The sequence below is a fragment of the Cedecea sp. VD22 genome (assembly GCF_037150195.1).
Taxonomy (GTDB): Bacteria; Pseudomonadota; Gammaproteobacteria; order Enterobacterales; family Enterobacteriaceae; genus Cedecea.
In genome coordinates this window covers 393030-450700 of sequence record NZ_JBBCPX010000001.1, presented here as the reverse complement: position 1 = coordinate 450700, position 57671 = coordinate 393030, and the positions used below count along the sequence as shown (strand labels likewise).

The 57671-nt window shown below is 54.1% G+C and carries 43 protein-coding genes and 1 pseudogene (2 of these 44 cut by a window edge); 29 read left to right on the top strand and 15 right to left on the bottom strand.

Annotated features, from left to right (window positions below):
* From WFK85_RS02210 to WFK85_RS02175, 8 genes are all read left to right on the top strand, one after another.
* Window positions 1-1066, top strand: partial view of a DNA translocase FtsK 4TM domain-containing protein gene (locus WFK85_RS02210; protein ID WP_166995481.1) — the 3' portion only. Its footprint begins 2648 nt before the window's first position; 1066 of the gene's 3714 nt are visible here — the last part of the coding sequence; the start codon falls outside the window, past its left edge; the stop codon is at window positions 1064-1066.
* A gap of 176 nt (window positions 1067-1242) precedes the next feature.
* On the top strand, window positions 1243-1854 hold the full coding sequence (gene lolA, locus WFK85_RS02205) for an outer membrane lipoprotein chaperone LolA (RefSeq protein WP_336708505.1): 612 nt from the start codon (window positions 1243-1245) through the stop codon (window positions 1852-1854).
* An 8-nt stretch (window positions 1855-1862) separates the two neighbouring features.
* Entirely contained in the window at window positions 1863-3206 is a 1344-nt protein-coding gene (locus WFK85_RS02200) for an AAA family ATPase (protein WP_166995484.1), read from the top strand.
* A gap of 94 nt (window positions 3207-3300) precedes the next feature.
* Window positions 3301-4593, top strand: coding sequence for a serine--tRNA ligase (gene serS, locus WFK85_RS02195; RefSeq protein ID WP_336708502.1), 1293 nt, complete (start codon window positions 3301-3303; stop codon window positions 4591-4593).
* Between the two features lie 345 nt (window positions 4594-4938).
* Entirely contained in the window at window positions 4939-7380 is a 2442-nt protein-coding gene (gene dmsA / locus WFK85_RS02190) for a dimethylsulfoxide reductase subunit A (protein WP_336708500.1), read from the top strand.
* Between the two features lie 10 nt (window positions 7381-7390).
* On the top strand, window positions 7391-8008 hold the full coding sequence (locus tag WFK85_RS02185; RefSeq protein ID WP_336708498.1) for a DMSO/selenate family reductase complex B subunit: 618 nt from the start codon (window positions 7391-7393) through the stop codon (window positions 8006-8008).
* A gap of 1 nt (window position 8009) precedes the next feature.
* The gene (locus WFK85_RS02180; RefSeq protein WP_008461160.1) at window positions 8010-8870 is read left to right on the top strand and encodes a dimethyl sulfoxide reductase anchor subunit family protein; all 861 of its coding nucleotides are present in this window, start codon (window positions 8010-8012) and stop codon (window positions 8868-8870) included.
* 296 nt (window positions 8871-9166) lie between these two features.
* Window positions 9167-10315 (top strand): MFS transporter, encoded by a 1149-nt coding sequence (locus tag WFK85_RS02175; RefSeq protein ID WP_008461162.1) that lies wholly within the window; start codon window positions 9167-9169, stop codon window positions 10313-10315.
* Between the two features lie 131 nt (window positions 10316-10446).
* Here the strand turns inward: WFK85_RS02175 and pflA are convergent, their stop codons facing one another.
* The 4 genes from pflA to ycaO all read right to left on the bottom strand — a co-directional run bounded on the left by pflA (window position 10447) and on the right by ycaO (window position 16737).
* Window positions 10447-11187 (bottom strand): pyruvate formate lyase 1-activating protein, encoded by a 741-nt coding sequence (pflA, locus tag WFK85_RS02170; RefSeq protein ID WP_008461164.1) that lies wholly within the window; start codon window positions 11185-11187, stop codon window positions 10447-10449.
* A 194-nt stretch (window positions 11188-11381) separates the two neighbouring features.
* The gene (gene pflB / locus WFK85_RS02165; RefSeq protein WP_008461167.1) at window positions 11382-13664 is read right to left on the bottom strand and encodes a formate C-acetyltransferase; all 2283 of its coding nucleotides are present in this window, start codon (window positions 13662-13664) and stop codon (window positions 11382-11384) included.
* 50 nt (window positions 13665-13714) lie between these two features.
* Complete coding sequence (focA, locus tag WFK85_RS02160; protein WP_008461168.1) at window positions 13715-14572, bottom strand: formate transporter FocA; 858 nt, start codon at window positions 14570-14572, stop codon at window positions 13715-13717.
* Between the two features lie 401 nt (window positions 14573-14973).
* On the bottom strand, window positions 14974-16737 hold the full coding sequence (gene ycaO / locus WFK85_RS02155) for a 30S ribosomal protein S12 methylthiotransferase accessory factor YcaO (RefSeq protein ID WP_008461170.1): 1764 nt from the start codon (window positions 16735-16737) through the stop codon (window positions 14974-14976).
* Between the two features lie 338 nt (window positions 16738-17075).
* On the opposite strand from ycaO, the gene serC reads away from it, so the two are divergent.
* The 12 genes and pseudogenes from serC (at window position 17076) to WFK85_RS02095 (ending at window position 31104) form a co-directional block, all read left to right on the top strand.
* Window positions 17076-18161 carry a 3-phosphoserine/phosphohydroxythreonine transaminase gene (gene serC, locus WFK85_RS02150; protein ID WP_166995492.1) on the top strand — a complete coding sequence of 362 codons (1086 nt, stop codon included), beginning with the start codon at window positions 17076-17078 and terminating at the stop codon, window positions 18159-18161.
* Between the two features lie 77 nt (window positions 18162-18238).
* Window positions 18239-19522 (top strand): 3-phosphoshikimate 1-carboxyvinyltransferase, encoded by a 1284-nt coding sequence (gene aroA, locus WFK85_RS02145; RefSeq protein WP_336708608.1) that lies wholly within the window; start codon window positions 18239-18241, stop codon window positions 19520-19522.
* 192 nt (window positions 19523-19714) lie between these two features.
* Window positions 19715-20398: a (d)CMP kinase gene (gene cmk, locus WFK85_RS02140; RefSeq protein ID WP_008461178.1), complete on the top strand. Its 684-nt coding sequence runs from the start codon at window positions 19715-19717 to the stop codon at window positions 20396-20398.
* Between the two features lie 114 nt (window positions 20399-20512).
* The gene (gene rpsA, locus WFK85_RS02135) at window positions 20513-22186 is read left to right on the top strand and encodes a 30S ribosomal protein S1 (RefSeq protein WP_008461180.1); all 1674 of its coding nucleotides are present in this window, start codon (window positions 20513-20515) and stop codon (window positions 22184-22186) included.
* A gap of 115 nt (window positions 22187-22301) precedes the next feature.
* Window positions 22302-22586 (top strand): integration host factor subunit beta, encoded by a 285-nt coding sequence (gene ihfB / locus WFK85_RS02130; protein ID WP_008461182.1) that lies wholly within the window; start codon window positions 22302-22304, stop codon window positions 22584-22586.
* Window positions 22587-22788: 202 nt separating this feature from the next.
* Window positions 22789-25057 (top strand): annotated as a pseudogene (locus tag WFK85_RS02125) (ComEC family protein).
* A 37-nt stretch (window positions 25058-25094) separates the two neighbouring features.
* Window positions 25095-26843 (top strand): lipid A ABC transporter ATP-binding protein/permease MsbA, encoded by a 1749-nt coding sequence (gene msbA / locus WFK85_RS02120; RefSeq protein ID WP_336708492.1) that lies wholly within the window; start codon window positions 25095-25097, stop codon window positions 26841-26843.
* On the top strand, window positions 26840-27823 hold the full coding sequence (gene lpxK / locus WFK85_RS02115; protein ID WP_336708491.1) for a tetraacyldisaccharide 4'-kinase: 984 nt from the start codon (window positions 26840-26842) through the stop codon (window positions 27821-27823). Before msbA ends, lpxK begins: the two co-directional genes overlap by 4 nt.
* 43 nt (window positions 27824-27866) lie before the next feature.
* Entirely contained in the window at window positions 27867-29099 is a 1233-nt protein-coding gene (locus WFK85_RS02110; RefSeq protein WP_336708489.1) for a winged helix-turn-helix domain-containing protein, read from the top strand.
* Window positions 29100-29147: 48 nt separating this feature from the next.
* Window positions 29148-29330, top strand: coding sequence for a protein YcaR (ycaR, locus tag WFK85_RS02105; RefSeq protein ID WP_008461191.1), 183 nt, complete (start codon window positions 29148-29150; stop codon window positions 29328-29330).
* The gene (gene kdsB, locus WFK85_RS02100) at window positions 29327-30073 is read left to right on the top strand and encodes a 3-deoxy-manno-octulosonate cytidylyltransferase (protein WP_008461192.1); all 747 of its coding nucleotides are present in this window, start codon (window positions 29327-29329) and stop codon (window positions 30071-30073) included. Before ycaR ends, kdsB begins: the two co-directional genes overlap by 4 nt.
* A 137-nt stretch (window positions 30074-30210) precedes the next feature.
* Window positions 30211-31104, top strand: a complete 894-nt coding sequence (locus WFK85_RS02095; protein ID WP_166995503.1) for a YcbJ family phosphotransferase — start codon at window positions 30211-30213, stop codon at window positions 31102-31104.
* Here WFK85_RS02095 and elyC read toward each other — a convergent pair.
* Window positions 31081-31860 (bottom strand): envelope biogenesis factor ElyC, encoded by a 780-nt coding sequence (gene elyC, locus WFK85_RS02090; protein ID WP_166995504.1) that lies wholly within the window; start codon window positions 31858-31860, stop codon window positions 31081-31083. The genes WFK85_RS02095 and elyC overlap by 24 nt on opposite strands.
* 132 nt (window positions 31861-31992) lie before the next feature.
* Here elyC and cmoM point away from each other — a divergent pair, with 132 nt between their 5' ends.
* The 7 genes from cmoM to WFK85_RS02055 all read left to right on the top strand — a co-directional run bounded on the left by cmoM (window position 31993) and on the right by WFK85_RS02055 (window position 42687).
* The gene (gene cmoM, locus WFK85_RS02085) at window positions 31993-32769 is read left to right on the top strand and encodes a tRNA uridine 5-oxyacetic acid(34) methyltransferase CmoM (RefSeq protein WP_039301582.1); all 777 of its coding nucleotides are present in this window, start codon (window positions 31993-31995) and stop codon (window positions 32767-32769) included.
* Window positions 32770-32772: 3 nt separating this feature from the next.
* Window positions 32773-34095 (top strand): chromosome partition protein MukF, encoded by a 1323-nt coding sequence (mukF, locus tag WFK85_RS02080; RefSeq protein ID WP_008461196.1) that lies wholly within the window; start codon window positions 32773-32775, stop codon window positions 34093-34095.
* Complete coding sequence (gene mukE, locus WFK85_RS02075) at window positions 34076-34792, top strand: chromosome partition protein MukE (protein ID WP_008461197.1); 717 nt, start codon at window positions 34076-34078, stop codon at window positions 34790-34792. The genes mukF and mukE overlap by 20 nt, the downstream gene beginning before the upstream one ends.
* A complete protein-coding gene (gene mukB / locus WFK85_RS02070; protein ID WP_008461199.1) occupies window positions 34789-39246 on the top strand; it encodes a chromosome partition protein MukB in 4458 nt (1485 codons plus the stop codon). Before mukE ends, mukB begins: the two co-directional genes overlap by 4 nt.
* Window positions 39247-39428: 182 nt before the next feature.
* Window positions 39429-41267: a L,D-transpeptidase gene (gene ldtD, locus WFK85_RS02065; RefSeq protein ID WP_008461201.1), complete on the top strand. Its 1839-nt coding sequence runs from the start codon at window positions 39429-39431 to the stop codon at window positions 41265-41267.
* A 184-nt stretch (window positions 41268-41451) separates the two neighbouring features.
* Window positions 41452-42000, top strand: coding sequence for a YcbK family protein (locus WFK85_RS02060; protein ID WP_008461203.1), 549 nt, complete (start codon window positions 41452-41454; stop codon window positions 41998-42000).
* Between the two features lie 39 nt (window positions 42001-42039).
* A complete protein-coding gene (locus WFK85_RS02055) occupies window positions 42040-42687 on the top strand; it encodes an MBL fold metallo-hydrolase (protein ID WP_336708484.1) in 648 nt (215 codons plus the stop codon).
* 56 nt (window positions 42688-42743) lie between these two features.
* On the opposite strand, the gene WFK85_RS02050 is transcribed toward WFK85_RS02055, so the two are convergent.
* The 5 genes from WFK85_RS02050 to WFK85_RS02030 form a co-directional block, all read right to left on the bottom strand.
* Window positions 42744-43934: an amino acid aminotransferase gene (locus WFK85_RS02050; RefSeq protein ID WP_336708483.1), complete on the bottom strand. Its 1191-nt coding sequence runs from the start codon at window positions 43932-43934 to the stop codon at window positions 42744-42746.
* 185 nt (window positions 43935-44119) lie between these two features.
* On the bottom strand, window positions 44120-45202 hold the full coding sequence (gene ompF, locus WFK85_RS02045) for a porin OmpF (protein WP_008461210.1): 1083 nt from the start codon (window positions 45200-45202) through the stop codon (window positions 44120-44122).
* A gap of 596 nt (window positions 45203-45798) precedes the next feature.
* Window positions 45799-47199 (bottom strand): asparagine--tRNA ligase, encoded by a 1401-nt coding sequence (gene asnS, locus WFK85_RS02040; protein ID WP_008461212.1) that lies wholly within the window; start codon window positions 47197-47199, stop codon window positions 45799-45801.
* A gap of 177 nt (window positions 47200-47376) precedes the next feature.
* On the bottom strand, window positions 47377-48579 hold the full coding sequence (gene pncB / locus WFK85_RS02035; protein ID WP_166875399.1) for a nicotinate phosphoribosyltransferase: 1203 nt from the start codon (window positions 48577-48579) through the stop codon (window positions 47377-47379).
* 263 nt (window positions 48580-48842) lie between these two features.
* On the bottom strand, window positions 48843-50087 hold the full coding sequence (locus WFK85_RS02030; RefSeq protein WP_336708480.1) for a hypothetical protein: 1245 nt from the start codon (window positions 50085-50087) through the stop codon (window positions 48843-48845).
* Between the two features lie 214 nt (window positions 50088-50301).
* On the opposite strand from WFK85_RS02030, the gene pepN reads away from it, so the two are divergent.
* The gene (gene pepN, locus WFK85_RS02025) at window positions 50302-52914 is read left to right on the top strand and encodes an aminopeptidase N (protein ID WP_336708478.1); all 2613 of its coding nucleotides are present in this window, start codon (window positions 50302-50304) and stop codon (window positions 52912-52914) included.
* Window positions 52915-52951: 37 nt separating this feature from the next.
* On the opposite strand, the gene ssuB is transcribed toward pepN, so the two are convergent.
* The 5 genes from ssuB to ssuE are packed head-to-tail and all read right to left on the bottom strand — an operon-like array spanning window position 52952 to window position 57207.
* Window positions 52952-53722 carry an aliphatic sulfonates ABC transporter ATP-binding protein gene (gene ssuB, locus WFK85_RS02020; protein WP_336708476.1) on the bottom strand — a complete coding sequence of 257 codons (771 nt, stop codon included), beginning with the start codon at window positions 53720-53722 and terminating at the stop codon, window positions 52952-52954.
* On the bottom strand, window positions 53719-54510 hold the full coding sequence (ssuC, locus tag WFK85_RS02015) for an aliphatic sulfonate ABC transporter permease SsuC (RefSeq protein ID WP_166995520.1): 792 nt from the start codon (window positions 54508-54510) through the stop codon (window positions 53719-53721). Before ssuC ends, ssuB begins: the two co-directional genes overlap by 4 nt.
* Before the next feature lie 9 nt (window positions 54511-54519).
* On the bottom strand, window positions 54520-55665 hold the full coding sequence (gene ssuD, locus WFK85_RS02010) for an FMNH2-dependent alkanesulfonate monooxygenase (protein WP_008461223.1): 1146 nt from the start codon (window positions 55663-55665) through the stop codon (window positions 54520-54522).
* A complete protein-coding gene (locus WFK85_RS02005) occupies window positions 55662-56639 on the bottom strand; it encodes an aliphatic sulfonate ABC transporter substrate-binding protein (protein ID WP_166995524.1) in 978 nt (325 codons plus the stop codon). Before WFK85_RS02005 ends, ssuD begins: the two co-directional genes overlap by 4 nt.
* On the bottom strand, window positions 56632-57207 hold the full coding sequence (gene ssuE / locus WFK85_RS02000) for an NADPH-dependent FMN reductase (RefSeq protein ID WP_008461226.1): 576 nt from the start codon (window positions 57205-57207) through the stop codon (window positions 56632-56634). The genes WFK85_RS02005 and ssuE overlap by 8 nt, the downstream gene beginning before the upstream one ends.
* Window positions 57208-57454: 247 nt before the next feature.
* On the opposite strand from ssuE, the gene pyrD reads away from it, so the two are divergent.
* Window positions 57455-57671, top strand: the beginning of a protein-coding gene (gene pyrD / locus WFK85_RS01995) for a quinone-dependent dihydroorotate dehydrogenase (protein ID WP_166995526.1). 794 nt of this gene lie beyond the right edge of the window; 217 of the gene's 1011 nt are visible here — the first part of the coding sequence; it begins with the start codon at window positions 57455-57457; its stop codon lies beyond the right edge, outside the window.

Sequence of the window (57671 nt, the reverse complement as noted above, 5' to 3'; positions counted from 1 at the left end):
TGTCGTTGCAGACCTGGCGAAAATGCCTCACTTGCTGGTAGCCGGTACAACGGGGTCCGGTAAGTCGGTTGGCGTAAACGCCATGATCATCAGCATGTTGTATAAAGCAACGCCGGAAGATGTTCGCTTCATTATGATCGACCCGAAAATGCTTGAGCTGTCGGTGTATGAAGGCATTCCACATCTGTTGACCGAAGTGGTTACGGATATGAAAGACGCCGCGAATGCGCTGCGCTGGAGCGTGAACGAGATGGAGCGCCGCTATAAGCTGATGTCCGCGCTGGGCGTGCGAAACCTTGCGGGCTACAACGAACGCGTGCTGGAAGCTGAGCGCATGGGGCGCCCAATCCCTGACCCGTTCTGGAAACCTGGTGACAGCATGGAAGTGAGCCACCCGATGCTGGAGAAACTGCCGTATATCGTGGTGCTGGTGGATGAATTTGCCGACCTGATGATGACGGTAGGCAAAAAAGTAGAAGAGCTGATCGCCCGCCTCGCACAGAAAGCGCGCGCCGCAGGTATTCACCTTGTTCTTGCAACCCAGCGTCCATCGGTTGACGTCATTACCGGCCTGATTAAAGCTAACATCCCAACCCGTATCGCGTTTACGGTGTCGAGCAAAATTGACTCACGCACAATCCTGGATCAGGGCGGCGCTGAATCACTTCTCGGCATGGGGGATATGCTTTATTCCGCGCCAAACTCCACGACGCCGATTCGTGTGCACGGTGCCTTTGTGCGTGATGAAGAAGTGCATGCGGTGGTGCAGGACTGGAAAGCACGTGGCCGTCCGCAGTACATCACCGGCATTACCGATGATGAAGGCAGCGGTGACGGCGGTGGCGGCGGTATGGACGGTGACGAAGAGCTGGATCCGCTGTTCGATCAGGCTGTCGCTTTCGTGGTAGAGAAACGCAAAGCATCTATCTCCGGCGTGCAGCGTCAGTTCCGTATCGGCTACAACCGAGCCGCGAGAATCGTGGAGCAGATGGAAGCGCAGGGGATCGTGAGCCCACAGGGGCATAACGGTAACCGAGAGGTTCTTGCGCCACCTCAGTTTGAGTAATCCGGCCGAGCGCTAGTCCATTGAGCAAAAAAGAGCCGCGCCTGCGGCTCTTTTTGCAAAGATGGGTAAATTACCGGAAAATCAGCTTATTCTTCTGTTGCGGTAGCCGAAGACTTCACTAGAGTGAGCAGCAGAAGTGCCATCGTCGGGTGGTCAATGAATCCAGAGGGAACATAATGAAAAAAAACGTAATTGCCTGTGCGCTGTTAGCTGGCCTGACCGCAACCGGAGCCTGGGCTGACGCAGCCGGGGATTTGCAGGGTCGCCTTGATAAAGTTGGCAGCTTCCACGCCAGCTTCACCCAGAAAGTCACCGATGGTAGCGGCGCTGCCGTGCAGGAAGGCCAGGGCGATCTGTGGGTTAAGCGCCCAAACCTGTTCAACTGGCACATGACTCAGCCCGATGAAAGCATCCTCGTTTCCGACGGTAAAACCCTGTGGTTCTACAACCCGTTTGTTGAGCAGGTTACGGCTACCTGGCTAAAAGACGCCACCAGCAATACGCCGTTTATGCTGATTGCCCGCAACCAGTCCAGCGACTGGAAGCAATACAACATTAAGCAGAACGGCGATGACTTTGTGCTGACGCCAAAAAGCAGCTCGGGTAACCTGAAGCAGTTCACCATCAACGTCGGCCGAGACGGCACTATCCATCAGTTCAGCGCCGTAGAGCAGGATGACCAGCGCAGCAGCTATACTTTGAAGGCTCAGCAAAACGGCGCAGTGGATGCCGGTAAGTTTACGTTCACCCCGCCAAAAGGCGTCACGGTGGACGACCAACGTAAGTAGAGGCTTGAGTGAGCAATCTGTCGCTCGATTTTTCAGAGAATACCTTCCAGCCGCTGGCCGCGCGTATGCGGCCAGAAAATCTGGCGCAGTACATCGGCCAGCAGCATCTGCTGGCTGATGGAAAACCGCTGCCCCGAGCCATTGAAGCAGGTCATCTGCATTCCATGATTCTTTGGGGGCCGCCGGGCACCGGTAAAACAACCCTCGCCGAAGTGATTGCTCGCTATGCCAGCGCGGATGTTGAACGTATTTCTGCGGTAACCTCAGGCGTGAAAGATATTCGTGAGGCCATCGAACGTGCGCGGCAGAACCGCAATGCCGGGCGCCGCACCATTCTTTTTGTCGACGAAGTTCACCGATTCAACAAAAGCCAGCAGGATGCCTTCCTGCCGCATATCGAAGACGGCACCATTACTTTTATTGGTGCGACAACCGAAAACCCTTCTTTTGAGCTCAACTCGGCGCTGCTCTCCCGTGCCCGCGTGTATCTACTGAAATCACTGACCGTGGCGGATATTGAGCTGGTGCTCGATCAGGCGATGAACGATAAAGCCAGGGGCTACGGCGGGCAAAATATCATCCTGCCGGACGAAACGCGTAAAGCCATTGCCGAGCTGGTAAACGGCGATGCGCGCCGGGCGTTAAATACGCTCGAAATGATGGCGGATATGGCTGAAGTTGACGCCAGCGGCAACCGGATTTTGCAAACCCAATTGCTAACGGAGATTGCTGGTGAACGCAGTGCGCGTTTCGATAATAAAGGCGATCGTTTTTACGATCTGATTTCAGCGGTACATAAATCAATTCGCGGTTCTGCCCCGGATGCCGCTCTTTACTGGTACGCGCGTATTATTAGCGCAGGTGGCGATCCGCTCTACGTTGCGCGGCGCTTACTGGCGATTGCCTCTGAAGACGTTGGTAACGCGGATCCCAGAGGTATGCAGGTGGCCATTGCCGCCTGGGATTGCTTCACCCGCGTAGGGCCAGCGGAAGGGGAGAGGGCTATTGCTCAGGCGATTGTTTATCTGGCCTGCGCCCCGAAAAGCAACGCCGTTTATACCGCGTTCAAAGCTGCAATGGCGGATGCGCGCGAACGCCCCGATTATGACGTGCCCGTCCATCTGCGTAACGCCCCAACGAAATTAATGAAAGAAATGGGCTATGGCCAGGAATACCGTTACGCCCATGACGAGCCCAATGCCTATGCCGCCGGGGAAGACTATTTCCCACCTGAAATGGCGCAAACTCGCTACTATCGGCCGACCAACAGAGGTCTGGAAGGGAAGATTGGCGAAAAGCTAGCCTGGCTGACCGAGCAGGATCAGAAAAGCCCCACAAAACGCTACCGCTAATGCAGGCGTTGCGGTAAGGTTAGCAAGACTATCAAAGCGGTCGCAGGCTGTGGCCGCACTCCTATAAATTCAATTCGATAAGCACAGGATAAGCATGCTCGATCCCAATCTGCTGCGTACAGAGCCAGACGCAGTCGCTGAAAAACTGGCACGCCGGGGCTTTAAGCTGGATGTAGACACGCTGCGCTCTCTGGAAGAGCGTCGTAAAGTACTGCAGGTCAAAACGGAAAATCTGCAGGCTGAACGTAACTCGCGATCGAAATCCATCGGCCAGGCGAAAGCGCGCGGAGAAGACATTGAGCCGCTGCGCCTGCAGGTTAACCAGCTGGGTGAAGAGCTGGATGAAGCGAAAAACGAGCTTGATTCTCTGCTGGCAGAAATTCGCGATATCTCGCTGACATTGCCAAACATTCCTGATGACTGCGTGCCATTGGGCAAAGACGACAGCGAAAACGTCGAAGTCAGCCGCTGGGGCGAGCCGCGTAAATTTGATTTCGAAGTGCGCGATCACGTCACCCTGGGCGAAATGGCAAAAGGCCTGGACTTCGCTGCGGCGGTTAAACTCACCGGTTCCCGCTTTGTAGTCATGCAGGGGCAGGTGGCGCGTATGCACCGTGCGCTGAGCCAGTTTATGCTGGATCTGCACACCGAGCAGCACGGTTACATGGAAAACTATGTTCCGTATCTGGTTAACCAGGACACGCTGTACGGTACCGGCCAGTTGCCTAAATTTGGCGGTGACCTGTTCCATACTCGTCCGCTGGAAGAAGAAGCGGACAGCAGCAACTATGCGCTGATCCCTACCGCAGAAGTGCCGCTGACCAACCTGGTTCGCGACGAGATCATCGACGAAGATTCCCTGCCGCTGAAGCTGACTGCGCACACGCCGTGCTTCCGGTCTGAAGCTGGATCCTATGGCCGTGATACTCGCGGGCTGATTCGTATGCACCAGTTCGACAAAGTTGAGATGGTGCAGATAGTTCGCCCTGAAGACTCTATGGATGCGCTGGAAGAGATGACCGGCCACGCGGAGAAGGTTCTGCAACTGCTGGGGCTGCCATACCGTAAAGTGCTGCTTTGCAGCGGTGATATCGGTTTCGGTGCGCGCAAAACTTACGATCTGGAAGTCTGGCTGCCGGCACAGGATACGTACCGTGAGATCTCTTCCTGTTCCAACTGCTGGGACTTCCAGGCTCGCCGCCTGCAGGCTCGCTGCCGCAGTAAAGCAGACAAGAAGACTCGCCTGGTTCACACCCTGAACGGTTCTGGTCTGGCAGTTGGCCGTACTCTGGTCGCCGTCCTGGAAAACTACCAGCAGGCTGATGGCCGCATTCAGGTACCAGAAGTGCTGCGTCCTTACATGAATGGCCTGGAATACATCGGGTAATCCGCCGTTTGTGATGCATTGAAAAAGCGCCTGAGGGCGCTTTTTTTATACCCTAATTCCGAGGTTTTACGTCAACACCGCCTTTCTTGATACCAGACAATAACCCCTACTCCCAAAGAAGTATTATTGCTCACCGGAAGCGGGTGATGATTGTTCAATTAAAACTTACATCTAATCATCATTTGACGGCCGTGCTTCACAAGGCGTGACGCGGCCAGGTCAATCCTTCAATAAAAATATACCGGACACCCCTTTCACCCTTTAGCTGCGCAACGGAATGTGGGCTCTCAACCCGCGTGACCGCTGTCGGCTTATTTCAACTGTGAGCAAAACAAGTAGGTCACTATGACTGATAAAACCCCTAACGCGATCCTCGCGGCAGAGGTCAGCCGTCGTAAGCTGGTCCAAACCACGGCAATCGGTGGTTTAGCTGCTGCAACTAGCGCCTTCTCACTCCCCTTCTCCCGGCTCACTTTTGCCGCTCAAACCGTTAATCCCGGTAGCAGTGGAAAAGTGGTCTGGAGCGCCTGTACGGTGAACTGTGGCAGCCGCTGCCCGTTGCGTATGCATGTGGTGGATGGCGAAATTAAATATGTCGAAACCGATAACACCGGCGATGACGGTTATGAAGGTTTACACCAGGTTCGGGCCTGCCTGCGTGGTCGCTCTATGCGCCGACGGGTCTATAATGCTGACCGCCTGAAATACCCGATGAAACGCGTTGGCGCGCGTGGAGAAGGGAAGTTCGAGCGCATTAGCTGGGATGAAGCGTTTGATACCATTGCCCACAGCATGCAGAACATCATTAAAGAGCATGGTAACGAAGCTATTTATCTGAACTACGGTACCGGTACGCTGGGTGGAACCATGACGCGTTCCTGGCCGCCGGGTTCCACGCTGATTGCTCGCCTGATGAATTGCTGCGGGGGCTACCTCAATCATTACGGGGACTATTCCACCGCACAGATTGCCGCCGGTCTGAATTATACCTACGGCGGCTGGGCGGACGGCAACAGCCCATCCGATATTGAAAACAGCAAGCTGGTGGTGCTGTTCGGCAATAATCCGGGCGAAACGAGGATGAGCGGTGGCGGGGTAACTTATTACCTCGAACAGGCTCGCCAAAAGTCTAATGCCCGAATGATCATTATTGACCCACGTTACACCGACACCGGCGCAGGCCGGGAAGACGAGTGGATCCCTATTCGCCCTGGCACCGATGCGGCGCTGATTTCCGCACTGGCGTGGGTCATGATTGACGAAAACCTAGTAGATCAGGCCTTTCTGGACAAATACTGCGTGGGCTATGATGAAAAAACGCTCCCGGCCGGTGCGCCGCGCAATGGCCACTACAAAGCTTATATCCTGGGTCAGGGAGCTGACGGCATTGCCAAGACGCCTGAATGGGCTTCGCAGATAACCGGTATTCCGACCGATCGTATTATCAAACTTGCCCGGGAAATTGGCAGTGCTAAACCGGCCTTTATCAGCCAGGGGTGGGGGCCGCAGCGTCACTCCAACGGCGAGCTGGTTTCCCGCGCAATCGCCATGCTTTCTATCCTGACCGGTAACGTCGGTATTCACGGGGGCAACAGCGGGGCGCGTGAAGGCTCTTATAGCCTGCCGTTCGTGCGAATGCCTACGCTGGAAAACCCGGTTCAAACCAGTATTTCCATGTTTATGTGGACCGATGCCATCGAACGCGGCGCGCAGATGACAGCCACCCGCGACGGCGTGCGTGGTAAAGAGAAACTGGATGTACCGATTAAAATGGTCTGGAACTATGCCGGGAATTGCCTGATTAACCAGCATTCTCAGATCAACCGCACGCACGACATTCTGCAGGATGATAAAAAATGCGAAATGATCGTGGTAATCGACAACCATATGACGTCCTCTGCGAAATACGCCGATATTCTTCTGCCGGATTGCACGGCCTCTGAGCAGATGGATTTCTGCCTCGATGCTTCCTGCGGCAACATGTCTTATGTGATTTTTGCTGAACAGGCCATCAAGCCGCGTTTTGAATGCAAAACCATCTATGAAATGACGACCGAACTGGCGAAGCGTATGGGTGTGGAGCAGCGTTTCACGGAAGGACGGACGCAGGAAGGCTGGATGCGTCACCTGTATGTTCAATCTCAGGCAGCGATCCCTGAGCTGCCGAGCTTTGATGAGTTCCGCCAATTGGGGATGTTTAAAAAGCGTGACCCGGAAGGGCATCACGTCGCCTACAAAGCCTTCCGTGAAGATCCCCATGCCAACCCATTAACGACGCCGTCAGGGAAAATTGAGATCTATTCCGCTCAGCTTGCGGATATTGCCGCCACCTGGGAACTGCCGGAAGGGGATGTCATCGACCCGCTGCCGGTGTATAGCGCTGGTTTTGAGAACGTTGGCGATCCGCTGGCGGAAAAATGGCCGCTGCAGCTAACCGGCTTCCATTACAAAGCGCGGACGCACTCGACCTATGGCAACGTTGACGTGCTGAAGGCTGCCTGTCGCCAGGAGATGTGGATCAACCCGCTTGATGCAAAACAGCGTGGCATCGCCAATGGTGATGAAGTCCGTATTTTTAACGACCGCGGGGAAGTCCGCATTAGCGCCAAAGTGACGCCACGCATCATTCCTGGCGTTGTCGCCTTAGGGGAAGGCGCCTGGTATAGCCCCGATGTCAATAAAGTCGACCGCGGGGGCAGCATCAATGTGCTGACCACCCAGCGCCCGTCACCGCTGGCAAAAGGCAACCCATCCCACAGTAACCTGGTCCAGGTTGAAAAGGCGTAAGGAGCAGTAAATGACAACCCAATATGGCTTTTATATCGACTCCAGTCGCTGCACCGGCTGTAAAACCTGCGAACTGGCGTGCAAGGATTTTAAGAACCTGAGTCCGGAAGTTAGCTATCGCCGCATTTATGAATATGCGGGCGGTAACTGGCAGGAAGATAACGGTGTTTTCCATCAGGATGTATTTGCTTATTACCTCTCTATTTCCTGTAACCACTGTGAAGATCCGGCCTGTACTAAGGTCTGCCCTAGCGGTGCCATGCACAAGCGCGAAGATGGGTTTGTGGTGGTGAACGAAGAGGTTTGTATCGGCTGCCGCTACTGCCATATGGCGTGTCCGTACGGTGCGCCGCAGTACAACGAAGAGAAAGGCCACATGACCAAGTGTGACGGCTGTTATGAGCGCGTTGCCAAGGGGAAAAAGCCGATTTGTGTGGAATCCTGCCCGTTGCGAGCGCTGGATTTAGCGCCTGTCGACGAATTACGCAAAAAGTACGGGACTCAGGCCGCCATTGCGCCGCTGCCTGCATCGCACTTCACAAAACCAAATATCGTGATTAAACCTAACGCCAACAGCCGCCCAAGTGGGGATACCAGCGGTTATCTGGCCAACCCGAAGGAGGTGTGAGATGGGAAACGGATGGCATGAATGGCCGCTGATGGTCTTTACGGTGTTAGGCCAGTGCGTTGCAGGCGGGTTTATCGTTATGGCCTTGGCGCTGTTGTATGGTGTGAAGGACAAGGCGGTTCGCAAGCGCGCCGAATTGCTGATGGTGGTGCTATGGATCCTGATGGGCATCGGCTTTATTGCCTCAATTCTGCATCTCGGCTCGCCTCTGCGAGCGTTCAACTCCCTGAATCGCCTCGGCAGTTCAGCGCTGAGCAATGAAATTGCCAGCGGATCGGTATTCTTTGCGGTGGGTGGTTTCTGGTGGCTTTTGACCGTGCTCGGAAAAATGCCTCAGGCACTCAGCAAAGTCTGGGTCGTAATCACCATGATTCTGGGCGTGGTATTTGTCTGGATGATGAGTCGGGTTTACCTGATTGACACAGTTCCGACCTGGTTTAGCGTCTGGACGCCGCTGAGCTTCTTCCTGACGATGTTTATCGGTGGTCCACTGCTGGGCTATTTGCTGCTTTCTGCAGCCGGGGTTAGCGGTTGGGGGATGCGTATATTGCCTGTCGTCTCACTGCTTGCTTTGCTGGTTAGCATGGTTGTTGTGCTGATGCAGGGGATGGAACTGGCTACGCTGCATAACTCTATTCAACAGGCATCTGCGCTGGTGCCGGAGTACGGTTCGCTGATGGCCGGGCGGATGGTTCTGCTGGTGATTGCTCTGGTCGGCTGGATTGTACCGCAGCTGAAAGGCTCTCGGCCTGGCGTCGGTCTGCTGACGTTGGCGATGGTCTTGATGATTGCAGGTGAACTTATCGGTCGCGGCGTTTTCTACGGGCTGCATATGACGGTTGGTATGGCGATAGCGAGCTAACATTTCATCGAGTTATAAGCGCGTCTGAGGGCGCGCTTTTTCATCTTCTCGCATAAGAAAATTTCACCTGAATATCCATGAAATTTTTGATTGCTCATTTTGACCTGCTTCCCGCTATATCGCATCAAAAACAGCGAGATACAATTTACGTGACTCCGGTCACTTATTAGCAGGATAAGTTTTTCAAATCGTACCCGCTCAAACCCTCCATACCCCCCATTATTGCTGGATTGACAATCAATTTACCGGTGGCATGATGCGCACAAATTTCCTGATTTCCTCACGGTTTGATACCCATGACCACCTATACCCGTCCCGTATTGCTCCTGCTTTGCGGGCTTTTGCTGCTGACTCTGGCTATGGCGGTTTTAAACACGCTCGTCCCGCTTTGGCTGGCTCACGATAATCTTCCTACCTGGCAGGTCGGGATGGTGGGCTCTGCCTACTTTACCGGCAACCTGGTCGGGACATTGATTACCGGATGGGTGATTAAGCGTCACGGGTTCAACCGCAGCTACTATCTTGCCTCTATTATCTTTGCCGTAGGCTGTATTGGCCTCGGGCTGATGGTCGGTTTCTGGAGCTGGATGGTCTGGCGCTTTGTGGCCGGTGTAGGCTGCGCCATGATTTGGGTTGTGGTCGAAAGCGCCCTGATGTGCAGCGGGACTTCCCGCAACCGCGGCCGTCTGCTGGCGGCTTATATGACCGTTTACTACATCGGGATGGTGGTCGGCCAGTTAATGGTCAGCAAGCTTTCTACTGAGCTGATGAACGTTCTGCCCTGGGCTACCGCGCTGGTGCTGGCCGCTATTCTACCATTGCTGTTTACCCATATCGTGAGCGATGGGGATGAACATCGGGATAACACGCCGGTCTGGCCGATGCTGCGTCTGCGCCAGGCTCGACTGGGCGTGAACGGCTGCATTATGTCAGGTATCGTACTCGGCTCTCTGTATGGTCTGATGCCGTTGTATTTGAACCATCAGGGCGTGAGCGACTCCGGTATTGGTTTCTGGATGGCGCTGATGATCAGCGCGGGTATTGTTGGTCAGTGGCCTATGGGGCGTCTGGCGGACAAATATGGCCGTCTGCTGGTGCTGCGTGTGCAGGTGTTTGTGGTGATTCTCGGCTGTCTGGCGATGCTCAGCAACGCCGCCATGGGGCCTGCGCTATTCGTTCTGGGGGCTTTTGGTTTCACGCTTTACCCGGTGGCGATGGCATGGGCTTGCGAAAGGATTGAGCGTCATCAGTTGGTGGCGATGAATCAGGCGCTGTTGCTGAGCTACACCATCGGGAGCTTAATTGGGCCGACAGTGACTGCGCTGCTGATGCAAAACTACTCTGATAACGTGCTGTTTATCATGATGGCCGCAGTGTCATTTGTTTACCTGATGATGCTGCTGCGTAAGGCGGGCCATCATCCAACCCCGGTGGCTCACGCTTAATCAGCTTGCCGCGTCTATAGACCCGATCTCATGGGCGTTTGTGGCTGGTTGAGCTATGTGAGGCCCTGCTGAGAAGTGAGCGAGCCGAAAGAAAAATATACGTGCTCCCACAGAGGGGAGCACGGTTCGAATCAGTACATCACTTTATGGCCGTACTGCTCCAGAATACCTTTCACCCGCTCCATCGTTTCCTTCTTCGGCGGGTGCACGCCATCCAGCTTGTATTCTTCGCCCATCGCCACCCACTTGTGTTTGCCCAGTTCGTGGTATGGCAGCAGCTCGATTTTTTCAACGTTGCCCATATCGCGGGTAAATTCCCCGAGTCGATGTGCAGAGTCGTCATCGTCAGACCAGCCCGGTACAACAACGTAGCGGATCCACACTTTAATGTCTTTTTTCGACAGATATTGCGCAAATTCAAGCGTGCGGTGGTTTGACACGCCCACCAGGTTTTGGTGGATTTCGTCGTTCATCTGCTTGAGATCGAGCATTACCAGATCGGTGACCTCCAGCAGTTCATCAATCACCGGATCGTAGCGGCGAACAAAGCCGTTGGTGTCCAGGCAGGTATGAATTCCTTCTTTACGGCAGGCGCGGAACCAGTCACGTACGAACTCGGCCTGCAGAATAGCTTCGCCACCGGATGCGGTAACGCCGCCGCCCGAGGCATTCATGAAGTGGCGATAGGTAACAACTTCTTTCATCAGCTCTTCTACCGTCACTTCTTTGCCACCGTGGGTGTCCCAGGTGTCGCGGTTGTGGCAGTAAAGGCAGCGCATCAGGCAGCCCTGAAAGAAGGTGATAAAACGGATACCGGGGCCGTCCACGGTACCGCAGGATTCAAAAGAGTGAATTCGTCCGATTGCTGACATTGCGGTGATCTCTCCAGATGTGGCCCGTCCAGGGCCTGTGTCATGCACAGCTCAAGCCGGCTGTGTTAAGTCTGTTTTGACAGATACCCAGAGTATAGATAGCTGGCAAAGCAGGCTGAGGGTAGGGAGGTGAGTAAAAAGGCCCCACGGGAGTGGAGCCTTTATATAGTACGCTTCTTCAGTCTGACAAGGAATTAGATGGACTGAGTGAAGGTACGGGTAATAACGTCCTGCTGCTGCTCTTTAGTCAGCGAGTTGAAACGAACGGCATAACCGGATACGCGAATGGTCAGCTGAGGATATTTCTCAGGGTTTTCCATCGCATCCAGCAGCATTTCACGGTTCATTACGTTGACGTTCAGGTGCTGACCACCTTCGATGTTTGCTTCGTGGTGGAAGTAACCATCCATCAGACCTGCAAGGTTGGTTTTACGCACGTCATCGTCTTTACCCAGCGCGTTTGGCACGATGGAGAAGGTATAAGAGATACCATCTTTCGCGTAGGCAAACGGCAGTTTAGCAACGGAAGTCAGAGAGGCAACGGCACCTTTCTGGTCACGACCGTGCATTGGGTTAGCGCCTGGACCGAACGGAGTACCTGCACGACGACCGTCTGGGGTGTTACCGGTTTTCTTACCATAAACCACGTTAGAGGTGATGGTCAGAACAGACTGGGTCGCGATAGCGCCACGGTAGGTGGTCAGTTTCTGAATTTTCTTCATGAAACGTTCTACCAGGTCAACGGCGATGTCATCTACGCGAGGATCGTTGTTACCGAACTGTGGATATTCACCTTCGATTTCGAAGTCGATAGCCAGACCGTCTTCGTCACGGATAGGTTTCACTTTCGCGTATTTGATTGCAGACAGGGAGTCAGCCGCAACGGACAGGCCAGCGATACCACAAGCCATGGTGCGAACAACGTCACGGTCGTGCAGAGCCATCAGAGACGCTTCGTAGCTGTATTTATCATGCATGTAGTGAATGATGTTCAGCGCGGTAACGTACTGTTTAGCCAGCCAGTCCATGAAGTGATCCAGACGATCCAACACATTGTCGTAGTCCAGAACGTCGGCAGTGATGGGGGCTTCTTTAGGACCAACCTGCATTTTCAGTTTTTCATCAACGCCGCCGTTGATAGCGTACAGCATGGTTTTCGCCAGGTTTGCACGAGCCCCGAAGAACTGCATTTGCTTACCAACGATCATCGGGCTTACGCAGCATGCGATAGCGTAGTCATCGTTGTTGAAGTCAGGACGCATCAGATCGTCATTCTCGTACTGCAGAGAAGAGGTATCGATGGAGACTTTAGCCGCGTATTTTTTGAAGTTCAGTGGCAGTTTTTCAGACCACAGGATGGTGATGTTTGGCTCCGGAGAAGGCCCCATGGTGTACAGGGTGTTCAGGAAGCGGAAGCTGTTTTTGGTCACCAGAGTACGGCCATCAACGCCCATACCGCCGATAGATTCGGTTGCCCAGATTGGGTCGCCGGAGAACAGCTCATCATATTCAGGGGTACGCAGGAAGCGAACCATACGCAGTTTCATGACCAGGTGGTCAATCATTTCCTGAGCGTCTTGCTCGTTGATTTTGCCTGCTTTGATGTCGCGCTCGATGTAAGCATCCAGGAAGGTGGATACGCGACCGAAGGACATTGCAGCGCCGTTCTGAGATTTAACCGCAGCCAGGTAGCCGAAGTAAGTCCACTGAATAGCTTCCTGAGCGTTGGTAGCAGGACCGGAGATGTCGTAGCCATATTTGGCGGCCATCTCTTTGATCTGACCCAGCGCGCGGTGCTGTTCGGAGATTTCTTCACGCAGACGGATAGTTGCTTCCAGATCTTCACCGTTTTCCAGTTTGGTTTGCAGTGAGTTGAACTGAGCGAACTTGTCTTTCATCAGATAGTCGATACCGTACAGCGCAACGCGACGGTAGTCACCGATGATACGGCCACGGCCATAGGCATCTGGCAGACCGGTAATAACACCGGATTTACGGCAGTTCAGGATGTCTTTGGTGTAAACGTCAAACACGCCCTGGTTGTGGGTTTTGCGGTATTCGGTGAAGATCTTTTTCAGCATTGGGTCGAGTTCGCGACCGTATACTTTGCAAGATCCTTCGACCATTTTGATGCCGCCGAAAGGAATGATGGCGCGTTTCAGAGGAGCATCGGTCTGCAGACCCACGATAGTTTCGAGGGACTTGTTGATGTAGCCCGCATCGTGAGCGGTGATGGTAGACGCGAGGTCGGTATCGAAGTCAACTGGCGCGTGAGTGCTGTTTTCCAGTTTGATGCCTTCCATCACGCTGTCCCACAGTTTGGTAGTTGCGTCGGTAGCACCTGCCAGGAAGGACTCGTCACCCTCGTACGGGGTGTAGTTTTTCTGAATAAAGTCACGGACGTTAACTTCATTCTGCCAGTCGCCTTTAGCAAAACCTTCCCAGGCTGTGGCTAACTTTTCATTTTGCTCGGACATGTAACACCTACCTTTAATGTGGAGTTCTTAAACCTGCGTACTGACGGAGCTTAGTGCTTGTCGCCACCGCGCAGATAAATTACCCAGTATGTCAACCCAACCAGTAAACCTCCGCCGATGATGTTTCCGATGGTGACTGGAATCAGGTTATCGGTGATGAAGTTCAGCACGGTCAGATGCGAGAAACTTGCCGGAGAAGACCCTACGGCGGTCCAGAATTCCGGGCTGGCAAAGTCACGAACCACGATAGCCATCGGGATCATGAACATATTTGCGATGCTGTGCTCAAAGCCGCTGGCAACAAACATGGCAACCGGAAGGATCATAGCAAACATTTTGTCCATCAGGCTGCGGCCGGAGTAGCTCATCCAGACGGCGAGACACACCATCAGGTTTGCCAGAATGCCAAGGCAGACGGCCTCAACAAATGTGTGGTGCATTTTATGATCTGCGGTTTGCAGGACATTCAGTCCCCATGCGCCGTTGGCGGTCATATACATGCCGGACAGCCAGATCAGCAGCACAAAGAGTAGAGCACCGATCAGGTTACCGATGTAGACGTTAGCCCAGTTACGCAGTAGCTGGCCCCAAGTGATACGGCCGCTGGCTTTGGCTACGACGATAAGCACGGTGGAGGTGAAAAGGTCAGCACCGCAGATAACGCAAAGAATTAAACCCAGTGAGAAGCATGTGCCGCCAATCAGCTTGGCAATCCCAAACGGGATCGTGGATGTGCCTGTGGTGGCGGTGATGTAGAACACGAAGGCAATCGAAATGAAGACGCCGGCGGTAATCGCTAAGTAAAAGGTCGTTAGCGGTTGTTTCGTTGCTTTATAGACGCCAGCATCTTCGGCAATTTTTGCCATCGCTGGTGGAAGTACTAGATCAAAAGGGTTGTCAGCTTTCACACTAACTCTCTCTTATTTAATTCGGCGAGGAGATACTAACAAAGCATTATAGAGTAAAAATTGATGTGGATCATATCTCGCCAAGCTAATAGGCACTGAAAAAGCAGGTCTTTACCTGTTTTTCATCTTAATTTATTGATTGTAAATGAAAAAATAAATTTTAATAATTATAGATAAAATTGAATTAAGCATCTCCCTTACGCGAAATTGGTTAATTGTAATGGGGTATTTTTATATTTTGATAACATTATTGCCGCTGTCAAAAAATAACTATTTACCTGAAGTTAACCAAAAAATTACATAATAAATTATTATTGTTTCAATAATAAAAAGGGGCGCAAAAAGCGCCCCGTAATATAGCTCAGACAAGGTGCCGTGCGCACCAGGAAGTTGTCAGGAAATTACTTTACCTGCCAATATTTGGCTTTAGCGCGCTGTAATTTTTCGTACGCGGCCAGTAGCGCCTGATGCGCCGGGAAAGCTTTCAGATCTTTATCCACTGGCTGCAGCCCATAGAAGGCCGCTTCACCGCTCATTGCCGCGCTGGCGGCATCCACGGCTTCAGCCCCGTACATACGGACGAAAGCGTTCAGGTATTGCAGAGGCTCGCGCTCTTCTTCCTGTGACAACAGAAGCAGAGTTTGCAGGCAGCGGTAGTAGTTGGCACGCTCAGGACTAAAGATGGAAGCGTTGAACTCCATGGTCCATTCGGTCCAGATCAGTGCCTGCTCAAGATCGCCGCCCGCTAGCGCCAGCATGGCTTTCAGTTCGCCAATGCGCAGCGTGTACCAGCCGTTATCTTTCCCGGTAGCCAGGCCCAGTAATTCACGCACGCGGGTGAAATCATCGTGGCCTTCGTCGTCCAGTTGGGCAATCAGATCGAGGTAGTCTTGCTGCTCCCATTCGCTGTCCGGCAGCGCAAGAATTGTTTCACGCAGGTGGCTGCCCATGCTGTTGTTGGCCAGCAGCAGGTCGTCGGCAGGGTAAATATCAGACATGCCTGGGACGATAATACGGCAGGCGTAAACGTCTAAATGCTCGTAGTCGGCGATATACACTTCTTTATCTTCCGACTTGAAGATAGCCATCAGGGTAGCGAACTCTTCTTCCGTTGTGCCAGCAAAGCTCCAGTCAGCAAACGGGTAATCTGCATCCTGCTTGAACATATCCCATGAAATCAGGCCGCTGGAATCGATGAAGTGTGTTTCCAGGTTCGCGTGTTCAGCGACTTCCTCATCATCGAAGGTTGGCGGCGTAAAGACATCCAGATCTTTCAGACCGCGCCCCTGCAGCAGCTCGGTGACGGTACGCTCCAGCGCTACGCCAAAATCAGGGTGCGCGCCGAAGGAAGCGAAACAGGTTCCGTTGGCCGGATTGAACAGCACGACGCAGATAACCGGGTACTTACCGCCCAGAGAACCGTCGTACGCAAAAATAGGGAAGCCTTCAGCTTCAAGCGTTTTAATGGACTCCACGACGCCTGGATAGCGGGCCAGCACATCCTGTGGGATCTCTGGCAGGCTGATGCTTTCTGCGATAATGCGGTTTTTGATATGACGCTCGAAGACTTCAGACAGACCCTGGACCCGTGCTTCATTAGCCGTGTTGCCCGCAGACATGCCGTTGGAGACGTACAGGTTACCAATGATGTTCATCGGGATATAAACAGTTTGCAGGTCTGACTGGCGGGTGAACGGCAGAGCACAAATACCGCGCTCTTCGTTCCCGGACTGCAGATCGATCAGCATCCCGGCGCCGACTTCGTTTTCCGGGTCGTAGAAAGCGCGCAGACGATCGTCGAGGATGCCCTCAGGCAGTTGGTCATCTTCCGGCAGCGGGAACCATTTCTCGTTCGGGTAATGCACGAACGGGCCGTTCGCAATCGTATCGCCCAGCCAGAAGTCGGCGAAGAAGTAGTTAGTCGACAGACGTTCAAAATATTCACCCAGCGCGGATGCCAGCGCGGCTTTTTTGGTCGCACCTTTACCGTTGGTGAAGCACAGGGCGCTGTCTTTGTCGCGGATATGCACCGACCAAACGTTGGGTACCGGGTTAAGCCAGGAGGCTTCTTCGATATTAAAACCGAGGTCGGTCAGCTTTTTCTGGAAGCGAGCGATGGAGTCTTCCAGGGCGGCATCTTTGCCGGGGATAAATGTCTGGGTCATGGGGTTCACTTTAATGGTACGCAAAACGCGCAATGATACGGGTTTTACCGGGCAGACGCTATCCTCCGCACGGTGCAGGCGACGCTAGCATAACAGGCTATGCCTGCTTACAGTAACTCGCGGTTATGGTAGTAAAATGACTGGCCGCCATTGGGCATGTCCGTCGTATTGCCTTGCCGTCGGAAATCGGGCAGTTTTTTCGCTTGCCGGAAGATTGTGTTGTGTGATTTTGCTCACATTGGTCTTCCGCGAGGGATTAACCATTGCAACACTGCGCCGCTGAATGATAAAACCGATAATGTAATAAAAACTTATTGCTCGAGGCGTGGTGAGGGGAAATGACACAGGTATACAATTTTAGTTCTGGTCCGGCGATGCTGCCGGCTGAAGTACTTCGTCGTGCACAACAGGAGCTGTGCGACTGGCACGGTCTGGGTACTTCCGTAATGGAAATTAGCCACCGTGGTAAAGAGTTTATTCAGGTCGCTGAAGAGGCGGAAAAAGATTTTCGCGATCTGCTGCAAATCCCCTCCAACTATAAAGTTTTATTCTGCCACGGCGGCGGGCGCGGTCAGTTTGCAGGCGTGCCGCTGAATATTCTCGGTGACAAAACCACGGCCGACTACATTGACGGCGGCTACTGGGCAAATAGCGCAATTAAAGAAGCGAAAAAATACTGCCAGCCGGTTGCCCATGACGTAAAAATCACCGTGGACGGTAAACGTGCTATCAAGCCAATGAGTGAATGGCTGGTATCTGATAACAGCGCATTTCTGCACTATTGTCCGAACGAGACAATTGACGGTATCTCAATCGATGAAACCCCAGATTTTGGTGATACCGTTGTTGCCGCCGATTTCTCTTCTACTATTTTGTCTCGCCCTATCGACGTTAGCCGTTTCGGCGTTATCTATGCTGGCGCACAAAAAAACATCGGCCCTGCCGGCCTGACGCTGGTTGTTGTTCGTGAAGATCTGCTAGGCAAGGCGCACAAAGCGTGTCCATCGATTATCGATTACACCGTGCTTAACGATAATGACTCAATGTTTAACACGCCGCCGACTTTTGCCTGGTATCTTGCAGGCCTGGTCTTTAAATGGCTGAAAGAGCAGGGCGGCGTTGCCTCGATGGATCGTATCAACCAGGCCAAGGCTGAGTTGCTGTACGGCGTGATTGATAACAGCGATTTCTATCGTAACGATGTTGCGGCTTCTAACCGCTCCCGGATGAACGTCCCGTTCCAACTTGCGGATAGCGCGCTGGACAAAGTGTTCCTTGACGAGTCCTTCGCTGCGGGCCTGCATTCCCTGAAAGGTCACCGCGTTGTGGGGGGGATGCGCGCCTCGATTTACAACGCGATGCCGCTCGATGGCGTCAAAGCGTTGACTGACTTCATGGTGGACTTCGAGCGTCGCCACGGTTAATTAATGCAGTAGCACTTCGCCCCGCGGCCCGTCTGCGGGGTTTTTATTCTGTTTGAGTTGAGAGTATTTTTCCCATGCTGGAATCCCTGACGTTACAACCCATCGCGCTGGTCGACGGCACCATTAATCTGCCAGGTTCAAAAAGCGTGTCTAACCGCGCGCTGCTCCTGGCCGCGCTGGCCAATGGCACCACGGTGCTGACCAATTTGCTGGATAGCGATGATGTCCGCCATATGCTTAACGCGCTGAAGGCGTTGGGCGTGAGCTATACGCTTTCGGCGGATCGTACCCGTTGTGAAGTCACCGGCGTGGCCGGCCCTCTGCAGGCACAAGGTGAGCTGGAACTCTTTTTAGGGAATGCTGGCACCGCTATGCGTCCGCTGGCTGCAGCGTTGTGCCTCGGCAGTAACAACATTGTGCTGACCGGCGAGCCGCGCATGAAAGAGCGCCCAATCGGCCATCTTGTCGATGCGCTGCGCCAGGGGGGAGCGAACATTGAGTACCTTGAGCAAGAAAATTACCCGCCGCTGCGTCTGCGTGGCGGCTTTGGCGGCGGCAAGGTTGAAGTGGACGGCAGCGTATCCAGCCAGTTCCTGACCGCGCTACTGATGACCGCACCTCTGGCTGCACATGACACTGAAATCACCATTAAAGGCGAGCTGGTTTCCAAACCGTATATCGACATCACGCTGCATCTGATGAAAACTTTCGGCGTGGAAGTTGAAAACCGCGACTATCGCAGTTTCCTGATTCGCGGCGCACAGCAGTATCAATCCCCAGGGGCTTACCTGGTAGAAGGTGATGCCTCCTCCGCCTCTTACTTCCTGGCCGCTGGGGCAATTAAAGGTGGCGTGGTCAAGGTTACCGGCATCGGGCGGAACAGCGTGCAGGGCGATATTCGCTTTGCTGATGTACTTGAGAAAATGGGCGCGAAAGTGACCTGGGGCGATGACTTCATTAGCTGTGAACGTGGTGAGCTAAACGCTATCGACATGGATATGAACCATATCCCGGATGCGGCAATGACTATCGCGACCGCGGCCCTGTTTGCTAAAGGCACGACCACGCTGCGTAACATCTATAACTGGCGCGTAAAAGAGACCGATCGCCTTAGCGCAATGGCGACGGAATTACGAAAAGTCGGTGCAGAAGTTGAAGAGGGCGAAGACTATATTAGCGTTACGCCACCGGCTAAGCTGACGTTTGCTGAAATCGGCACTTACAACGATCACCGTATGGCGATGTGTTTCTCGCTGGTGGCGTTATCCGATACGCCAGTGACGATTCTTGACCCAGGCTGCACGGCAAAAACCTTCCCTGATTATTTCGAGCAGTTAGCTCGCATCAGTACGCCTGTATAACGTTTGTAAAACCGCATCGTCTGATGCGGTTTTTCTTTCTCTCTACGATTCCTTACAACGCCCGTTGCGCAATTCTTCTACACTCAGCCTGATTCCCGTGGATATTTGCCTGGAAAGATAACAGTCCTGGCGGTTGCGGCGTATAATGCGCGGCGTTTACCACCCGCGAATCCAGCGATAGAGGAGAAAACGATGACGGCATCCGCCCCGGTAATAACGATTGATGGCCCAAGTGGCGCCGGTAAAGGCACGCTTTGTAAGGCCATGGCCGAAGCGCTGCAGTGGCATCTGCTGGACTCTGGTGCGATTTATCGCGTTCTGGCGCTCGCGGCGTTACATCACCATGTTGATGTGGCTTCCGAAGACGCGCTGGTGCCCCTTGCGGCCCACCTGGACGTTCGGTTTATTTCCACCGACGGCAATTTGGAAGTGATTCTCGAAGGGGAAGACGTTAGCGCTGAAATTCGCACTCAGGAAGTGGCAAACGCGGCTTCTCAGGTGGCCGCGTTCCCGCGTGTGCGCGAAGCCTTGCTGCGCCGCCAGCGCGCTTTTCGTGAAGCGCCGGGTCTGATTGCAGACGGCCGCGATATGGGGACCGTTGTGTTCCCGGATGCGCCGGTGAAAATTTTCCTTGATGCCTCCTCTGAAGAGCGCGCCCACAGGCGCATGCTACAGTTGCAGGAGAAGGGCTTTAGTGTTAACTTTGAGCGCCTTTTGGCCGAGATCAAGGAACGCGACGATCGCGACCGTAATCGGTCTGTAGCGCCGTTAGTGCCTGCTATAGATGCTTTAGTACTGGATTCAACCAGTATGAGCATTGAGCAAGTGATTGAAAAAGCGCTACAATACGCCCGCGAAAAGCTGGCGCTCGCTTGAGATAGCGACCCATTTTGTAGTACCCCCGCTGCAATGGAGTGTGAGCGGGTATGTAAAACAACCCCATCCGGCATGAGGCCAGATGGACGTTAATCTAACTTTTGAAGATTAAACATGACTGAATCTTTTGCTCAACTATTTGAAGAATCCCTTAAAACAATCGAAACCCGTCCGGGTTCCATCGTTCGTGGTGTTGTTGTTGCTATCGACAAAGACGTCGTTCTGGTTGATGCGGGCCTGAAATCTGAATCTGCAATTCCTGCAGAGCAGTTCAAAAACGCAGCCGGCGAACTGGAAATCCAGGTTGGTGACGAAGTTGACGTTGCGCTGGACGCAGTAGAAGACGGCTTCGGTGAAACCCTGCTGTCCCGTGAAAAAGCTAAACGTCACGAAGCTTGGATCACGCTGGAAAAAGCTTACGAAGAAGCTGAAACTGTGGTTGGTGTTATCAACGGCAAAGTTAAAGGTGGCTTCACTGTTGAGCTGAACGGTATTCGTGCGTTCCTGCCAGGTTCCCTGGTTGACGTTCGTCCAGTTCGCGACACTCTGCACCTCGAAGGCAAAGAGCTTGAGTTCAAAGTGATCAAGCTGGACCAGAAACGCAACAACGTTGTTGTTTCCCGTCGTGCGGTTATCGAGTCTGAGAACAGCGCAGAGCGCGATCAGCTGCTTGAAAACCTGCAAGAAGGCATGGAAGTTAAAGGTATCGTTAAGAACCTCACTGACTACGGTGCATTCGTTGACCTGGGTGGCGTTGATGGCCTGCTGCACATCACCGATATGGCATGGAAACGCGTTAAGCATCCAAGCGAAATCGTGAACGTTGGCGACGAAATCACTGTTAAAGTGCTGAAGTTCGATCGCGAGCGTACTCGTGTTTCCCTCGGCCTGAAACAGCTGGGCGAAGATCCATGGGTAGCTATCGCTAAGCGTTATCCAGAAGGTACCAAACTGACTGGCCGCGTGACCAACCTGACCGACTACGGCTGCTTCGTTGAAATCGAAGAAGGCGTTGAAGGCCTGGTTCACGTTTCCGAAATGGATTGGACCAACAAAAACATCCACCCATCCAAAGTTGTTAACGTTGGTGATGTAGTGGAAGTTATGGTTCTGGATATCGACGAAGAACGTCGTCGTATCTCCCTGGGTCTGAAGCAGTGCAAAAACAACCCATGGCAGCAGTTCGCGGAAACCCACAACAAGGGTGACCGTGTTGAAGGTAAAATCAAGTCTATCACTGACTTCGGTATCTTCATCGGCCTGGACGGCGGCATTGACGGCCTGGTTCACCTGTCTGACATCTCCTGGAACGTTGCGGGCGAAGAAGCAGTACGTGAATACAAAAAAGGCGACGAAATTGCAGCCGTTGTTCTGCAGGTTGACGCAGAGCGTGAGCGTATCTCCCTGGGCGTTAAGCAGCTCGCAGAAGATCCGTTCAACAACTACGTTGCGCTGAACAAGAAAGGTACTATCGTTACTGGTAAAGTAACGGCAGTTGACGCGAAAGGTGCTACAGTTGAATTAGCAGATGGCGTAGAAGGCTACCTGCGTGCTTCTGAAGCTTCCCGTGACCGCGTTGAAGATGCAACTCTGGTTCTGAACGTTGGCGACGACGTTGAAGCTAAATTCACCGGCGTTGATCGTAAAAACCGTGTTGTTAGCCTGTCTGTTCGTGCTAAAGACGAAGCTGACGAGAAAGATGCAATTGCGACTGTTAACAACAAACAGGAAGAAGGCAACTTCTCTAACGCAATGGCTGAAGCATTCAAAGCAGCTAAAGGCGAGTAATCGTCCGAGCGTTGTATCCTGGCTTCTGCCAGGGTATAAAATCAGGGCGGCTTCGGCCGCCCTTGTTCGATTGAGAGCTGTAAGCTAATTTTCCTGAAAGGAAACCGGAGGAATCATGACCAAGTCAGAATTGATCGAAAGACTTGCAACCCAGCAATCTCACATCCCTGCAAAAGCAGTAGAAGATGCGGTGAAGGAAATGCTGGAGCATATGGCCTCTACGCTCGCCGAGGGTGAACGTATTGAAATCCGGGGTTTCGGCAGTTTCTCCTTACACTATCGCGCTCCTCGCACCGGACGTAACCCGAAAACCGGCGACAAAGTGGATCTGGAAGGTAAATACGTTCCACACTTTAAGCCAGGCAAAGAGTTGCGTGACCGCGCCAATATTTACGGCTAATTCCTTAGAGTTAGCAAAAATGGCACCTCAAATGAGGTGCCATTTTTTTTACTGATTTTGCTATTTTGCGAGCGCCTTCCTGAAGGCTAACGCAATATTGTTAAGCCGGACTCATCGGCGTTCAAGCCATCACGTATTTCTCCAATTGCTTCCTGATTTAATCTCAAGATTCCCGCACACTTCCTGTAACAAGGAGGTGGATGTGTTTTCTATTCCTGCCGTTGCTGGCGCCGTTCTGATTAGCGCTTTACCACTGTTATGGCTGCCGGTTATTCCAGAACAAAATGGGATTTTACTGTTCGTGTCGGCTGCACTGACATTGGCCTGTTTTTGGGGCCGTATCGTTTGGGTGCGCTATCTGGTGCTTTGCCTTTTATTCTTGAGCTGGAGCCTGTTGGGTGCGCGGCAAATGCTGGATATGTTCTCTGAGTTTGGGGAGAAACCGCTGACCGTGCAGGTGAAAATTACGAGAAGTGATGGCGAAAAACGGCATGAACTGCAGATAGTCAAACGGGATGATCGTTACCTGTTTCCTGCGCCAGGTGTTGTATTGCGAAATAGCGTATTGCCTGAGCCTGTTTGTGAGGGGCAAACATGGTTAATGACGCTACGCCTTCGCCCGGTACATGGGCGTCTTAATGAAGGTATTTTTGACGGACAGCGCTATGCGCTTTCGCAGATGCTGCCGTTTAGTGGTCGGGTGTTGAAAGCAAGCCTTCTATCGGGCGGCTGTAATCTTCGAGGTAAATGGCTCCAACAAGCCAAAAATGCTACCGCTAATCTCCCGTGGCAGGGTGTGATTATCGCTCTGGGCTTTGGGGAGCGAATAGATGTCAGCGAAGACGTCAAAAAAATCATGCGTGATACCGGGACTGCACATCTGATGGCCATTTCTGGGCTGCATATTGCGTTAGCCGGTGGGATTGGCTGGCTGTTTGCTCGGGTTCTGCAATTTTGCCTGCCAGCTTCGATGATAGGGTTTCGTTTTCCCCTGGGGATGAGTTTTAGCGTCGCGCTATTTTACACCTGGCTGTCAGGGATGAATCCGCCGGCGGTCAGAACCCAGGTTGGAATGGGCATTTGGGCAATATTACGTCTGAGCGGCAGAAAGTGGTCATCCTGGGATGTGTTGTTGTGCTGTGTAGCGGGCATTGTGTTTAGCGAACCGATGGCTATTTTGTCTGAAAGTCTTTGGCTTTCCGCGCTTGCGGTATGCGGGCTTATCTTTTGGTACCAGTGGGTGCCGCTGCCTCGCATGACGATAAATCGCTGGCTTCGGCCTTTTGCCGATCTGCTTTATTTGCAAACAGGCATTACGCTGTTGCTCATTCCACTTCAGGTGATTTTATTTCACGGCATCAGTATGACTTCGCTGGCCGCTAATCTCTTCGCTGTGCCGTTGATTACCTTCGTTAGCGTGCCTTTCATTTTAGCCGGTATGGTGTTCGGAGAAGTCCCTGTCATAGGCGAGGTGCTTTGGTCACTGGCCGATAAATCACTTGCAGGAGTATTCGGGTTACTGGCTGGGTTGCCGGATGGGTGGAAAGAACTCGATCGCCGTTATCAATTTCTGGCGTTCATTGCCTGGTGGGCCATAGTGATATGGCGATTCGGTTTTTGGCGAAGCTCTTTCGCTACGGCAGCAGCAGTGTTGCTTATGATGATGTTTCCCTTTTGGCGTAAGCCGGAGGCAAATAGCTGGGCCGTCCATATGCTTGATGTGGGGCATGGGCTTGCCGTGGTTATTGAGCGTGAAGGGAAAGCGTTACTCTACGACACGGGCAACGCATGGCCAGGAGGAGACGCGGCTAAAACCGTGATTATTCCCTGGTTAAAATGGCGAAACCTTCAGCCAGAGCAGGTCATTATTAGCCATGAACATCTTGATCATATCGGCGGCTTGAAAAGTCTTAAGCAGCAGTGGCCTGCTTTAAATATTCGTAGTCCTTTACGCTGGAAGGGACATGAGCCTTGCTTTCGTGGTCAACAATGGGCATGGCAGGAGATTCAATTCGATGTGCTGTGGCCACCCGAAGAGTATGAGGGAAGCAGCAACAATCGCTCTTGTGTGGTTAAAGTTAGTCACGGAGGATTTAGCCTTTTGCTTACGGGGGAACCTGGAGGCGAATGCAGAATTGGCGATGCTGAGAAAACGGTGGCAAACGCTAGAAGCAAACGTCCTGCAGGTTCCACATCACGGGAGCCGAACTTCGTCCAGCGGTCCTTTACTGAGAGCCGTTTCAGGCAGCGTGGCACTGGCTTCTGCTTCCAGGTTTAACGCCTGGCGCCTACCGTCTTCAACAATTATTCATCGTTACCAGCAATACGGTTATCAGTGGCATGACACGGCACAATCAGGGCAGCTGACAATTGAAATAAAAGGTGATAAATGGCAAATCTCTGGCTTCAGAGAACAAATATTGCCCCGTTGGTATCATCAGTGGTTTGGCGTCACCCGAGATAATGGGTAGAATATGCGGCTATTTCATAAAAGGCTGGTTCGACTTAATGCAGAACGATAAAGATCTCTCCACATGGCAGACTTTCCGCCGGCTCTGGCCGATGATTTCCCCCTTTAGAACGGGTCTGATTGTGGCTGGGATAGCGTTAATCCTCAATGCGGCGAGTGATACCTACATGCTTTCGCTGCTTAAACCATTACTGGATGATGGTTTTGGTAAAACGGACTCTTCTGTACTGCTATGGATGCCAGTGGCCGTGATTGCGTTGATGCTGCTGCGCGGCGTGACCAGCTATGTTTCAAGCTACTGTATTTCATGGGTGTCAGGTATGGTGGTCATGAACATGCGTCGCCGACTGTTCAGCCACATGATGGGGATGCCGGTTTCATTCTTCGACCAGCAGTCCACCGGGACGTTACTCTCCCGTATTACCTATGACTCAGAACAGGTTGCCTCTTCCTCTTCCGGCGCGCTGATCACCGTTGTCCGTGAGGGAGCATCAATTATTGGCCTGTTTATATTGATGTTCTGGTACAGCTGGCAGCTTTCAGTGATCCTGATCGTGTTGGCACCGGTTGTGTCTTTTGCCATTCGCTTCGTCTCTAAGCGCTTCCGTAATATCAGCAAAAACATGCAGAACACCATGGGGCAGGTGACAACCAGCGCAGAGCAGATGCTGAAGGGGCACAAAGAAGTGCTTATTTTCGGTGGCCAGCAGGTAGAAACCGATCGCTTTGACAAAGTCAGTAACCGCATGCGTAATCAGGGGATGAAGCTGGTTTCAGCCTCTTCTATCTCTGATCCGATTATTCAGCTTATTGCTTCCCTTGCGTTGGCCTTTGTGCTTTATGCCGCCAGCTTCCCTAGCGTGATGGAAACCCTGACAGCCGGCACCATTACCGTGGTGTTCTCCTCCATGATTGCGCTAATGCGTCCGCTTAAGTCACTGACTAACGTCAACGCTCAATTCCAGCGCGGGATGGCAGCGTGCCAAACGCTGTTCTCTATCCTTGACTCTGAGCAGGAAAAGGACGGTGGCAAACTGGTCATCGATCGTTCTAAAGGTGACGTTGAATTCCGCAATGTGACCTTCACCTATCCAGGCCGTGATGTCCCGGCGCTGCGCAATATCAACCTGACCATTCCAGCAGGAAAAACCGTTGCGCTGGTAGGGCGTTCAGGTTCGGGTAAATCGACGATTGCCAGCCTGATCACGCGTTTCTACGAGCAGCAGGAAGGTGCAATCCTGATTGACGGGCACGACATACGCGAATACACCCTTGCTTCTCTGCGTAATCAGGTGGGGCTGGTGTCGCAAAATGTTCATCTCTTTAACGATACCGTGGCGAATAATATTGCCTACGCCCGTACCGGCGAGTATTCCCGTGAAGATATCGAAAAGGCCGCGCGCATGGCTTACGCGATGGACTTCATTAGCAAAATGGACAACGGGCTGGATACCATTATCGGTGAAAATGGTGTGCTGCTGTCTGGTGGCCAGCGTCAGCGTATCGCTATCGCTCGCGCGCTGCTGCGTGACAGCCCCATCCTGATCCTGGATGAAGCAACCTCTGCGCTCGACACTGAGTCGGAGCGCGCGATTCAATCTGCCCTGGATGAACTGCAAAAAAACCGCACATCACTGGTGATTGCTCACCGTCTGTCGACGATTGAGCAGGCTGATGAAATCGTGGTGGTGGAAGATGGTTGTATCGTCGAACGCGGGCCTCACGTGGAGCTGCTGGCCCATCGTGGCGTCTATGCCCAGCTACATAAGATGCAATTCGGCGAATGATAGAGCGTATCTGGTCGGGAAAATCACCTCTCTATCTGCTGCTGTTGCCGCTTTCCTGGCTTTATGGCCTGGTGAGCGGCGTTATTCGCCTGTCTTACCGTATTGGTCTGCGTGCCATATGGCGTGCCCCTGTACCTGTGGTGGTCGTTGGAAACCTGACGGCGGGGGGAAACGGGAAAACCCCCGTTGTTATCTGGCTTGTGGAACAGCTACAGCAGCGTGGCGTGCGAGTTGGCGTTGTGTCCCGGGGCTACGGCGGAAAAGCGGCAGCGTACCCTTTGCTGCTTGACGCAAAAACCACACCTTCCGAAGCGGGAGACGAGCCGGTACTTATTTTTCAACGCACCGGAGCGCCCGTCGCCGTTGCACCAAAGCGTAGCGAGGCTGTAAAAGCCCTCATCGCGGCTGAAGCTCCGCAAATCATCATTACCGACGATGGCCTGCAGCATTATGCTCTAGGGCGTGATAAAGAAATCGTTGTGATCGACGGGGCCCGCAGGTTCGGTAATGGCTGGTGGTTACCTGCCGGGCCAATGCGCGAAAGAGCCGGGCGTCTGCGCAGCGTGGACGCAATTATCGTCAATGGTGGGGAACCGCAGGCTGGTGAAATCGCCATGCGCTTGAAGCCCGGGCTCGCCATTAACGTACTCACCGGTGAACGCCGGCCGGTCACTGATTTTACTGACGTTGTGGCTATGGCCGGCATTGGCCATCCGCCGCGTTTCTTTGCCACGCTTGCGCAATGCGGTATTACGCCGGTGAAAACAGTGGCGCTGGCCGATCATCAGGCAATTACCGAACAGGATATGTTGGCTATCGCGACGGCGGAGCAAGTCGTACTGATGACGGAAAAAGATGCAGTAAAATGCCGTGCGTTTGCCGGGGGGCATACAAACTGGTGGTATCTGCAGGTTGATGCGCAGCTTGATTCACCTCTCGTGGAAACTCTCCTCAAGCAATTACTGGCGCTGGTGCGTTAATCTCTGCGGAACCGGTTTTTCGTTCGTTGATTACAGGTGTGCCATGACCGTTTCACAACTTTCATTACGAGCAGCCCGAAATCTCCACCTTGCGGCCCAGGGATTACTTCAAAAGCCTCGTCGTCGTGCACGGCCCTCTGACGTTGCCGACGCGATTTCCCGCATGTCGCTGCTGCAAATTGACACCATTAATATTGTTGCCCGCAGCCCTTACCTCGTCTTGTTCAGTCGCCTTGGGCAGTATGAATCCGGCTGGCTTGATAGCGCCCTGGCGAGCGGAGAGCTAATCGAATACTGGGCGCATGAAGCCTGTTTTTTGCCGAAAAAAGATTTTGCGCTCATTCGCCACCGGATGCTGAGCCCTGAAAACATGGGCTGGAAATACCGTCCCGAATGGATGAATGAGCATGCGGAAGATATCAGCCAGCTGCTCGCTTATATCAAAGACAATGGCCCCGTCCGTTCAGCTGATTTTGAGCATCCACGCAAAGGCGCGATCGGCTGGTGGGAATGGAAGCCACAGAAAAAACATCTTGAGGGGTTATTTACCGCCGGACAGGTGATGGTGACGGAACGGCGTAATTTTCAAAGAGTTTACGATTTAACCCAGCGCGTTATGCCGCACTGGAACGATGCCTTGCATCTGATTGAGCAGCCCGAGGCTGAGTTACTCATGCTGGAAAACAGCGCCTGTAGCCTGGGGATCTTCCGTCCGGAATGGCTCGCTGATTACTACCGACTGAAAAATATTGCGTTAAAGCCCCTGATAGAAAGCTGGCTTTCATCAGGCAATGTCATTCGCGTCCAGGCCGATAAACTGGGCGATATGCTGCTGCATCATACGCTGCTACCACTGCTTGAAAAAGCGCAGCAAAATCAGCTTAACGCTACCCACAGCGCCGTGCTTTCGCCGTTTGACCCGGTCGTTTGGGATCGTCGCAGAGCAGAGGTGCTGTTTAACTTTTCCTATCGACTGGAATGCTATACCCCAGCGGAAAAGCGTCGCTATGGTTATTTTGTTTTACCGCTGCTGCACAAAGGGGCGCTGGTGGGCAGGATAGACGCCAAAATGCACCGTAAGCAGGGGGAGCTGGAGGTCATAAGCCTCTATCTGGAAGAGGGCATAAAAATCACCGACGCCTTGCAGGCAGGTCTGCGTGGTGCACTGACGGAATTTGCGCGATGGCAATCCGCGACGCATCTTACCCTGGGTATTTTGCCCGCAGAATTAAGAGAAAGCTGGGGTACTAGCTGGGAAATGGCCCCGGCTGGCTAGTCATTTATGCTATTCTGGTGCCGTTGATGGCACTCATCTGGAGTAATTATGGAAAGTCGTTTACTTGAAATCATTGCCTGCCCGGTCTGTAACGGCAAGCTCTACTATAACCAGGAAAAGCAAGAGCTTATCTGCAAGCCTGATGGCCTGGCATACCCGCTGCGTGATGGCATTCCAGTTCTGCTGGAAAGTGAAGCCCGGACGCTGACTTCAGACGAGACCAACCCATGAGTTTTGTCGCCATTATTCCCGCTCGCTATGCGTCCACGCGTCTGCCGGGTAAGCCTTTAAAAGAGATTAACGGCAAAGCAATGGTGCTGCATGTTCTGGACCGCGCGCGCGAATCAGGTGCTGAGCGTATCATTGTCGCGACCGATCACCCGGAAGTTGCACGAGTCGTCGAAGCTGCGGGAGGAGAAGTCTGCCTGACCAGCCCCGATCATCAGTCCGGCACTGAACGCCTGGCAGAAGTTATTGAGAAATGTGGCTTCAGCGACGACACGGTGATCGTGAACGTGCAGGGCGATGAGCCAATGATCCCCCCGGTGATTATTCAGCAGGTTGCTAACAACGTCGCGAACAGCAAAGCTGGCATGGCGACCCTCGCAGTACCCATTGAATCTGCGGAAGAAGCGTTTAATCCGAATGCGGTAAAAGTGGTCATGGATGCGCAGGGCTACGCGCTTTATTTCTCACGCGCCACGATTCCGTGGGATCGCGAGCGTTTTGCCGCTTCACGTGAAGAGATTGGCGATACCTTCCTGCGTCATATAGGCATCTATGGCTACCGCGCTGGTTTCATCCGTCGCTACGTCAGCTGGGCACCGAGCCAGCTTGAACAAATCGAAATGCTTGAACAGCTGCGCGTCTTGTGGAACGGCGAAAAAATACATGTTGCCGTGGCGAAAGCCATCCCAAGTATTGGTGTGGACACCCCAGAAGATCTTGAACGCGTCCGTCTGGCAATGCGCTAATTCACCTTCAGCGTGAACAATCAAACCGGCTAACCAGGCCGGTTTTTCTTTTTCTGAAACCCAATTGATCTGGAGTGGTGACAACTTCGCCTGGTGCGCTCATTATTAAATCAACAGTATTACCAGGGGAAATCGGTATGGAATTGCTGCGTAAGGAGCTAAGTCACCTGCTGGGTGAGAAGTTAAGCCGTATTGAGTGCATTAGCGAACATGCGGAAACTGCACTTTGGTCGCTCTATGACAGCGGCGGCCACGCAATGCCGCTGCTCGCCAAAAGCTTTACCTCGCCGGGCCTGGCGACTCAGTTGGCCTGGAAAATGTCGATGCTGGCGCGTTCAGGCACCGTCCGCATGCCGGTGGTCTACGGCGTGTTGACTCACGAAGAACATCCTGGCCCGGACGTTTTACTGATGGAGCGCCTGCGAGGGGTTCCCGGTGAAGCACCAACCCGAACGCCTAACCGCTGGGAGCAGCTCAAAGACCAGATTGTTGAGGGGCTCTTAGCCTGGCATCGCGTGGACAGCAGCGGCTGTGTGGGAAACGTCGACAGCACTCAGGAAAACATCTGGCCGCACTGGTACCGCCAGCGAGTCGAAGTGCTCTGGACTACGCTCAATCAGTACCAGAACACCGGGTTAACCATGCAGGATAAACGTATTCTGTTTCGTACCCGAGAATGTCTGCCGCGTATGTTCGAAGACTTCAGCGATAACTGCGTGCTTATTCACGGCAATTTTTCCCTTCGCAGCATGCTCAAGGATTCTCGTAGCGATCAATTGCTGGCGATGGTTAACCCCGGGGTTATGCTTTGGGCGCCGCGAGAATATGAGCTGTTTCGCCTGGCTGAGCCAGGTCAGGCCGAAAGCCTGCTTTGGCACTATTTGCAGCGCGCCCCGGTTGCCGAATCTTTTCTCTGGCGGCGCTGGCTATATGTGCTGTGGGATGAGGTAGCACACCTGCTGCAAACCGGCCGACTGAACCGGCCGGTGTTTGACAACGCCTCTAAGTCATTGCTGCCCTGGCTCTCCTGAAGGGCCTTTCAGCCACTGCCACAGGCGCCCGAGGGTTTCATAGCCCACGCGCTCGCTGTGCATCAGCCATACCGGGTCGGGGATAGCCTTCTCCCACGGATTCAGCGGAGAGGTTATCGCCAACTGGTTAGCCGGGGCAGGGAGAGGATGCAGCCCGGCCCGGGTGAAGAAGATCATCGCCCGTGGCAGGTGAGAAGCTGACGTCACCAGAATAAACGGCTGCTGGCCTATCAGCTTCGCGACGGCATGGGCTTCCTCTTCTGTGTCTTTTGGTGTGTCCAGCGTAATGATGTCGTCTCTGGCAACGCCGAGGCTTTCCGCAACCCTGGCACCAGCTTCTGCGGTACTGACGGGGTTGGTCATTGCTCTGGCTCCGGTAAAGATAAGTTTTGCCCCCGGATTGAGCTGTTTCAGACGAATCGCTTCGGCGAGTCGCGGTAAACTGTTGTCGATCAGATTTGAGCTGGGGGCCCAGTCCGGGTTCCAGGTATAACCGCCGCCCAGCACAACGATGTAGCGGGCGTTGTCTCCGTGTTGGCGAGTGGCGTAGGTGTCTTCGATAGGCTTTAGCATCCAGTCTGCGACGGGCTGCAGGCTAATCAGAAAAAGCACCAGCCAGCTGGCCGTGAGTAACCCTTTGGCCGTTTTTTGCCAGCGGGTAAACCACAGCAGTGCCAGAGCCACGCCCATGGTTAACAGCAGGAATGGCAGGGGAAGCAGCAGCCCGCCAATGATTTTTTTCAGTATAAAAAGCATGAAATTCGGATCCTTTTTAACCATCCAGCAGGTAAACCCCCGTGATATTACACCAGATGGGTTCATTCTCGTCCCGCCTGTGCCAAAATAGCGGTTTTGTCAGATGACCTCTTTTGCCACGGAGCTGTACCCATGGGTGACCGCAATTTTGACGATATTGCCGAGAAGTTTTCGCACAATATCTATGGCACAACCAAAGGCCAGTTGCGGCAGGCGATTCTCTGGCAGGATCTGGATGCTTTTCTGGCGACACAGCCCGCAACCTTAAAGGTGTTGGACGCCGGCGGTGGGGAGGGGCAAACGGCCACCCGTTTTGCTGAGCGAGGGCATGAGGTCGTGCTTTGCGATGTGTCCGCCGAAATGATTGCGCGTGCAAAAATGCTCGCTCAGGAGAAAGGTGTGAGCGACAACATGCATTTTGTACAATCTGCCGCTCAGGATATGGCTCAACATTTGGAAAGCCCGGTTGATCTGATATTGTTTCATGCGGTGCTTGAGTGGGTCACCGATCCTCAGGCCGTGCTAAAAGCGCTTTGGGATTGTTTGCGTCCCGGCGGCACTTTGTCGCTAATGTTCTACAATGCAAACGGCCTGCTGATGCGAAACATGTTTGTCGGAAACTTCGAATATGTACTGCAGGGGATGAAAAAAAATAAGCGCAAAACCCTTTCGCCCGACAATCCGCTGCAGCCAGAACAGGTTTATCACTGGCTGGAGCAAATTGGCTGGCAAATTACCGGTAAAACCGGCGTGCGGGTGTTTCACGATTACCTGCGAGATAAACACAAACAACGAGATGGTTTTGACGATTTGCTGACGCTGGAGACGCGTTATTGTCGGCAGGAGCCGTTTATCAGTCTCGGCCGCTATATTCACGTAACCGCGTTTAAGCCGCAGAGCCAAGGATAAATTATGAGTGATTTTTCCCAGACAGTGCCTGAACTGGTTGCCTGGGCCAGGAAAAATGATTTTTCGATCTCGCTACCGACGGAGCGCCTGACGTTTTTGCTGGCCGTGGCCACCTTAAACGGCGAGCGCCTTGATGGCGAGCTGAGCGAGGGAGAGCTGATTGATGCGTTTCGTCACGTCAGCGATGGTTTTGAACAAACGAGCGAAACCATCAGCGTGCGCGCGAACAACGCCATCAACGATATGGTCCGTCAGCGTTTGCTCAATCGCTTTGTCAGCGAGCTAACCGAAGGCAATGCCATTTATCGCCTGACGCCTCTGGGGATTGGCATCACTGACTACTACATTCGCCAGCGTGAGTTTTCCACGCTGCGTCTGTCTATGCAGCTTTCTATCGTTGCGGGCGAGCTTAAGCGCGCCGCTGATGCGGCCGATGAAGATGGCGATGAATTTCACTGGCACCGCAATGTTTATGCGCCGCTCAAATATTCCGTGGCGGAGATTTTCGACAGTATCGATCTTACCCAGCGCATTATGGACGAGCAGCAGCAGCAGGTAAAAGATGACATTGCCCAACTGCTAAACAAAGACTGGCGAGCGGCGATTTCAAGCTGTGAACTGCTGTTGTCAGAGACATCCGGCACGCTACGTGAACTGCAGGATACGCTCGAAGCCGCGGGGGATAAGCTGCAGGCCAACCTGTTGCGCGTTCAGGACTCAACCCTGGGGCGCGACGATCTTCACTTTGTAGACCGCCTTGTGTTCGACCTGCAAAGCAAACTCGACCGCATTATCAGCTGGGGCCAGCAGGCCATTGACCTGTGGATTGGCTACGACCGCCACGTGCATAAATTTATCCGTACCGCTATCGATATGGATAAAAACCGCGTCTTTGCTCAGCGTCTGCGCCAGTCGGTGCAAAGCTACTTCGATGCGCCATGGGCGCTGACCTACTCCAGCGCCGATCGCCTGCTGGATATGCGTGACGAAGAGATGGCACTGCGGGATGAAGAGGTCACCGGCGAGTTGCCAAGTGAACTCGAGTTTGAAGAATTTAACGAAATTCGTGAACAGCTGGCGGCGCTGATTGAAGCGGCGCTGCAGGTCTACAAAACCCAACAAGCACCTCTTGATTTGGGCGTTGTGGTACGTGACTACCTCGTGCAATACCCGCGCGCGCGTCACTTCGACGTGGCGCGTATTGTTGTAGACCAGGCGGTGCGTCTGGGCGTAGCGGAAGCGGATTTCACAGGATTGCCGGCTAAGTGGCAAACCATTAACGATTACGGAGCCAAGGTACAGGCGCATGTCATCAACAAATATTGAACAAGTGATGCCGGTTAAACTGGCACAGGCGCTGGCTAACCCTCTTTTTCCTGCGCTCGACAGCCAGCTGCGCGCCGGGCGTCATATTGGCCTCGAAGAGCTGGACAACCACGCCTTCTTGATGGATTTCCAGGAATATCTGGAAGAGTTTTACGCGCGCTATAACGTGGAACTCATCCGTGCGCCAGAAGGATTTTTCTATCTGCGTCCACGTTCCACCACGCTAATCCCTCGTTCTGTGCTCTCCGAGCTGGATATGATGGTGGGCAAAATTCTGTGCTACCTCTATCTCAGCCCGGAACGTCTGGCCAACGAAGGGATCTTCACCCAGCAGGAGCTTTATGACGAGCTGCTAACGCTGGCGGATGAAAACAAGCTGCTGAAGCTGGTGAACAACCGCTCCACCGGGTCCGACCTTGACCGACAAAAGCTGCAGGAGAAAGTGCGTGCTTCACTGACTCGCCTGCGCCGTCTCGGCATGATCTGGTTTATGGGCCACGACAGCAGTAAATTCCGCATCACCGAATCGGTCTTCCGCTTCGGCGCCGATGTGCGCACCGGCGATGACCCGCGCGAAGCTCAGCTGCGCATGATTCGCGACGGCGAAGCCATGGCGGTCGAAAGTCGCCTGCAGCTCAATGATGAGAGCGATGAGCCACAACCAGGACTGGATAACGCGGAGGATGAACAAGAATGATTGAACGCGGAAAATTTCGCTCGCTGACGCTGGTTAACTGGAACGGTTTCTTCGCGCGTACCTTCGATCTCGATGAGCTGGTCACCACGCTTTCCGGGGGCAACGGGGCGGGTAAGTCCACCACTATGGCGGCTTTCGTCACGGCGCTTATCCCGGACTTAACCTTGCTGCACTTCCGCAACACCACGGAGGCGGGGGCCACCTCAGGCTCTCGCGATAAAGGTCTTCACGGCAAGCTGAAAGCCGGCGTGTGTTACTCCACGCTGGACGTCATCAACTCGCGCCATCAGCGCGTTGTAGTGGGGGTTCGTCTGCAGCAGGTCGCCGGGCGCGACCGTAAAGTCGATATTAAACCCTTTGCAATTCAGGGCTTGCCAACCTCGATTCAGCCGACGCAGTTACTGACTGAAACGCTGAATGAACGTCAGGCTCGCGTACTCAGCCTGCAGGAGCTTAAGGATAAAGTTGAAGCCATTGAAGGCGTGCAGTTCAAACAGTTCAACTCCATTACCGACTACCACTCGCTGATGTTCGATCTGGGCATTGTTGCCCGTCGCCTGCGCAGCGCCGCAGACCGTAGCAAATACTATCGCCTGATTGAAGCCTCGCTGTACGGCGGTATTTCCAGCGCGATCACCCGTTCCCTGCGTGATTACCTGCTGCCGGAAAACGGCGGCGTGCGTAAAGCCTTCCAGGACATGGAAGCGGCGCTGCGTGAAAACCGCATGACGCTGGAAGCGATTCGCGTCACCCAGTCCGACCGTGATTTGTTTAAGCACTTAATCTCGGAAGCGACTGACTATGTGGCGGCAGACTACATGCGCCACGCCAACGAACGACGTATCCACCTGGATAAAGCGCTGGAATTTCGTCGCGAACTGTTGATTAGCCGCCAGCAGCTGGCCGCCGAACAATATAAGCACGTTGATATGGCGCGCGAGCTGGGTGAACACAGCGGTGCGGAAGGCGATCTGGAAACGGATTACCAGGCCGCAAGCGATCACCTGAATCTGGTGCAAACGGCGATTCGCCAGCAGGAAAAGATCGAGCGCTACGAAGCTGACCTCGACGAGCTGCAAATTCGTCTTGAAGAGCAAAATGAGATCGTTGCCGAAGCGCACGAGCAGCAGGAAGAAAACGAGGCCCGGGCCGAAGCCGCCGAGCTGGAAGTGGATGAGCTGAAGAGTCAGCTTGCCGATTATCAGCAGGCGCTGGACGTGCAGCAGACCCGTGCGATTCAGTATCAGCAGGCGCTTCAGGCGCTGGAGCGTGCTCGTGAGCTTTGCCATCTGCCGGATTTAACCGCCGACAGCGCTGATGAATGGCTGGACACTTTCAAAGCGAAAGAGATCGAAGCAACCGACAAGCTGTTGTCTCTTGAACAGAAAATGAGCGTGGCTCAGGCGGCGCATAGCCAGTTCGAACATGCTTACCAACTGGTAACGGCGATCAGTGGCCCGGTGAGCCGCAGCGAAGCCTGGGACACCGCGCGTGAATTACTGCGCGACAGTAGCAACCAGCGCCATCTGGCCGAACAGGTCCAGCCGTTGCGTATGCGTCTCAACGAGCTGGAACAGCGCCTGCGAGAACAGCAGGAAGCTGAGCGCTTGCTCGCTGACTTCTGTAAACGCCAGGGCAAACAGTTCGATCCGGAAGAGCTTGAAGCGCTGCATGAGGAGCTGGAAGAGCGCATCGGCGCGCTGCAGCAAACCGTAGCCGAAGCAAGCGAGCAGCGCATGGCGCTGCGTCAGGAACTGGAACAAATTCAGGCCAGCATCAAAACGCTGAACCTGCGCGCGCCAAGATGGATTGCGGCGCAAACCAGCCTGACTCAGCTGTGCGAGCAAAGCGGCGAGCAGTTCGAAGCCAGCCAGCAGGTGACTGAGTACATGCAGCAACTGCTGGAGCGCGAGCGCGAATCCACCGTTGAGCGTGACGAAGTCGGGGCGCGTAAACGTGCCGTAGATGACGAAATTGAACGCCTCAGCCAGCCTGGCGGTGCCGAAGACCCGCGCCTCAACGCGCTGGCCGAACGTTTTGGCGGCGTGCTGCTGTCTGAAATTTATGACGATATCGGTCTCGAAGATGCACCATACTTCTCCGCGCTGTATGGTCCATCCCGTCACGCCATCGTGGTGCCCGATCTTTCTTTAGTACGCGAACAGCTGGAAAATCTGGAAGATTGCCCGGAAGACCTGTACCTGATTGAAGGGGACCCGTCTTCGTTCGATGACAGCGTGTTTACCGTTGAAGAGATGGGTACGGCGGTACTCGTCAAAACCGCTGAACGCCAGTGGCGCTATTCGCGTCTGCCGGAGCTGCCGCTGTTTGGCCGTGCCGCGCGTGAAAACCGCCTTGAAGCGTTGCATAACGAACGTGAGTCACTGGCCGAGCGCTTCGCCACGCTTTCTTTCGATGTGCAGAAAAACCAGCGCCTGCACCAGTCGTTTAGCCGCTTTATCGGCCAGCATCTGGGCGTGGCGTTTGAAGACGATCCTGAGGCGGAAATTCGCCACCTCAACAGCCGTCGCGGCGAGATTGAGCGGGCGATCAACAACCACGAAAATGACAATCAGCAGCAGCGCCAGCAGTTTGAGCAGGCAAAAGAGGGCGTGGCCCAGCTTAACCGCCTGTTGCCGCGCATTAGCCTGCTGAATGACGAAACGCTGGCCGATCGCTGCGATGAAATCCAGGAGCGCCTGGATGAAGCCGAAGAATCCGCTCGCTTTATTCACCAGCACGGCAACCAGTTAATCAAACTGGAAGGCGTTGCCAGCGTGCTGCAGAGCGACCCTGAACAGTTCGAGCAGCTTAAAGACGACTACGCTCACGCGCAGCAAATACAGCGTGATGCCCGTCAGCGCGCGTTTGCGCTGACCGAAGTCGTGCAGCGTCGCGCCCACTTCAGCTACAGCGATTCTGCCGCTATGCTGGACGGCAACAGCGACCTGAATGAGAAGCTGCGCCAGCGTCTGGAACAGGCTGAAGTGGAGCGGACGCGTTCCCGTGAAGCGCTGCGCCAGCATGCCCAGCAGCTGGGTCAGTACAACCAGCTTCTGGCGTCGCTGAAAAGTTCGTTTGATACCAAAAAAGAACTGCTGACGGATCTGCATAAAGAACTGCAGGATATCGGCGTCCGCGCAGATACCGGGGCGGAGGAAAGAGCACGTGCGCGCCGCGATGAGCTGCATACTGCGCTCAGCAACAACCGCTCGCGCCGTAATCAGCTTGAGAAGCAGCTGACTTACTGCGAAGCGGAGATGAACAACCTGACCCGCAAGCTGAAGCAGCTGGAGCGTAGTTACTTTGAAATGCGCGAGCAGGTTGTGACGGCGAAAGCAGGCTGGTGCGCCGTCATGCGTATGGTGAAAGACAACGGCGTTGAGCGCCGCCTGCATCGTCGTGAGCTGGCTTATCTCTCCGGGGACGATCTGCGCTCCATGTCGGATAAGGCGTTGGGTGCACTGCGCCTGGCGGTGGCCGACAACGAACATCTGCGTGACGTACTTCGTCTGTCGGAAGATCCTAAGCGCCCTGAACGTAAGATCCAGTTCTTCGTCGCGGTTTATCAGCATCTGCGCGAGCGTATTCGCCAGGACATCATTCGTACCGACGATCCGGTTGAAGCCATCGAACAGATGGAAATTGAACTGAGTCGCCTGACGGAAGAGCTGACTTCACGCGAGCAGAAACTGGCGATCAGCTCCCGCAGCGTGGCGAACATCATTCGCAAGACGATCCAGCGCGAGCAGAACCGTATTCGCATGCTCAACCAGGGCCTGCAAAGCGTCTCCTTCGGCCAGGTGAAGAGCGTTCGTCTGAACGTCAACGTGCGCGAGGCTCACGCAACGCTGCTGAACGTACTTTCCGAGCAGCATGAGCAGCATCAGGATCTGTTCAACAGCAATCGCCTGACCTTCTCCGAAGCGCTGGCGAAGCTTTATCAGCGCCTTAACCCACAGATCGACATGGGCCAGCGCACGCCGCAGACCATCGGCGAAGAGCTGCTGGATTACCGTAACTACCTGGAAATGGAAGTTGAGGTAAACCGTGGTTCAGACGGCTGGCTGCGTGCAGAGAGCGGGGCGTTGTCCACCGGGGAAGCTATTGGGACCGGGATGTCTATCCTGGTGATGGTTGTTCAGAGCTGGGAAGATGAGTCGCAGCGCCTGCGTGGGAAAGACATTTCCCCTTGCCGCCTGCTGTTCCTTGACGAAGCGGCGCGACTGGATGCCAAGTCCATCGCCACGCTGTTTGAGCTGTGTGAACGTCTGGAAATGCAATTAATTATTGCGGCTCCAGAAAACATCAGCCCGGAAAAAGGCACCACCTATAAGCTGGTGCGTAAGGTCTTCCAGAACAGCGAGCACGTTCACGTTGTTGGCCTGCGTGGCTTTGCGGCTCCGGCGCTGCCAGAGCCGCAGCAGGGTTCGGAAACGGCTGACGCCTCGTAAACCAGCGCTACTGGATGCGATATTATCAAGCGGGCTAAGGCCCGCTTTTTCTTTGTCGCGAACAGTCTTAATCTTTAATTTTCTTTACATTTTGTCAGGCAAATGGTTTTTACTGTTTATATACTAGTGGTGAATACTTCCCGCCTTTGACGGTGAGCACAGTAATAAACAGGGGGCAAGGGATGTTGCTTAGAAAAGCTAAAGATTTTCGATTATCGGCAGTCGGTTACTGCCTGGCGCTCAGTTTCGCTCCGCTGTTTGTGGCCCAGGCCGACGAGCCTGCCGTCGTTCCCTCCGACAGTTCTGCTTTCCAGACCGATCGGCCCACGGAACTCAATCAGCCTTTGGCACAGTCTACGGCAACGGCCACGATGGCCGGGACTTTGCCAACAAATACGTCCACGATGTCAGCGGCACAAAGCCGGTCGCAGCTTATTGCGGGCCTGCCTGCGGGCTACACGCCGGTTTATCTCAACGCCCTGTCGGCCTTCTATGCTGCGCGTGACATGAAGCCGATGTGGGAAAACCGCGATGCGGTTAAAGCCTTTCAGCAACAGCTGGCGGAAGTGGCCATTGCCGGAATACAGCCGCAGTTTAACCAGTGGGTTGAGCTGTTGACCGATCCCGCAGTGACCGGTATGGCACGCGATGTGGTGCTTTCCGACGCCATGATGGGTTACCTGCAGTTCGTTTCGGGCATCCCGATTGACGGCAATCGCTGGCTTTATAGCAGCACGCCTTACAAGTTAAAAACGCCGCCCCTGTCGGTGATTAACCAGTGGCAGGTCGCCGTTGATCAGGGTTCTCTGGTGAACTTTATCGACAGCCTTGCGCCTCAGCATCCGCAGTATGCCCAGCTGCATCAGTCGCTGATTCATCTGTTGGCTGATACCCGTCCGTGGCCGCAGATGGCCGGCAAAGAGACCTTAAGACCAGGGCAGTGGAGCAACGACGTGGGGGCGCTGAGAGAAATTCTTGCCCGAACCGGCATGCTTCAGGACAAGCCATCGGGTGTGACCAGCGTGGCTGATGTCACCGTCAGCCCGTCCGCGATTAACGTCGAGGACGCGTCTCCTCAGGCTGGCAAGAAAAAATCTCAGGTTGCTGCCCGCGGCGTTTATAGCCGCGATCTGGTCGATGGCGTGAAACGCTTCCAGCAATGGCAAGGGCTAGGCTCGGACGGTGCGATTGGCCAACTGACGCGCGACTGGCTTAACGTCACGCCTCAGCAGCGTGCAGCCCTGGTGGCATTGAATATTCAACGTTTGCGCCTGCTGCCGGATAAACTTGAGACCGGCATTATGGTGAACATTCCTAACTATTCGCTGGTGTATTACCTTAACGGGAACGAGGCGCTTGCTTCTCGCGTTATCGTTGGGCGCCCGGATCGTAAAACCCCGATGATGAGCAGCGCGCTGAACAACGTTGTGGTTAACCCACCGTGGAACGTGCCGCCAACGCTGGCGCGAAAAGATATTTTGCCAAAGGTTCGCCAGAATCCGGGTTACCTGGAACAGCACGGCTATAGCGTGATTCGCGGCTGGAGCAACAATGCGGAGATGATCGATCCGTGGCGCGTAGACTGGTCGACGATCACCGAGAATAATCTGCCGTTCCGCTTCCAGCAGAAGCCCGGCACGCAGAACTCGCTTGGGCGCTACAAGTTCAATATGCCGAGTTCTGACGCCATCTACCTGCACGACACGCCCAATCATAACCTCTTCCAGAAGGATGCAAGGGCGCTGAGTTCAGGCTGTGTACGCGTCAACAAGGCGTCTGAGCTGGCAAATATGCTGTTGCAGGATGCCGGATGGAATGATTCCCGTATATCCAGTACCTTGCAGGAAGGGAACACTAAATACGTCAATATCCGGCATAACATTCCGGTTAATCTGTACTATCTGACCGCTTTTGTCGGAAAAGATGGCCGCACCGAATTTCGTACAGATATTTACAATTATGATCTCACCGCGCGATCTGGCGCACAAAACCTCGCAAAAGCCGGGTTATTAATCCGCTAAACGCAACATTTCTAATGAATTAGTGGTCGTAGAAAATGTAAAACGCAGCCGGGCCCTCTGCAGGGCCCGCCGTTGCTGGGTTTTATCGTGCCTTGACTCCCCGGATTCGGGCAGCTATGGTGCGATGGCTGTGCGCAAAAGTGCATATTAAACCATCATTTTATTACCTGTAGACCTGGATATCATGGACAAATTTGACGCTAATCGCCGCAAGCTACTGGCTTTGGGGGGCGTGGCTTTCGGTGCCGCTCTCATGCCTTTGCCGTCGTTTGCCACCCTCTCGACACCACGCCCGCGTATTTTGACTCTCAATAACCTGCATACTGGAGAGTCACTGAAAGCTGAGTTTTTTGATGGCAGAGGCTATATTCAGGATGAATTAGCAAGACTTAATCATTTCTTCCGGGACTACCGGGCGAACAAGATTAAATCCATCGATCCTTCCCTGTTCGACCAACTCTATCGCCTGCAGGGGCTTTTGGGGACTAACAAACCGGTCCAGCTGGTTTCCGGCTACCGTTCCATCGACACCAATAATGAACTCCGTGCTCACAGCCGAGGCGTGGCGAAAAAAAGCTACCACACCAAAGGCCAGGCGATGGATTTCCATATTGAAGGCGTTTCGTTAAGCAATATTCGCAAAGCAGCATTATCTATGCGGGCAGGTGGTGTAGGATACTACCCCAGCAGCGACTTTGTGCATATTGATACCGGGCCGGTAAGGCACTGGTAAAACAACGGAATCCGGCTTTGTTGTCGGTAATGGAGCAGCATGAACTATCACATTATTCCGGTTACGGCTTTTGCCCAGAACTGTTCTCTTATTTGGTGCGAGGAAACGCAGCAGGCGGCGCTGGTGGATCCCGGCGGCGATGCGGCGCGCATTAAGCAAGAAGTGGCGCAAAAAGGCGTGCAGATTAGCCAAATTCTGTTGACACATGGTCATCTCGATCACGTTGGCGCGGCGGCTGAGCTGGCGGCACATTACGGCGTGCCCGTTGTGGGGCCGGAAAAAGAAGATGAGTTCTGGCTGCAGGGACTGCCGCAGCAAAGCCGGATGTTTGGCCTCGACGAGTGTCAGCCTTTGACGCCGGACCGCTGGTTAAACGAAGGGGAATGTGTTTCCGTAGGGAATGTAACTTTACAGGTGTTGCATTGTCCGGGGCATACGCCTGGTCATATCGTTTTCTTCGATGATGCATCTCGTTTACTGGTTTCGGGCGATGTTATCTTTAAAGGCGGAGTGGGGCGCAGCGATTTCCCGCGTGGTGACCATGCGGCGTTGATTGATTCTATCAAACGTAAGCTGCTGCCGCTGGGGGATGATGTGACCTTTATTCCCGGCCACGGCCCAATGTCTACGCTGGGTTACGAGCGCCTGCATAATCCGTTTTTGCAGGATGAGCAGCCGGTCTGGTAAAACGGGTTTCAAATAAAAAAGAGCCGCTTATGCGGCTCTTTTGCTATGCGTGGCTATTACAGCACGGCAACGATGGCTTCGCACAGCGGTGCCATGTTATCCGGCGTCATGCCCGCCACGTTAACGCGGCCAGATGCGACGGCGTAAACGCCGAACTCTTCACGCAGGCGCAGAACCTGTTCTTTGGTCAGGCCGCTGAACGAGAACATCCCGTTCTGGTTAATGATGAAGCTGAAGTCACGGTTGGCGCCTTTCTCCTGCAGGGTATTCACAAACAGCTGACGCATGCGGTGAATACGCTGACGCATATCGGTCAACTCTTGTTCCCACATGGTACGCAGCGCGTCGTTGCTCAGAATAGTCGCCACAACGGAGGCACCGTGTGCCGGTGGGTTGGAGTAGTTGGCACGAATAACCGATTTTACCTGGCTGAATGAACGGTCAGCGGTGTCGGCATCGGCGGCAACCAGCGTGAAAGCACCCACGCGTTCGTTATACAAACCGAAGTTCTTGGAGTAGGAGCTGGCCACCAGCAGTTCTTTGTGACCGGCTGCGAAAAGACGCAGGCCTTCGGCATCTTCTTCCAGGCCACGAGCAAAGCCCTGGTAAGCAAAGTCAAACAGCGGCAGCCAGCCTTTGGCCAGCGACATCTCCGCCAGCGTTTTCCACTGTTCGGCGGTAGGATCGATCCCGGTTGGGTTATGGCAGCAGCCGTGGAACAGCACCACGTCACCGGCTTCCGCCGCCTGCAGGCTGGCCACCAGGCCATCGAAGTCCAGGCTGTGATTTTCCGCATCGTAATAGGCGTACTCTTTCACTTCCAGGCCAGCGGCGTTAAACACGCTTTTGTGGTTAGGCCAGCTTGGGTTACTCACCCAGACGCGTTTTGCTGAGGTGTTTTTCGCCAGGAAATCAGCGGCAACGCGCAGCGCACCGGTCCCGCCTGGGGTTTGCGCCGTACGGGCGCGTTTGTCGGCAATAAGCGCGTTGTTTTTGCCGAACAGCAGCTCTTGCGTGCAGCGGCCAAACTCTGGAATACCATCAATGCCCAGATAGTTTTTGGTGGTCTCATTTTCCAGCAGATAAAGTTCAGCTTTCTTCACGCTGGTCAGGACTGGGGTTTTACCGGTCTCGTCCTTATAGACCCCGATGCCGAGGTTAATTTTGGTTGGACGGTCGTCGGCGCGAAACAGGTCAGCCAGACCAAGTATAGGATCGGCAGGGGCAGCGGTAATGTTCTCAAACATGACGGGTTCCATTAGTGATATCGGGGGAAATCGCTTTCAGGTTAACTGCTGTTTTACGAATTGCCAACCGTTTGCGACAAAAAGAGACGGTTAGCGATAACATCGGGTTTATTCTACTTTTTTGCCATAAAAAAACAGGGCCGAAGCCCTGTTTTTAAACATTTCAGACAAACAAATGGCTGAAATTAGAACTGGTAAACGATACCAACCGCAACGGTGTCGTCTGAGCCAACGCCCAGCTTGTTGTTTTTGTCCAGCTGGTTGATCTGGTAGTCAACGTAGGTAGACATGTTTTTGTTGAAGTAGTAGGTCGCGCCGATATCAATGTAGTTGATGTAGTCTTCGCTGCCGATACCTTCAACATCTTTCGCTTTAGATTTGTAGTAAGCGATGGATGGACGCAGGCCGAAATCGAACTGGTACTGTGCCACAACGGAGAAGTCCTGAGTTTTGTTCAGGAAGCCGTCGGTACCGTTGATGGTCAGACGGGTAGCGTTACGGCTTTCACCGTACAGCGCGGCCAGATAGATGTTGTTCGCGTCATATTTCAGACCGGTAGCCCACTGCTCAGCTTTAGCGCCGTGACCGTAAGTCAGAGTCTGCTGAGTGTTGGTGCGGTCTGCCGCGCCGTATGCACCTACGATGCCGAAGCCATCAACGGTGTAGCTTGCGGAGCTCGCCCAGCCGTCGCCGTTAGAGCGGGTTGGGTTACCATCACGGTCGTTTTTACCCAGGTACTGAACGCCGAAGTCCAGACCGTCAACCAGGCCGAAGAAGCTGTGGTTACGGTAAGTGGCCAGGCCGCCGTTACGGCCGGAGAAGAAGTTGTCGCTGTTGCCGGTATCGCCACCGAACTCTGGCAGCATGTCGGTCACGCCGATTGCATCATAAACCAGACCGTAGTTACGGCCGTAGTCGAAGGAACCTGCGTCACCGAATTTCAGACCTGCGAAGGCCAGACGGGTTTTGTTCCCTTTCTGAGCATCAGCACCTTCAGAGTTGTTACCCTGGAAGTTGTATTCCCACTGGCCGTAACCGGTCAGTTGGCTGTTAATCTGAGTTTCGCCTTTGAAGCCAAGACGGGCGTAAGTTTTGTCGCCGTTACCCTGAGCGTTAACACCGTTGTCTTTAGCAAAATAGTGCAGACCTACCGCTTTACCGTACAGGTCAACTTTGTTGCCGTCTTTGTTATAGATTTCTGCAGCGTTAGCTGCACCGGCTACCAGCAGAGCAGGGATAACCACTGCCAGAATATTGCGCTTCATCATTATTTATTACCCTCATTGTGGTTTTTATGGACACCTGCCACTGCCGTCAATAATTCTTTACGGAACTATTGATGATAGTTTGGTGTCTTTCTGTATCTGTCAGGCATCTTTCCATCCATGAAACCGTTTCGCTAGCCTGAAAGTGCTACAAATGCGCACATTGAGTTTCAAAAAGAAAATATGTGTAACTAAATATTAATTTTAGGGAACTTTGTGAACCATTTCAAATTTCATTCTTAGCGCAACAAAAATGCTTCGCTTGTTAACATATATATATGAATTACTTATGTTTAATCCGCATAAGCTCAGTGAATGGGTATTTCATGCTCACAATTGTTCATTTTTTGACTTGTTTTTGGATGTCCAGATGTCTGTGTGAAAAGTGAACGATTGTGCTATACCCAGCACCGATTTGAAATGCGAGCAAACTTAAGTGCAATTTTTGTTAAAGAGTGTGAGATAGAAACAGTTGGTAACCGGGCAGTCGGGAATGGAGGTTGAAATTGACGTTTGCTTAATGAGCGTTGAAGAAAATAGACCTTTTATTCTCAAATGTAAAAAAGGCCAGCGAAAAGCTGGCCTTTGGTTTTGTTGGCTTAGAAGCTGGCGTTACGTGGGGTACGTGGGAACGGAATCACGTCGCGCACGTTCTGAACGCCGGTAACATAGGCGATCAGACGCTCAAAGCCCAGGCCGAAACCGGAATGCGGCACGGTGCCGTAGCGGCGTAGGTCGCGGTACCACCAGTAATCTTCTTTATTCAGACCCATTTCAGCCATGCGCGCATCCAGCACATCCAGACGTTCTTCACGCTGGGAACCACCGATGATTTCACCGATGCCTGGCGCCAGGACGTCCATCGCGGCAACGGTCTTACCGTCTTCGTTAAGGCGCATATAGAAAGCTTTGATGTCTTTCGGGTAGTTTTTCACCACCACCGGTGCCTTGAAGTGCTGCTCGGCCAGGTAACGCTCGTGCTCGGAGGAGAGATCGACGCCCCAGTAAACCGGGTTTTCGAACTTATGCCCACAGTTCAGCAAGATGTCGACCGCATCGGTGTAGTTCACCTGCGCGAAGTCTGCGGAGATGAAACGTTCGAGACGCTCAATGGCCTCTTTGTCCACGCGCTCGGCAAAGAACTTCATGTCATCCATGCGTTCTTCCAGAACAGCCTTAAAGACGTACTTGAGCATCGCTTCGGCCAGACCGGCAACGTCGTCCAGATCGGCAAAGGCGACTTCCGGTTCCAGCATCCAGAATTCCGCCAGGTGGCGGCTGGTGTTGGAGTTTTCTGCACGGAAGGTTGGCCCGAAGGTATAAACCTTGGACAGCGCACTCGCGTAGGTTTCGCCGTTCAGCTGGCCGGAAACGGTCAGGAAGGCTTCTTTCCCGAAGAAGTCTTTATCAAAATCGACTTTGCCTTCTGCGGTGCGAGGCAGGTTTTCCAGATCCAGCGTTGAAACGCGGAACATCTCACCGGCGCCTTCGGTGTCCGAAGCGGTGATCAGCGGAGTAGAGACCCAGAAATAACCGTTTTCATGGAAGAAGCGATGCAGCGCCTGAGCCAGCGTGTGACGAACGCGAGCCACGGCACCAATCATGTTGGTACGCGGACGCAGGTGAGCAACTTCGCGGAGGTATTCGATGCTGTGGCGTTTGGCCGCCATCGGGTAAGTATCCGGATCGTCAACCCAGCCGGTCACTTCAACTTTGGTAGCCTGAAGTTCGAATGCCTGGCCCTGGCCCTGAGACTCGACCACCTTGCCGGTCACAATCACGGAGCAGCCGGTGGTCAGGCGCAGCACGTCTTCATTGTAATTGGGCAGAGAATTATTAATGACGGCCTGTACAGGATCAAAGCAGGAACCGTCGTAGACGGCGAGGAAGGAGATACCAGCTTTTGAATCTCTTCGAGTACGTACCCACCCGCGCACGGTGACTTCGCTGTCAACGGCGGCACGGCCCTGGAGTACGTCGGCTACAGGCACAACGCTCATAGTTTTCTCTCTATTAAATGGTCAATGACAAAAAAAATAGTAACCCACAGATGGGGGTTATCTATGTTACCTGTCGCGCGCCATCAGACAAGCAGAATTCGCGTTACTGATGAAGAAATAAAGGAATGAGAGAAGGGCGGTGAATAGCGAAGCGGCTATTCACCGATTATCGCTGAATCAGCTGGCTTTTTTAACCAGCGGAAGGTCAAAGGCTTTGCGCAGTGCCCGAACAAAGGCTTTGTCGTGGCAGATGGTTTTTCCCGGGCTATCCGAAAGCTTAGCCACCGGCTTACCGTTGCACTCCACGAGCTTAATCACGATGTTCAGCGGCTTAACCTGCGGAATGTCGCAGGTCAGGCGTGTGCCGATACCGAAGCTGAGGTTAACCCGGGATGAGAAGCGGCGGTAAAGCTCCACGGCTTTGTTTAAATCCAGGTTATCGGAAAATACCAACACTTTGCTTAACGGATCGATACCCAGCTTCTGGTAGTGGGCAATGGCTTTTTCTCCCCACTCAACCGGGTCACCTGAGTCATGGCGTAGTCCCTGGTAGCGCGTGGCAAACTCCTTGCCGAAATCACGCAGGAAGGCATCCATGGTGATGCAGTCAGTCAGGGCTATTCCTAGCTGGTCGGGGTATTCGTCCAGCCACGCCTGCAGCGCTGCACGTTGGCTGTTAGCCAGGTCCGGGCTTATCTGCTGATGCGCCTGGAACCACTCGTGGGCCTGGGTGCCCATCGGCGTAAGATCAAGCCGGCGGGCCAGATCGTAGTTGCTGGTGCCGATAAACCACGGCTCCTGCTTGAGGCGCTCGACAATCGCCTGCTGCACTTCCCGAGAGAAACGGCGGCGGGTGCCGAAGTCCATCAGGCGAAAATGGGAAAGATCCAGCCCGGCGGTCAGCGTGTTAAATTCCTGCAGCTTAGTTTCCAGGTGATCCAGCGCCATTTTTGGCGTCACGCCGGGGGCGCGATGCTGGTGAACGACTTCACTGATTACCGCCAGCAGGGGAACTTCCCACATGATGACTTCTCGCCAGGGGCCGCTTAGGCGGATATCCAGGTGACCATGATTATTGGTCACCTGAACCTGAGCAGGGTCATAGCGGAAGTCACGCAGCCAGTCGAGGTAATCGGCTTTGAAAAAGGGCAGGCTTTTCAGCCAGTGAAATTCTTCGTCGCTGAGGCGCAGGTGCTGCATAGCCGCGACCTGCTCACGAATAGCCTCGGCATGAATGCCCAGCAGGTCGTCGCCGCGGCAGCGGAATTCCGCTGCGACATTTACGTCGTAATAGCGGTGATAAACCGCTTGCTGCATATGAAGCTTGTAGGCGTCAGTATCCAGAAGCGTTTGCAAAATCGGGGAAGCGTGTCGTGTCATGGCGCGTTTCAGCATCCTCTCACAGGAGCGTTTCCATCAGTCCGGGCAAATTAAGACGCGGGAGTATACCCTGATTATCTGTTTATTGAAGCAGGATCACAACAATAGGGGGGCAGCCTCTGGAGGGGTTTATGGCGTGATTAACGCCATAATACAGTTCAATGCATTGAATTAAATGGTGTTTAGAGTACTAAACAAAACGTGCGACATCCTTTTCTCGGTGAAATCACCGGCGGCGAATGGCCGCCGATGTTGACTGGCAGCTAACGAATGCGAAGACTGCCGTTCTCCGCTTTTTCACGCAGGGTGTGATTCAGCGATTGAAGTTGCTCGAGCGTCATCCTGCCCATATTCGTTGTGCCCGACCCGAGCAGCGCGTGACTGAATCTGGCGAGTGCGGATGCATCCAGATACAGCGCCTTCAGCCCGTGCTGTTTTTTTTCATTCGGGGTTGGGTTGATACGAATCAGCGCGTCTTTCGGTAACGCGACGTTTTGTACCTTACAGGCAAGCGTGAGCGTGGCAAGATCGGCCAGGGATTTCACTTCAATTTCTTTGAGCTTGCCGCCGTTAGCTGTCCCGCTCAGGGAATGGTTTTCAGCCTGGTAGTTAAACATCGAGGCGGTGTTGCTCAACGAATTATGGATGGTATGGGTTTTCAGGTTGTTCACTTTACTGAAGCCAAACACCAGCGGCAGGGTTTGCCCATCGTTGAGCAGATTCAGGAACGGTAATTTTCCGCCGATCATTTCATTTTCAATGCGCTTAAAGGCGCTACCGATCAGTTTCCGCGTTTGTTCCCCGGAAGGCGGGTGGCTGTTATCCACGAATTTGATATGCGCCGGGACGCCGGTTTGCTGCAGGATTTGCTCCGGCGTTTCCTTTTTTAGGCGATAGCCGTTATTCGACAAAAGACGCACCAGGCTGTCATACACCGCCTCTTCCAGATTATTGCTGCTTTTTAGCGTCAGCGTTGAGGCTGGGAAATGGCTGGCAGAAGAAGCATGATTGATAGCTTTGCTCAGCACGTACAGGTTCGAGCGCGTCTCCACCGTGGTGGGCTTAATACCCAGTCCCTTTGCGTACACGCGCGGTTTCTGGCGAAGGTTCTCACGCGTTTCAAATTTGTTGCTCGACTCCCGCGTCCGGTCGGAGAAAAACACTTTTCCCTCCAGCGACTGTGAACCGCCTTTAGGATCGTTCACGCCGCCTTTCAGCGCGCCGCTGCGCAATATTTCAAAGCCCCAGGGAGAGCCATGAAAAGCTTCCGGCTTGATATAGCCCGACGGCGCACTGGGATTCAGCGAAGCCAAAAGGCTGTGGTAAAGCCGCGCCCGCGTAGTGCCGTCAATATCACGGCGGTTAGCCAGCGCATCCAGCGGTGAGTTTCCGTGCTGGTCCAGAGCGACGGGTTTATAACCCTGCTGCCTTAGCTTCTGGATGGTAGCAATATCGTTTTGGGCAACGGCCTGATGAAAAGCCATGGGGCCGGAAGGAGGAATACGCATATTAAGTTCTCTCAGGAGGAAGGGGCTGCATTGAGTGGCGTAGGAAAAGGAAGAGTTCCGTGCCGGAAGGTGCAGGAGAGAAAGCGTAATACCGCATAAAGCGGTAAAAAATTTGGGCTATCGGCCGCCAAAGATGAAGATTCTGCGTAGCAACATTCCGGCAACAGGAATAGACTGAAGTTCGTTATCTTACGGACGATGTATAAGGTTTTTTATGACACAACAGCCACAAGCCAAATATCGCCACGACTATCGCGCGGCGGATTATACGATAACCGATATCGATTTGACCTTTGACCTTGATGCCGCAAAAACTCAGGTCACCGCAGTCAGCAAAATTGTCCGTCAGGGCGAAGCGGGCGCTCCGCTGCATCTTGATGGTGAAGACCTCACGCTGGTTTCCATTGCCGTAAACGGTAGCGCCTGGCCGCACTATCGCCAGGAAGATGGCGCGCTCATTCTGGAGCAGGTTCCTGACGCCTTCACGCTGACGATTGTGAACGAAATTAGCCCGGCAACCAACACCGCGCTTGAAGGGCTGTATCAATCCGGGGAAGCGTTATGTACCCAATGTGAAGCTGAAGGCTTCCACCACATCACCTGGTACCTGGACCGCCCGGACGTCCTGGCGCGCTTCACGACCAAAGTCATCGCCGACAAAAACAAATATCCGTATCTGCTGGCTAACGGCAACCGCATTGCCGAAGGCGAGCTGGAAAATGGCCGTCACTGGGTGCAGTGGCAGGATCCGTTCCCAAAACCTTGCTACCTGTTTGCGCTGGTGGCGGGTGATTTTGACGTCCTGCGCGACAGCTTCAAAACCCGTTCCGGCCGTAACGTTGCGCTGGAGCTGTTTGTTGACCGCGGGAATCTGGATCGCGCTGACTGGGCGATGACCTCGCTGAAGGCGTCCATGAAGTGGGATGAAACCCGTTTTGGCCTGGAGTATGACCTCGACATCTATATGATCGTCGCCGTCGACTTCTTCAATATGGGGGCGATGGAAAACAAAGGGCTGAATATCTTCAACTCGAAGTATGTCCTGGCCCGCGCCGAAACTGCGACTGACAAAGACTACCTCGACATTGAACGCGTCATCGGCCACGAGTATTTCCACAACTGGACCGGTAACCGCGTCACCTGCCGCGACTGGTTCCAGCTGAGCCTGAAAGAGGGGTTAACCGTCTTCCGTGACCAGGAGTTCAGCTCCGACCTGGGGTCTCGCGCAGTTAACCGTATTCAAAACGTGCGTACCATGCGCGCGATGCAGTTCGCCGAAGACGCCAGCCCGATGGCGCACCCGATCCGCCCGGACAAAGTTATCGAAATGAATAACTTCTATACCCTGACGGTGTATGAGAAGGGCTCAGAAGTGATTCGTATGCTGCACACGCTGCTGGGCGAAGAAAACTTCCAGAAGGGCATGCAGCTTTACTTTGAACGCCATGACGGCAGCGCGGCGACCTGCGATGACTTCGTGCAGGCGATGGAAGATGCGTCCAACGTTGACCTGTCTCATTTCCGCCGCTGGTACAGCCAGGCCGGGACGCCGGTTGTCACCGTGCGTGACGACTACAACCCGGAAACTGAGCACTACACGCTGACTATCAGCCAGATGACGCCGCCGACCGCTGAACAGCAGGAAAAACACCCGCTGCATATCCCGTTTGATATCGAGCTTTACGATAACGAAGGGAAGGTCATTCCGCTGCAGAAGGACGGTCACCCGGTGCACCACGTGCTGAACGTGACCCAGGCCGAACAGACCTTTGTTTTCGACAATGTCTACTTCCAGCCGGTGCCGTCTTTGCTGCGCGAATTCTCTGCGCCGGTGAAGCTCGAGTACAAATGGAGCGACCAGCAGCTGACGTTCCTGATGCGCCACGCGCGGAACGACTTCTCCCGTTGGGATGCGGCGCAAAGCCTGCTGGCAAACTACATCAAGATCAACGTGAACCGCAGCCAGCAAGGGCAGCCGCTTTCTCTGCCGCTGCACGTGGCTGACGCATTCCGCGCCATTCTGCTGGATGAGAAGATCGATCCGGCGCTCGCCGCGGAGATCCTGACGCTGCCTTCGCAGAATGAAATTGCCGAGCTGTTCCAGACCATCGATCCTATCGCCATTGCTGAAGTTCACGGGGCGCTGACCCGCACCCTCGCAGCAGAGCTGGCCGACGAGTTCCTGGCTATCTATAACGCCAATAAGCTCGACAGCTATCGCGTGGATCACGGTGATATCGGCAAGCGCGCGCTGCGCAACACTTGCCTGCGTTATCTGGCGTTTGGTGACGTTGAACTTGCTGAGCAACTGGTACGCGAGCAGTATCAGCAGGCGGACAATATGACCGATTCTATTGCCGCACTGTCCGCCGCGGTGGCCGCGCAGCTGCCATGCCGTGAAGCGCTGCTGGCTGAGTACGATGAGAAATGGCACAAAGATGGCCTGGTCATGGATAAGTGGTTTGTGCTGCAGGCGACCAGCCCGGGCAGCAACACGCTGGCGAAGGTTCGCGAGCTGCTGAACCACCGTTCTTTCAGCCTGGGCAACCCGAACCGCGTACGTTCTCTGATTGGCGCGTTTGCCTCAGCCAACCCGGCCGCGTTCCACGCCAAAGACGGCAGCGGCTACCAGTTTATGGTCGAGATGCTGACCGAGCTCAACAGCCGCAACCCGCAAATTGCCTCTCGTCTGGTAGAGCCGCTGATTCGCCTGAAGCGTTATGACGCCGAACGTCAGGCTAAGATGCGTGCCGCGCTGGAGCAGTTGAAAGGGTTGGAAAACCTGTCCGGGGATCTGTTCGAGAAGATTGCCAAAGCGCTGGCGTAATCTTTGCCCCTATCCCTTTCAGGGATAGGGTATTAAATCAGCCGGTGCGCACCTGGCGCGCCGGCTCCTCAGAACCTCGTTTCATCACTCTGGCAAGCACTTCAGCCTCCAGCTCCGCTAGCTTCACCGATCCCAGGCGGCGCGGACGCGGTAAATCAACCGTCAGGTCCATGCCAATTTTCCCCTCTTCTATAAGCAACACGCGGTCGGCCATGGCGACGGCTTCGCTGACATCATGGGTGACCAAAAGCACGGTAAAGCCATGTTCCTGCCACAAAGAAACAATCAGCTCCTGCATCTCAATACGCGTCAGGGCATCCAGCGCGCCCAGCGGTTCGTCGAGCAACAGCAGGCGCGGGCGATGGATGAGCGCCCTTGCCAACGCCACGCGTTGCTTTTGCCCGCCGGAAAGTGCCGCTGGCCACTCATTGGCCCGATTTTCAAGCCCAACGGCGGTGAGCGCCTGAAGAGCTGCGTCTCGCCAGTTATTTTTCAGCCCGAGCCCGACGTTATCTATCACCGTTTTCCACGGCAGCAGCCTGTCGTCCTGAAACATCAGCCGCGTATCATCCTGGCTGTCCCGCAGCGGTGCACTGCCTGCGAATAGCGCGCCGTGATTGGGTGTTTCCAGCCCGGCAAGCAGGCGCAGTAGGGTACTTTTGCCGCCGCCGCTGCGCCCGACCACCGCCACGAACTGCCCGGCGGGGATACGCAGCTCAAGCTGATTGAGAATGCTTTTATCGCCGTAGCGTTTGCTGACGCCGTTGAGCCACAGCGGCGTGCCCTGGTTCAGACGAGCAGTTGTCATACCGTCTCCTCCTTTAATTGATAAGCCGGATGCCAGCGTAACCAGACGCGTTCCAGCAGGCGGGCGCTGACATCGGCGAGTTTGCCCAGCAGCGCATACAGCACGATGGCCACCACCACCACGTCGGTTTGCAGGAACTCCCTGGCATTCATCGCCAGATAGCCAATCCCTGAATTTGCCGAGATCGTTTCGGCGACAATAAGCGTCAGCCACATCAGGCCTAAGGCAAAACGTACGCCGACCATAATGGACGGCAACGCACCCGGCAGAATGACGTGCACGAACAGGCTAAACCCGGAAAGGCCGTAGCTGCGCGCCATTTCCAGCAGGCCACGATCGATATTGCGGATGCCGTGCCAGGTATTGATGTAAATAGGAAACAGCGTCCCGAGCGCCACCAGAAAGATCTTGGCCGTCTCATCGATACCAAACCACAGGATCACCAGCGGGATCAGCGCCAGATGTGGAACGTTGCGCAGCATCTGAATAGAGCTGTCCAGCAGGCGTTCGCCCCATCGCGACAGGCCGCTAATCAGGCCTAAGATCAGGCCCAGCGATCCGCCGATGCTGAAACCAATCACGGCACGCCAGGAGCTGATAGCCAGATGCTGCCAGAGTTCACCGCTGGCTGAGAGGCTCCAGAAAGCCAGCACGACGCCCTCTGGAGAGGGCAAAATACGGGTGGAAAGCCAGCCTGCAGACGAAGCTAATTGCCAGAGAAGCACAATCGCCACCGGCAGCGCCCAGGGGGCCAGGCGCAGCAAGACTCTGTGCACGGACGCTTGCATGGTGCCTCCCTAGCTCTGCGCCACTTTACGCGGGATAAAATCGTTGGCGATAACTTCTCCTTTTTCCTGAACCTGTCGCGGCTGAGGAATTTCTGGGATCGCCACGTCAAGGTGAGGGAACAGCAGTTCGCCCGCGCGGTAGGCTTCTTCCAGATGCGGATAGCCGGAAAGAATAAAGCTGTCGATGCCCAGGTCGGCGTACTCGTTTATGCGGGCCGCGACCGTTGGCCCATCGCCCACCAGCGCGGTGCCAGCCCCACCGCGAACCAGACCGACACCGGCCCAAAGATTAGGGCTGATCTCCAGCTTGTCTCGCTTACCGCCGTGCAGGGCGGCCATGCGCTGTTGCCCGACGGAGTCGCTGCGGGCAAAAGCGGCCTGTGCCTTGGCGATGGTGATGTCATCGAGGTGAGAAATAAGCCGGTTTGCCGCCTGCCACGCTTCTTCGTTGGTTTCGCGCACAATAACGTGCAGGCGAATACCAAAGCGAACTTGCCGCCCCCGCGCTTCAGCTTTCGCCCGAACTTGCTCGATCTTTTCTTTTACCAAATGTGGAGGTTCGCCCCAGGTCAGGTAAAGGTCAACCTGCTCGGCCGCAAGATCCTGAGCGGCATCGGACGATCCGCCAAAATAAAGCGGTGGGCGAGGTTGCTGTACCGGGGGATAAAGCAGCTTCGCGCCTTTGACCTGGATGTGTTTGCCGTCATAGTCGACGGTTTCGCCTTCGAGGACGCGCCGCCAGATATGCGTAAACTCTGCGGAGGCCTCATAGCGCTCTTCATGGTTTAGAAAAACGCCTTCCGCAGCCAGTTCTTCAGCGTCGCCCCCGGTCACCAGGTTAAACAATGCTCGCCCGTTGGAAAGGCGATCCAGCGTGGCGGCCTGGCGAGCGGCAAGAGTAGGGGAGACAACGCTCGGGCGCAGTGCGACCAGGAACTTAAGCCGTTGAGTGACCGGGATCATTGAGGCCGCCACCAGCCAGGCATCCTCGCAGGAACGCCCGGTCGGGATCAGCACGCCGGTGAAGCCGATGCGGTCTGCAGCCTGAGCTATTTGCTGCAGGTAGCCATAGTCGACCGGACGTGCGCCCGTGTCGCTGCCAAGATAGTGCCCATCCCCGTGGGTAGGTAAGAACCAGAACAGATTCAGACTCATGACTTAGCTCCTTGTGTCTTGCCGGCGGGTTGCCAGATGCGGGTTCGGATATCGACTTTCTTTGGAACAAGGCGATTTTCATAAAACAGGTCGGCGGTATTTTGCTGTTTGGCGGCAGTCGCTTCGTTGACCGGCGTAATTTCTGAAGGAGGGCGATGGTCAAAGTAAGTGGCAATGACGGCTTCAGGCAGGCCCATCGTTTTAGCGAGAAGCGCTACGCTTGCTGCCCGCTGCGTGCGGGTGAGCGCGTCGGCATCGCTAAAGGTTTTCAGTACCTGTTGAAGAAACGGGCCGTTCGCTTCTGCATAAGGACGGGAAGCTAAATAGAACGACCCGGTTTGATTCAGCTCGCTGCCGTCCGTTAAGACGCGAACGCCGCCGTTTAACAGCGCTGCCGAATAGTACGGATCCCAGATAGCCCAGGCATCGACGTTCCCTTGCTGAAAGGCCGCGCGGGCATCGGCGGGGGTCAGGTAAGCGGGTTGAATATCGGAAAACTTCAGTCCGGCTTGCTGCAACGCGCGCAGCACCAGGTTGTGTGAGCTGGAGCCTTTCTGGAAGGCAATCTTATGGCCTTTTAAATCCGCCACGGTTTTCAGGGGGCTATTTTCGGGGACCAGAATCACCTCTGCTTTCGGTTTGGGCGGCTCGGCACCTACATACAGCAGATCCGCTCCGGCGGCCTGCGCGAAAATAGGCGGGATATCGCCCGTGCTGCCCAAATCGATGCTGCCGACGTTCAGTGCCTCCAGCATTTGTGGCCCGGCGGGAAACTCAATCCACGAGACTTTGGTATTCGGGTATTGCTTCTCCAGGAGCTGGTGGCTTTTGGCTAACACCATACTGACGGAGCCTTTTTGGTAACCAATGCGCAGCTGTTCCGGGCCGCTGTCCGAGGCGTTGCTATAGGTTGAAAAAGCAAGCAGGCCGGCAAAAGCGAGCCACGGAGAGCGGCGTTTAAGCAAATTAAACATGGCTCACCCCTCGGGCGTTAAACGGCGAAGGTACCGCAAAGTCACGGCGGTGGAGCGCCTGCCAGAAGGTTTCCAGCGCTTCGTCCAGACGTTTTTGTAGGTTAGGCGTGAACTGAGGTTTGTGCTGGTAATCGGCTATCTGGCCGTCGTCGGCGAAAACGCCGTGCAGGATCTCCTGTGCTTTGAGCGCATTCAGCACCGGTTTAAGGGCATAGTCCACGGCGAGCATATGCGCCACGGTACCGCCGGTGGCGAGAGGCAGAACAACCTTCTTCTCTAAGGCGCGTTCGGGGAGCAAATCGAGCAGCGTTTTTAGCGCGCCTGAAAACGAGGCTTTGTAAACCGGCGTGGCGATAATCAGGCCGTCGGCAGTGCTGAGTTGTTCGGTGAGCGCCAGCAGCGCCGGGCTGTCGAACCTTGCATAGAGCAGGTCTTCAGGCGCGAAGTTCTGTAAGTGCCAGTGATAAACTTCAACATCAAGGGCGCTCAGCTTCTCCCGCGCATACTCCAGCAGCGAGCTGGAACGGGACGGGTAGCGAGGGCTTCCGGCCAGGGTAATCACACGCATCACGACTCCTTATAACTAATTGTTTGCTTTTATCTAACATTGATAACAATTAGCGTGATACTCGCAGAGATGATTTCCGTGGCTAAGTGATTTTTCCGGGATAGATTTGCGAAAAAGCGCATATTGCGCGCCGGGAAAGAAAACGTTTGCCTCTATTCAGGCTTTTTTGCGACAGGTCAATTCCAATCATCCCCCGGATCGTGAATAATAACGCCCCGGTCTGCACACCGGGAATCCAGGAGAGTTCATGTACTACCCCTTCGTTCGTAAAGCCCTTTTTCAGCTCGATCCAGAGCGCGCTCATGAGTTAACTTTTCAGCAATTACGCTTTGTCACCGGAACGCCGCTTGAGTGGCTGGTGCGTCAGAACGTGCCGTCAAAACCTGTGACCTGCATGGGGTTAACGTTCAAGAATCCGCTCGGCTTAGCCGCGGGCCTGGATAAAAACGGGGAATGTATCGATG

Bases quoted from the DNA above. Each gene is read 5' to 3' on its own strand.
- lolA (WP_336708505.1), top strand. From the start codon at position 1,243: ATGAAAAAAAACGTAATTGCCTGTGCGCTGTTAGCTGGCCTGACCGCA.
- serS (WP_336708502.1), top strand. From the start codon at position 3,301: ATGCTCGATCCCAATCTGCTGCGTACAGAGCCAGACGCAGTCGCTGAA.
- dmsA (WP_336708500.1), top strand. From the start codon at position 4,939: ATGACTGATAAAACCCCTAACGCGATCCTCGCGGCAGAGGTCAGCCGT.
- WFK85_RS02185 (WP_336708498.1), top strand. From the start codon at position 7,391: ATGACAACCCAATATGGCTTTTATATCGACTCCAGTCGCTGCACCGGC.
- WFK85_RS02180 (WP_008461160.1), top strand. From the start codon at position 8,010: ATGGGAAACGGATGGCATGAATGGCCGCTGATGGTCTTTACGGTGTTA.
- WFK85_RS02175 (WP_008461162.1), top strand. From the start codon at position 9,167: ATGACCACCTATACCCGTCCCGTATTGCTCCTGCTTTGCGGGCTTTTG.
- pflA (WP_008461164.1), bottom strand. From the start codon at position 11,187: ATGTCAGCAATCGGACGAATTCACTCTTTTGAATCCTGCGGTACCGTG.
- pflB (WP_008461167.1), bottom strand. From the start codon at position 13,664: ATGTCCGAGCAAAATGAAAAGTTAGCCACAGCCTGGGAAGGTTTTGCT.
- ycaO (WP_008461170.1), bottom strand. From the start codon at position 16,737: ATGACCCAGACATTTATCCCCGGCAAAGATGCCGCCCTGGAAGACTCC.
- serC (WP_166995492.1), top strand. From the start codon at position 17,076: ATGACACAGGTATACAATTTTAGTTCTGGTCCGGCGATGCTGCCGGCT.
- cmk (WP_008461178.1), top strand. From the start codon at position 19,715: ATGACGGCATCCGCCCCGGTAATAACGATTGATGGCCCAAGTGGCGCC.
- rpsA (WP_008461180.1), top strand. From the start codon at position 20,513: ATGACTGAATCTTTTGCTCAACTATTTGAAGAATCCCTTAAAACAATC.
- ihfB (WP_008461182.1), top strand. From the start codon at position 22,302: ATGACCAAGTCAGAATTGATCGAAAGACTTGCAACCCAGCAATCTCAC.
- msbA (WP_336708492.1), top strand. From the start codon at position 25,095: ATGCAGAACGATAAAGATCTCTCCACATGGCAGACTTTCCGCCGGCTC.
- lpxK (WP_336708491.1), top strand. From the start codon at position 26,840: ATGATAGAGCGTATCTGGTCGGGAAAATCACCTCTCTATCTGCTGCTG.
- WFK85_RS02110 (WP_336708489.1), top strand. From the start codon at position 27,867: ATGACCGTTTCACAACTTTCATTACGAGCAGCCCGAAATCTCCACCTT.
- ycaR (WP_008461191.1), top strand. From the start codon at position 29,148: ATGGAAAGTCGTTTACTTGAAATCATTGCCTGCCCGGTCTGTAACGGC.
- kdsB (WP_008461192.1), top strand. From the start codon at position 29,327: ATGAGTTTTGTCGCCATTATTCCCGCTCGCTATGCGTCCACGCGTCTG.
- WFK85_RS02095 (WP_166995503.1), top strand. From the start codon at position 30,211: ATGGAATTGCTGCGTAAGGAGCTAAGTCACCTGCTGGGTGAGAAGTTA.
- elyC (WP_166995504.1), bottom strand. From the start codon at position 31,860: ATGCTTTTTATACTGAAAAAAATCATTGGCGGGCTGCTGCTTCCCCTG.
- cmoM (WP_039301582.1), top strand. From the start codon at position 31,993: ATGGGTGACCGCAATTTTGACGATATTGCCGAGAAGTTTTCGCACAAT.
- mukF (WP_008461196.1), top strand. From the start codon at position 32,773: ATGAGTGATTTTTCCCAGACAGTGCCTGAACTGGTTGCCTGGGCCAGG.
- mukE (WP_008461197.1), top strand. From the start codon at position 34,076: ATGTCATCAACAAATATTGAACAAGTGATGCCGGTTAAACTGGCACAG.
- mukB (WP_008461199.1), top strand. From the start codon at position 34,789: ATGATTGAACGCGGAAAATTTCGCTCGCTGACGCTGGTTAACTGGAAC.
- ldtD (WP_008461201.1), top strand. From the start codon at position 39,429: ATGTTGCTTAGAAAAGCTAAAGATTTTCGATTATCGGCAGTCGGTTAC.
- WFK85_RS02060 (WP_008461203.1), top strand. From the start codon at position 41,452: ATGGACAAATTTGACGCTAATCGCCGCAAGCTACTGGCTTTGGGGGGC.
- WFK85_RS02055 (WP_336708484.1), top strand. From the start codon at position 42,040: ATGAACTATCACATTATTCCGGTTACGGCTTTTGCCCAGAACTGTTCT.
- WFK85_RS02050 (WP_336708483.1), bottom strand. From the start codon at position 43,934: ATGTTTGAGAACATTACCGCTGCCCCTGCCGATCCTATACTTGGTCTG.
- ompF (WP_008461210.1), bottom strand. From the start codon at position 45,202: ATGATGAAGCGCAATATTCTGGCAGTGGTTATCCCTGCTCTGCTGGTA.
- asnS (WP_008461212.1), bottom strand. From the start codon at position 47,199: ATGAGCGTTGTGCCTGTAGCCGACGTACTCCAGGGCCGTGCCGCCGTT.
- pncB (WP_166875399.1), bottom strand. From the start codon at position 48,579: ATGACACGACACGCTTCCCCGATTTTGCAAACGCTTCTGGATACTGAC.
- WFK85_RS02030 (WP_336708480.1), bottom strand. From the start codon at position 50,087: ATGCGTATTCCTCCTTCCGGCCCCATGGCTTTTCATCAGGCCGTTGCC.
- pepN (WP_336708478.1), top strand. From the start codon at position 50,302: ATGACACAACAGCCACAAGCCAAATATCGCCACGACTATCGCGCGGCG.
- ssuB (WP_336708476.1), bottom strand. From the start codon at position 53,722: ATGACAACTGCTCGTCTGAACCAGGGCACGCCGCTGTGGCTCAACGGC.
- ssuC (WP_166995520.1), bottom strand. From the start codon at position 54,510: ATGCAAGCGTCCGTGCACAGAGTCTTGCTGCGCCTGGCCCCCTGGGCG.
- ssuD (WP_008461223.1), bottom strand. From the start codon at position 55,665: ATGAGTCTGAATCTGTTCTGGTTCTTACCTACCCACGGGGATGGGCAC.
- WFK85_RS02005 (WP_166995524.1), bottom strand. From the start codon at position 56,639: ATGTTTAATTTGCTTAAACGCCGCTCTCCGTGGCTCGCTTTTGCCGGC.
- ssuE (WP_008461226.1), bottom strand. From the start codon at position 57,207: ATGCGTGTGATTACCCTGGCCGGAAGCCCTCGCTACCCGTCCCGTTCC.